We start from the raw sequence: 53,473 nt of genomic DNA on the forward strand, positions 1-53,473 counted from the left end.
CCCTGCTCGCCACGATCGCCGAATTCGGGGACCGGCCGCCGCTGATGAACTTCGACGGCGACCAGCGGGTGCGCGCCGATCTCGCGCTCGGCACCCTGCTCGGCGAATTCGTGGTGCACGGCCACGACATCGCGCGTTCGCTCGGTGAACCCTGGCCCATCGAACCCGCGCACGTGCCGATCATCATGGACGGGCTGCACCAGATTCTGCCCGGCTGGGCCAAACCCTCGGGCCACACCGCGAGCTATGCGCTGCGACTGCGCGGATTCGGCAGCTATACCTACGTTTTCCGGGATGGCGAACTGACCGTGGATCCGGCCGAACCGGGGCGGATCGATGTGCACCTGAGCCTCGAACCGGTGACCGCGCTGCTGCTCAACTACGGCCGGATCGGCCCGGTGAAACCGGCGCTGACCGGTAAAGCCCTTGTCTGGGGCCGGAAACCGTGGCTCGGTCCCGGCCTCGTCGGCCGGTTCCACAGTCCGTGAACTACGGGCGTTTCCGCGCCTCGATGAGGAACCGGCAGGACTCGGTGACAAAAGAGCCCTCGCGCTGAATGTGTTCGTGCATCCGGTGCAGGGTCTCCCGGTAGCGCTCGACGCTGAACTCGGGAACCGTCCAGACGACCTTGCGCAGGAAGTAGATCACCGCGCCGATATCGAAGAACTCGACCCGCAGCCGCTCGGTGCGCAGGTCGAGCACCTCGAGCCCGGCCTGTTCGGCGCCGTCACGCGCGTCCTCGGTGCGCCGGGCCCGATAGTGTTCGGCGGGCAGCTCGCCGAGGAAGTAGGCGCTGAGCCCGCTGAGGTTCTCCGGGCCGATCTGCTGGGAGAGGTAGCTGCCGCCGGGCCGGAGCACCCGCGCGATCTCGGCCCACCAGGTGGTCACCGGATGCCTGCTGGTCACCAGTTCGAAGGCGTTGTCCGCGAACGGCAGCGGCGGCTCGTCCTGATCGGCGACCACGGCGGCGCCGCGCGGATGCAGCCGCTCGGTCGCGCGGGCCAGGTTCGGCGGCCAGGCCTCGGTCGCCACCATCAGCGGCGGCAGGGTCTCGGCCTCGTCGAGTACTTCACCGCCCCCGGTCTGGATGTCCAGCGCCGAGGAGACCCCGGCCAGCCTGCGCGCCATCAGCCGGGCGTATCCCCAGGAGGGGCGCTGTTCGGTGGCCCGCCCGTCCAGCCAGGCGAAATCCCACCCGTCGACGGAGGCGGCCGCTGCCTCGTCGATCAGTTCCTCGAATGTGGCCATGTGGCTATTCTGGCAACCCCATCAACTCAATTCCGGGGCGAAGGTGGAATCCGCGGCACGCGTGCCCACGAAGGCATGTTCGGCACCCCGAACGCCGGTCCGGCACAGAACATCAGCCGCGTCGGATTTCCGGCCACCTGGGCCCGCCATGGCGCGAAAGTCATGCAGTGGAGGGAAAATCGGTCCAGCTGACCCTGCTCCGCGGTGCACGAGGACGGCAGCCTCGGCCGGGTGCTCAGCCGAAGGAACCGGCGGCGTAGGCCCGGTGCAGCGCGTCCCGCCAGTCCGGGAGCGGGGTGAGCCCGGCCGCGCGCCACGCGTCATCCCCGAGCACCGAGTAGGCGGGACGCGGGGTCGGGGACGGGAACTCCTCGGTGGTGCACGGCCGCACCCGGTCCGGATCGGCGCCCACCTCGGTGAAGATCGCCTTGGCGAAGCCACACCAGGTGGTCTGGCCGCTGCCCGAGGCATGCAGCACCTGCGGCAGCTCGCGCTCGCCCAGCGCGGCGGCGAGCTCCAGCAACCCGTCCGCGAGATCGGCCGACCAGGTCGGGGTGCCGTGCTGGTCGTCGACAACGGTGAGGGTCTCGCGCTCCCGCTGCAGGCGCAGCATGGTCTTGACGAAGTTGTGCCCGTGCGCGCCGTACACCCACGCGGTGCGCACCACGTGCCCGCCCGCGGCGAGCACGGCCTGTTCCCCGGCGAGCTTGCTGCGCCCGTACACCGAATTCGGCGCGGTCGGATCGGCAGGCTCGTAGGGGCGGTCCGCGTCCCCGCCGAACACGTAGTCGGTGGACACGTGGACGCAGGCGATGCCGAACTCCGCGCAGGCGTTCGCGATCAGTTCCGGCCCGCGCGCGTTCACCGCGAAGGCGGCGTCCACATCGGACTCCGCCTTGTCCACCGCGGTGTACGCGGCCGCGTTGAACAGCACCGAACCGCCCGCTCCGGCGAACTCGGCGAGCCGGGCCTTGACACTGGCTTCCTCGGTGATGTCCAGCTCGGCCGAGGAATAGGCCCAGTTCGTCGCGGTCTTGGCGGCCAGATCGCTGCCCAGCTGCCCGCGCGCCCCGGTGACCAGTACCTCGGTCATGCCTCGTCTCCTCGCCCGGTGCGCTCCTCGCTCGCCAGGGCTCGCTGCGATGCTCCCGCGCTCGTCGTCTTCGTGGTCATGCCAGCGCCGCCCGTTCCTTCAGCGGCTCCCACCACTCGCGGTTCTCGGTGTACCAGGCGACCGTCTCGGCGAGCCCCTTGTCGAAGGGCACCCGGGGCGCGTACCCGAGCTCGGCCGAGATCTTGCCGATGTCCACCGAGTAGCGCCGGTCGTGCGCCTTACGGTCCTCGACGGGCTGTACCGAGGACCAGTCGCGTCCGGTGGCCTCGAGCAGTTTCTCGGTGAGCTCCTTGTTCGTGAGCTCGGTTCCGCCGCCGATGTTGTAGATCTCTCCGGCCTTTCCGGCCTCGGCGACCAGCGAGATTCCGTAGCAGTGGTCGTCCACGTGCAGCCAGTCGCGTACGTTCAGCCCGTCGCCGTAGAGCGGGACCTGTTTCCCGTCGAGCAGGTTCGTCACGAACAGCGGGATGACCTTCTCCGGGAACTGGTACGGCCCGTAGTTGTTGGAGCAGCGGGTCACGCAGACCGGGAGCCCGTGGGTGATCGCGTAGGACCGGGCGAGCAGGTCCGAGCTGGCCTTGGACGCGGAGTAGGGCGAGTTGGGCTCGAGGATGTGGTCCTCGCGCCAGGAACCGGACTCGATGGTGCCGTACACCTCGTCGGTGGACACGTGCACGAACTTGCCGACCCCGGCGTCCAGCGCGGCCTGCAGCAGGGTCTGGGTGCCGACCACATTGGTGAGCACGAATTCCGCGGAGCCCGCGATGGAGCGGTCCACGTGGGATTCGGCGGCGAAGTGCACCACGAGGTCGACCCCGTGCATCAGCTCGGCCACCTCCTCGGCCTCGCAGATGTCGCCGTGCACGAACCGCAGCCGGTCACTGTCCCGGACCGGGTCGAGGTTCTCCTCGTTGCCCGCGTAGGTGAGCTTGTCGAGCACGATCACCTCGGCACCGGAGAAGGCCGGGTACGCGCCGTTGAGCACCTGGCGGGTGAAGTGCGAGCCGATGAAGCCTGCGCCGCCGGTGACGAGAATTCGAGACACTGCGTTCACCGCACCAGTCTCGCACGCCACGTTCGGGTCATCCTCGGGAGACCGCCGTGGTTGGCGCATGTGCGCAGCGCGACGCAGACTAGACTCGCGGCAGCCGAGAGGGAGACGAGTGGGCGATCCAACGAAACCGGCCGACGGGGCGGAACGGGCGTTCAAGCCGACGCCGTACCCGCGCGCGACCAATGCACCCCTGCCCGCGGCCCCGCAGCGGCCGCGGACCAAAGCACAACGGGTGCGTAACGGCGTCAAGGTCGGGTTGATCGTGCTCTCCGTGGTCGCGCTCGTGGGGACCGGCGTCGCCTGGGGCGTGGTGAACTGGTTCCGGGGCAACACGAACACCGCCGATGTGCTCTCCACCAAGGGCGAGGGCCCGAGCGCGGACGACGGGGCCGAGGACATCCTGCTGGTCGGCAGCGACAGCCGCACCGATATCCAGGGCAATCCGCTGCCACTCGATGTGCTCAAGCGGCTGCGCACCGAGGCGACCGACGGGGTCAACACCGACACCATGATGCTGCTGCGGATCCCGCGCGGCGGCGGGAAGGCGAAGGCGATCTCCATTCCGCGGGACACCTACGTGAACGTCCCCGGCCAGGGCGCGGAGAAGATCAACGCCGCCTATGGGCACACCGCCGAGCAGGAGATGGCCGAACTGCGGGCGAAGGGGGAGAGCGGCCCGGACGTCGAGCGCAAATCGCGCCAGGCGGGCGCGCGCAAGCTCGTGCAGGCCGTGCAGGGGCTGACCGGCGCGCACATCGACCACTACGCCGAGGTCAACCTCTACGGTTTCTACCTGCTCACCAATGCCGTCGGCGGGGTTCCGGTCTGCCTCAAGCACGCGACCAAGGACAAGGACTCCGGGGCGGACTTCACCGCGGGCTGGCAGACGGTCAGCGGTGGCCAGGCGCTGTCCTTCGTGCGCCAGCGCAAGAACCTGCCGCACGGTGACCTCGACCGGATCAAGCGCCAGCAGGTGTTCCTCGCCTCCGCCGCCAACCAGGTGCTCTCCGCGGGCACCCTCACCGATCCGGCCAAGCTCTCCGGGCTGGTGGACACGGTGCGCAAGGCGATGCTGTTCGACAACGACTTCGACATCACCCAGTTCGTCCAGCAGGCGCAAGGGCTCGCCGGGGGCAATGTCGACTTCGCCACCATTCCCGTCGAGGCGGTCGGCGCGCGCAACGAACGCGGGCAGAGCATCATCAAGGTCGACACCGGGGCGGTGCACCGTTTCGTCGCGGACATCTTCACCCAGCAGACGCCGAAACCGCAGGGCAGGCCGGCGCCTCCGGGACGGACCGCGCCCGCGGCCGCGATGGCGGAGCTGAACAGCCCGAAGTGCGTGGACTGATCCAGCGGTCGCCCCAGCCCCGGGCGGAACTTCTCGCCGGCGCCCATGCCCGTTCAACTCCGGTCGAGTTCACGGCGTGCTCTAAGCTCGTCGTGATGGGCATTACCGAATCCGTGCTGGTCCCGCTGCTGCGCACGGAAGCAGCGCGGCCGTTGATCACGCACTACGACGATGAACTGGGCAGCAGGGTCGAGCTCTCCGTGGCGACCACCGCGAACTGGGCGGCGAAGACGGCGAACTGGCTGCGCGAGGAGACCGAACTGGAGCCGGGTGATCCGGTCGGGTTCGCCCTGCCGCCGCACTGGCAAACGCTTGGCATCCTGTTCGGTATCTGGTGGTGCGGCGGGGATGTGCGCACCGAGGCGCCGGGTGCCCCGATCGCGTTCCTCCCCGAGGGCGGCGCTGTCGATGGGGGTTCGGACCCGGAACTGATCGCCGAGGTCAGCCTGCATCCCATGGGGCTCGGGCTCAGCGGTGAACCGGCCGGCGGGGCCGTCGATTTCGTCGAGGACGCCCGGTTGCACGGGGACGACTTCGTGGCGATCGATCCGGCGGGCCCGGACACGGCCGCGCTCGCCGGGCAACCGGTCGCCACGGTGCTCGAACGGGCCAGGGAACGGGCGAGCGAACTCGGGATCGAGCGCGGCACCAGGGTGCTTTCCACCGCGGACTGGACGATTCCGGACGGACTGGTGGATGTGCTCGCCGTGTTCGCGGCCGGTGGCGCCCTCGTCCAGTGCACCAATGCCGATCCGGCCAAGCTGGAAGAGCGCGCGAACACCGAGCGGTGCACGCTACTGTTGCCGGCATGACCTGGTCGACCTACGGGGTGTTCCTGCTCGCCGTGCTGCTCGGTGCCATGGTTCCCGGGCCGACGACCGCGCTCGTGATCCGGCGCAGTGCGTTGCGCGGCACCGGTTCCACGGTGCCCATGGTCGCCGGGATGGAGCTCGGCCTCGTCGCCTGGGTGATCGCGGCCGCGCTCGGGGTGACCGCGCTGCTTTCGGCGAGCGAGCTGGCCTACACCGTGCTGCGCATCGCGGGCGCACTGTTCCTGATCTACCTGGGTATCCAGGCCTGGCTGGCCGCGCGGCGGATCGATGGGGACGCCGAACTCGGCGCGGGTGCCAGTGAGCGCGCGACCGCGTGGCGGGCCTTCGGGACCGGACTGGTCACCAACATCGCCAACCCGAAGATCGCCGCGTTCACCTTCGCCTTCTACCCGCAGTTCCTGCCGGAGGGGAGCGATCTGCTGCCCGCGACCTGCCTGCTCGCGGTCTCGCACATGATCGTGGACGCCGCCTGGTTCCTCGGCCTGGCCATGTTCGTCGGGCGGGCGCGGCGGTTCTTCCAGCGCGCGAAGATCCGCAAGCGGCTGGAGCGCACGACCGGAACCGTGATGATCGGGCTCGGCAGCGGGATGGCCGCGGACAAGCTGTAACCAGCCGGTTACGCACGCGAGAGAGACGACCACGGTTCGTAACTCGTCGAGCACTCTCGTGCAATACGGCGGCGATGGAATGGCGGACGTCAGCAACCCCGAATGAAAGGTTCTCTCATGACCAGCATTGTTGGCCTGCTCGACCAGATCCTCGCCATCATCGGTATTCACTGACGAAGGACCGACGCGGGTTCGGGGCGCGGGCATCGACCCGCGCCCCGCCCGCGTAGAACTACGCATACCGAACGCGGGGAATCACCGATGCCGGGTGCCCGGGTTTCCCGGCAGAGTTCCGGTATGTCGAACACGATCAGCTCGAACAACACCACGAATGCCTTCTTCGCGCAGGCGGCGGTCTCGTTCGCCGTCGCCCTGGTCGCGGTCACCGTCGGGGTGATCTTCCTCCCGGTCAGCGGCTGGGTGCGCGGTTTCCTCAGTATCGGCGTGCTCTACACCGTGACCTCCGCGTTCACCCTCGCCAAGTGCGTGCGGGACCGCCAGCAGGAAACCCAGCTGATCAGCAGGGTGGACCAGGCGCGGATGGAGAAGTACCTCGCCGAGCACGATCCGCTGAAGCAGCCCTGAATCGCCGCTCAGTCGAACAGATCCGGATCCGCCTTCGCCCAGTCCTGTTCCCAGCTCTGCGGGGCCTGCTCGACCAGCTGTCCCGGCTCGAGCCATTCGTAGAGCTCCGCATAGCTGCGCACGGTGAACGGATCGATTCGCCTGGTCAGCAGGTGCGGGCCGAGCTCGTCCGGCCGGTGCGCGCCGAGCGAGGCCATGATGCGCAGGCAGGACTCGACCGTGGAGCGCTGATAGTTGTGCACCCGCTCGGCCTTGTCCTCGACGTGCAGCGCCCGGGTCCGGCGCGGATCCTGGGTGGCCACCCCGGTCGGGCAGGTGTTGGTGTGGCAGCGCTGCGCCTGGATGCAGCCGACCGCGAACATCATGGCCCGCGCCGCGTTCGTGTAGTCCGCGCCCGCAGCCATCCGCTTGACCATGTCCGCCCCGGTCGCGACCTTCCCGCTCGCCCCGATCCGGATCCGGTCCCGCAGCCCGGAACCCACCAGCGCGTTGTGCACGGTGAGCAGTCCCTCGGTGAGCGGAAGTCCGATGTGGTCGGTGAATTCCAGTGGCGCGGCACCGGTTCCGCCCTCGGCCCCGTCCACGATGATGAAGTCCGGGGTGACCCCCTCGGCCAGCATCGCCTTGCACACCGCGAGAAACTGCCTGCGCGAGCCGACGCACAGCTTGAATCCGGTCGGTTTGCCGTCCGCGAGCTCCCGCATCCGCGCCACGAAGGCCACCAGTTCCCGTGGTGTGGAGAAGGTGCGGTGATAGGGCGGGGAGATCACGGTTTCGCCCTGGGTGACCTCACGGACCCGGGCGATCTCCGCGTTCACCTTGTCCCCGGGGAGCACTCCGCCGATACCCGGTTTCGCGCCCTGGGACAGTTTCAGCGACACACACTTCACCGATTCGGTCGCCGCTTTTTCCGCGAATTTCGCCTCGTCGAATCCGCCGTCCGGGGTACGGCAACCGAAATAACCGGTGCCGATTTCCCAGATCAGATCGCCGCCGTGGCGCAGATGATGATCGGAAAGGCCGCCCTCCCCGGTATCGTGCGCGAAACCGCCGAGCGCCGCGCCCTTGTTCAGCGCCAGGATCGCATTCGTGGAAAGCGAACCGAAACTCATCGCGGAGACATTGAGCAGCGCCATATCGTAGGGCTTCGTGCAGTCCGGACCGCCGACCCGAACCTTCGGCGGTTCGCTTTCCTGTGGGACAGGGGCCATCGAATGCACGAAAGACTCATGGCCGAGCGCATAGACATCGCGCTCCGTGCCGAACGCCGCCTCGTCTCCGTCGCCCTTGGCCCGTTCGTAGACCAGGGTGCGGACATCCCGGTCGTAGGGACGGCCATCGTAATTGCGCTCGATGAAGTACTGCTGCAGTTCCGGGCGCAGTTCCTCCATCAGAAAACGCAAATGTCCGAGTACGGGGTAATTGCGCAGAATGGAATGGTGTCGCTGGCTCACATCGTGGACCGCGGTCACGGCGAGCGCGAGCAGCGGCAGGGTGAGGAAAAGCCACCACGGGGAGACGAGAACGGGAAGGGAAACAGAGGCGAGTCCAATGACCGCGAGCCCGCCCACGACAAGCATTCGGATCACCCGTTCACCGTAGACTCCGCGATCACAGCGCGAGCATGCGGGCCAGCACGACGCGGATCTCGGCGGGTTTCACTGCGCGTAGCCGGATATCGGTTGCCAGGTGAGCAGGATCAGCATGCAGAACAGGGCCCCGAGCGGTGCGACGATCAGCGCGCTCACCGCGATGATCTTGATGACGTGCACCTCACGGGCGATCTGGGTGAGCAGCATCCTGATCTGCCAGTCCTCGGACGCGGGGACATTCTCGGTTTCGGACATACCCGCCTATCGCGCGGCGGCGGCCCGGCGTTGCGCGATCAGCGCGACCTGCCGGACGAGCCTGCCTTCATACCGATGAGACTGGCCAGCACGCCGATCAGCCCCAACCCGGCGACGCAGTAGCCGAAAAGCGCCATGATGCCGCCCCCGATATCGGTCGGCGTGCCGAACTTGCCCACCCCGCCGATCGCGAACGCGTAGTACAGCACGACGAGCAGCACGCCTACGGCGAGCACGGCTGCCGAGAACCGCAGCCAGCTCCGTGCACTCGACCGGTGGTCACCCATTGTCGCAGCCTAAAGCACCGAGCGTGGACCGCGCGAGGACGCCGTATCCGATTGGACGCCGTTCGCTGCGAAGATCAGCCCTTGAGCAGCGAACGGGCCATCACCATGCGCTGGATCTGGTTGGTGCCCTCGTAGATCTGGGTGATCTTGGCGTCCCGCATCATGCGCTCGACGGGGAAGTCCCTGGTGTAGCCGGCCCCGCCGAAGAGCTGCACGGCGTCGGTGGTGACCGACATCGCGACGTCGGAGGCGTAGCACTTCGCCGCGCTGGCAAGGAATCCGGCGCGCTGGTCGCCGCGTTCGGTTGCGGCGGCGGAGGTGTAGACCATGCCGCGCGCGGCCTCGGTCTTCATGGCCATATCGGCGAGCATGAATTGCAGGCCCTGGAATTCCCCGATGGCTTTGCCGAACTGTTTGCGTTCCTTGACGTAGGCGACGGCCTGGTCGAGCGCGCCCTGGGCGATCCCGATGGCCTGGGCGCCGATGGTGGGCCTGGTGTGGTCGAGGGTGCGCAGCGCGGTCTTGAGCCCGGTCCCCGGCTCGCCGATGATCCGGTCTCCGGGGATCACGCAGTTCTCGAAGTAGATCTCCCGGGTGGGGGAGCCTTTGATGCCGAGTTTGCGTTCCTTGGGCCCGACGGAGAATCCGGGGTCGTCTTTGTGCACGACGAAGGCGGAGATGCCGTTGGCCTTCTTCTCGGCGTCCGGATCACTGACCGCCATGACGGTGTACCAGGTGGATTCGCCCGCGTTGGTTATCCAGCATTTGGTGCCGTTGAGCACCCAGTTGTCGCCGTCGCGGCGCGCGGTGGTGCGCATGGAGGCGGTGTCCGATCCCGCTTCCCGCTCGGAGAGCGCGTAGGAGGCGGTGGCCTCGCCGTTCGCGATGGAGGGCAGCACCTGCTTTTTCAGTTCCTCGGACGCGGAGAGCAGGATGGGCTGGGTGCCGAGTTTGTTCACCGCGGGGATGAGCGAGGAGGAGGCGCAGACCCTGGCGACCTCTTCGATCACGATGCACGCGGAGACGGCATCGGCCCCCTGGCCGTCGTAGGGCTCAGGGATGTGCACCGCGTTGAACCCGGCCTTGGCGAGCGCGGCCTCGGCCTCGGTGGGGTAGCGCGAGTCCTCGTCCACCTCGGCGGCGTGCGGTGCGATCTCCTTCTCGGCGAGTGCGCGGACCGCCTCGCGGAGCGCGTCGTGTTCCTCACCGAGCTGGTAAAGGCCATAGTTCTGTTCCACGTGTGGCACCTCCACGCGCTATGTTAGCGCTCGTTTACCTGTTCCGTCTCGATGCTGTCACGCAGCGCACGATCCTTCTGCTCGACAAGCGCCTCGAGCTCGGCCTGGAAGGCGCTCATCCGGGTGCGCAGTCCCTGGTCGGTCGCGGCGAGGATGCGCACCGCGAGCAGCCCGGCGTTGCGGGCCCCGCCGATGGAAACGGTGGCCACCGGCACCCCGGAGGGCATCTGCACGATGGACAGCAGCGAGTCCATCCCGTCCAGGTGTTTGAGCGGGACCGGGACCCCGATCACCGGCAGCGGGGTGGCCGCGGCGACCATGCCCGGCAGGTGCGCCGCCCCGCCGGCGCCCGCGATGATCACGCTGATCCCGCGGTCGGCGGCCGAACGCGCGTAGTCGAGCATCTTGTTCGGGGTGCGGTGTGCGGAGACCACGCCGACCTCGTGCTCCACGCCGAACTCACGCAGTGCCTCGGCGGCTGCGGACAGGGTGGGCCAGTCGGAATCGCTGCCCATGATCAAACCAACGCGCATGTGGTGCTCTCTCCTTGCTCAGTGAATCGAGAATCCGTCCGGCCAGCGCCCGGTGCCGAGGAATTCGGCGGCCAGCTCGGCCTCGGCGCGCAGCGGGTTCATCCGCTCGCCGAGCATGGTGACGTGCCCGAGTTTGCGCCCTGGCCGCTCGGCCTTGCCGTACCAGTGCACCTTGGCGCCGGGGAACCGGGCGAACAGGTGGTGCATCCGCTCGTCGATGCGCAGGCCGGGTTCGCTGCCGCCGAGCACATTGCCCATGACCACGGCGGGTGCGAGGGGTTCGGTGCGCCCGAGCGGGTAGTCGAGCACCGCGCGCAGGTGCTGCTCGAACTGGGAGGTGCGGGCGCCGTCGATGCTCCAGTGCCCGGAGTTGTGCGGGCGCATGGCGAGCTCGTTCACCAGTACCCCGGTGTTCGTCTCGAACAGTTCGACCGCGAGCACCCCGACCACGCCGAGCTCTTCGGCGATCCGGATGGCCAGTTGCTGGGCATCGGCTGCCAGCTGTTCGGAGAGGCCGGGCGCGGGAGCGAGCACTTCGACGCAGATTCCGTCCCGTTGCACGGTTTCCACCACCGGCCACGCGGCGGCCTGGCCGAACGGGGAGCGGGCGACCATCGCGGAGAGTTCGCGGCGCATCTCGACGTGCTGCTCGACCATCAGCGGGGTGCCCGCCTGAAGCAGCTCGCGCACCAGCACGCTCGCCTCTTCCGGAGAACCGAGCAGCCACACCCCGCGCCCGTCGTAGCCGCCGCGGATGGCCTTGGCCACGACCGGCCAGCCGTGCTCCGCGCCGAAGGCCAGCACCTCGCCGACCTCGTGCACCTCGGTGAAGGCGGGGACCGCGATATCCCGCGCGGCCAGTTCGGTGCGCATGACCAGCTTGTCCTGGGCGTGCCGCAGCGCGTTCGAGCCCGGGTACACGGTGTATCCCTCGGCCTCGAGCGCGCGCAGGTGCTCGCCGGGCACGTGCTCGTGGTCGAAGGTGACCACGGTGCACTCCTGCGCGAACGCGCGCAGGGCCTCGAGGTCGGTGTGCTTGCCGAGCCGCACATCCGGGGTGACCACGGCGGCCGACTCGTCCTCGGCGATGGAGAGTATGTGCAGTGACTGGCCGAGCGCGATCGCGGCCTGGTGGGTCATGCGCGCCAGCTGCCCGCCGCCGACCATGCCGACCACGGGCAGTCCGATCGGCGAGCTCATGACTGCTCGTCCCGGAACGCGGCGAGGGCGTCGTGGGTCTTCGAGGCGAGGAACTTGGTCACCTCGTACTCGGCGACCCCGGCGAACGGGTCCCGCGCGAGCGCCGCGTCGAGTTCGGTCCTCGGAATGGAGGCGAACAGCAGCACCCCGCCGAGCCGCGGTTCCTGGCGGCCGGAGGCGAGCAGGCGCTCGGACGCGTACTGCTCCTCGAGCCAGGCGACGTGTTCGGACAACCTGGCGTCGATCTCGGTCAGATCGGCGGGGTAGGTGAGCTTGACGACGTACATACCCAGAAGCCTAACCGGCGCGTTACACTGCCCGTATGCAGTGTTCGCAGCGTATGAGTGCGTGGTGGGCCGCCTGACGGCGGCCGAGTCGAACACGCGATGGAAACGGCCGCCCAGGGGGCGGCCGTTCTGCGTTTTCCGGTGGCTCCTCGGGCGGCGAGAACCGACAAGGAGCAAGGCATGATCCGCTTTTCCGGCGCAACCCCGTCCGGCCGGGTGCATCTCGGCAACTACCTCGGTGCGATCCAGCACTGGGCGGACCGCGCCGAATACGACGGCGACCTCTATTTCGTCTCCGATCTGCACGCGATGACCAAGCGGTACAGCCCGGCGCAGCTACGCGTGCTGACCAGGGAACTGCACGCCACGCTGATCGCCTCGGGTATTCCCGCGGACCGGATCTTCGTGCAGTCCGATCTGCTCGCCGAACACGCCTCGCTGTCCTGGATCCTGGAGTGTGTGTGCACCTTCGGCGAGGCGCGGCGGATGACGCAGTTCAAGGAGAAGTCGAAGGGGGAGAACGGGGTCCGGCTGGGCCTGCTCACCTATCCGACGCTGATGGCCGCCGACATCCTGTTGCACGGCGCGCAGGAGGTCCCGGTCGGGGACGATCAGCGCCAGCACGTGGAGCTGGCCCGCTCACTCGCGCGGCGGTTCAACACCGAGTACGGCGAGGTGTTCACGGTCCCGCGCGCGGTGACCCCGCCGGTCGGGGCGCGGATCATGGATCTCGCCGAACCGAGCCGCAAGATGGCGAAATCCAGCGCCGAAGCGGTGGGCACCATATTCCTGCGCGATGAACCCGAAATCATCGAGCGCAAGATTTCCCGGGCAGTCACGGATTCTTCCGGAATTGTTCGTTACGCTCCAGAAGAGCAACCGGGAGTAACGAATCTGGTGGATATTCTGGCGACCATTCGCAGGGAAAACCCCAGGGAGCTCGCGGAGTCGATAACCGGCTACGCCGAACTCAAACGAATGGTGACCGATGCCGTTCTGGATCGGCTCCGGCCCATTCGCAAGACGGTCGAGGAGCTACTCGCCGATCAGGCCGAACTGGACCGGTTGCGGGCCAATGCCGCCGAACTCGCGGCCGAACGCGCCCGGCCGCGGTTGCATGCCGCAATGCAACTTGCAGGAATCGGCTGAGTGGTTCGGGGTCGGTCAGTTGCGCTTCGGTATCTGGCCGATCCCTCCGCATTGTTTGCAGGCATTGCCGTTACGATCCATGCCGCTTCCGTGGCAGCTCGAACATTCTTCCATCTCGAAAGCGATCATGGGAACAGGAAATCGCATGGCAGGAGTATCGGCAATCCGCTGTCTGAGGGAAACGTCCCCGGTCGGTACGGAAACGTGATCTTCTCCTCTTGTCATCGCTCGCTCTCTCGGATCGTGCGCAGCCCGGTGATCAGGATATGCAGGCTGTACCGGAAGTCGTCCGCCTGGGCCGATCCCTCCCGGTGGCGCTCGAGCAGGCTACGCGCAAGCACTGGATAAGGGAAGGTTTCCTCGGTGATCAGCGCGTGTTCCTCGGCCTGGGTGCCACGGGTCTGATCCTCGACCGCGCGCCCGAGTACGAAGTGGATGATCGCGCCCGAGGCCCGGGATGCGTCGGAGAGCGGAAAACCCGCCCGGTGCAGGGTTTCGGTGACCAGCTCGGCGAACTCGCCGAGCGCTCGGGCGCGGATCAGGTCCGCCCCCGAAGCGATGCGTGCGCCATCGCGGACGCCGAGCAGGCCCTGCCACAGGGTTTCCGCCGCCTCGGCGAGCCAGGACCACCACGGTTGCCCGCGATGCCCGGCGTGCAACGGTGCCAGCACCGGGCCGAGCAGCTGGTCGGTCATCTCGTCGAGCAGTGCGCGCTTGTTCGGGAAATGCCAGTACAGTGCGGGAGCCTTGACGCCGAGCTCGGTCGCGAGCCTGCGCACCGTGAGCTTATCCAACCCCTCGGAGTCCAGTAGCCGCAAGGCGATCTGGGCGGCGTACTTCCTGTCAATTGGCAAGCCCCGGCTCCTCTCGGCTGGATCGACAGCCTAACAAAGCCGATTCATGGTTTAATCTCTTTAACAAGTTAAGGAGATGATCGTGGACGCGGATGTGCTCATCGTCGGTGCTGGGCCGGTAGGACTGTTGCTGGCGGCGGAACTCCGGCTCGGCGGCGCGGAGGTAGTCGTACTGGAAAGATCGGTGAAGCCCAATGCGGAGAAGCGGGCGCGGGCGATCGGTCCGCTGGCCTTCGAAGCGCTGTGCCGCCGCGGCCTCGGCCCGCAAATCGCCGAACACACCGGGATCGGGCTCGCCGATCTCCTGCGTGATCATGGCGGCACGCTCCGGCATTTCGCCTGGATCTTCAAGATCGAGGAGGTGCCGGGACGCGCGGGTGCGCCGATCTGGCAGCCGGATCTGGAACGGATTCTGCGGGAGTACGCGCGCGGGCTCGGGGTGGTGGTGCACTGGGGGACCGAGGTCGAGACGGTTGTGCCGGATGTCGCTGGGGTCACCGCGGGCGCGGCCGGAAACCAGTGGCGGGCCCGCTATCTGGTCGGTTGCGACGGCGGGCGCAGCACGGTGCGCGGGCTCGCCGGATTCGCGTTCCCGGGAACCGAACCGAGCATGATCACCAGGGTGACCGAGGTGGATCCGGAAAAGCTCGGAGAACTCCCGGAGGCCGGGGACTATCCGGGCGGCAAACTGATGCACGGCGGAACACTGCTCGGCACCACGGAGTTCGGCACCGGCACCGACGGTCCACTCACGACGGAGGAGCTGCGCGCCAGTATCCACCGGGTCACCGGGGCGGATGTGGGGATCACCGAACTGCGCGAGCCGCGGAAGTTCACCGATCGCGCGCGCCAGGCGAGCACTTATCGCAACGGCCGGGTGCTGCTGGCCGGGGACGCAGCACATGTGCACTCGCCCAACGGCGGACAGGGGCTCAACCTCGGCCTTGTCGACGCGGTGAACCTCGGCTGGAAGCTCGCCTCGGTGAGCGCCGCGAACATGGGGGAGGAACTGCTGGACAGCTACACGAGCGAACGCCACCCCGCCGGTGCCGCGGTGCTGCGCAACACGCGGGCCCAGTCCGCCTTGCTGGCCCACGGCGAACACATCGGCGCACTGCGCGAACTCCTCGCCGAACTGATGGATCTGCCCGAGGTGAACCGGTATTTCTGGCGGTTGCTCACCGGAACCGGGGACCGCTACGAATTCCCTTATCCGGCAAGCCATCCGCGCACCGGGTTCGCCTGCGGTGACCTGGAACTGGACGGCCGTCCGGTCACCGAGTTCACCGCGGACGGCGCGGCCGTGCTCGCGGTGCCGCGCGGTACCGCGGTATCCGTGCCGGACCGGGTTCGGGTGCTCGAGCTCGCCGCGCCCATCGAGGAGGACCTGAGCGGGGTGCTGATCCGCCCGGACGGCACCATCGCCTGGGCGTGCGCGGGGGAGGGCACCGAGGGGCTCGCGGTCGCGCTGCGCACCTGGTTCGGCGAATGAACTCACGTTTCGCGGTTCGGCGTCGTCTACTGGGTGTGCTACCGATGCTGGAGTCCTACGAATACCGGAGTCCTACCACATGAAGGCGTTCGAAGAGATCGTCGCCGAACACGGCGCGACCGTGCTCCGGGTGTGCCGGGCTGTGCTCGGGCACGCCGATGCGGAGGACGCCGCCGCTGAGACGTTCCTCGCCGCGCTCAAGGCGTATCCCGAACTTCCGGAGACCGCCAATGTGCAGGCGTGGCTGGTCACGATCGCGCACCGGAAGGCGGTCGATGCCACCCGCGCGGCGAAGCGCAGAGCGGTCACCGTGCCCGAACCGCCGGAGCGCCACTCCGGGATCGGGCGCCCGGAACAGGTCGATCCGGATCTGTGGTCGGCGCTCGGCGAGCTCTCGCTGACTCAGCGGGCCGCCGTCGCCTATCACTATCTGGCCGGCCTGCCGTACAAGGAGATCGCCGAGATCACCGGGAGCACCACCGCGGCCGTGCGCAGAGCGGCGGCGGACGGGGTGCGGAAACTCCGCACGAGCTATCCGAGGGAGTGCGAATGATGACCGCGGACAAGGACATCGCCGGCATGCTCGCCGGGGACGAGACCGAGGCACTGGCCCGGCTGCGTGCCCGGCTCGCCGAACAGGCCGCGAGCGCGGGCGTGCTGGACATCGCCTACCGCACGCACGACACCCCGGTCGGGCGGCTGCTGCTCGCCGCGACCGAGGCCGGTGTGCTGCGGGTGGCCTATGAACGTGAGGAACACGAACGGGTGCTGGCGAGCCTCGCCGACACGGTGAGCCCGCGCATCCTGCACGCACCGGGCAGACTGGACCGGCTCGCCACCGAACTCGACGAGTACTTCACCGGAAAGCGCAGGAGTTTCGATGTGCCGCTGGATTTGCGGCTGAGCAAGGGATTCCGCCGTGAGGTGCTCGGTCACCTACGGGACATCGGCTACGGGGAGACCGCGAGCTATGCGGGAATAGCGGCCGCCGCGGGCAGTCCGCGTGCGGTGCGCGCGGCCGGTTCCGCCTGCGCGACGAACCCGATCCCGGTCGTGCTGCCCTGCCATCGGGTGCTGCGTTCGGATGGATCGCTTTCCGGGTACGTGGGCGGAGTCGAAGCGAAACGGAAACTACTCGAACTGGAGGCGGCGTGAACACCGGCGCGAACACCTACGAGAAACGCGTGGCCGCAGCGGACTGGTCCGCGGTGCACCGCGAGGTCGACGAGTACGGCTGCGCCCTGTTGCCCCGGCTGCTCACCGAAACCGAATGCGCGAGCCTGGCCGAGCTCTATCCCGAACCCGAACATTTCCGGTCCACCATCGATATGCGCAGGCACCGGTTCGGCGAAGGGGAGTACCATTACTTCGCCGAACCGTTCCCGGAGCCGATCGCCCGGCTGCGCGAGGCGCTGTACCCGCGGTTGCTGCCGATCGCACGGGACTGGGCGCAGCGGCTCGGCAGGCAGGCCGAATGGCCGGACACCCTCGCCGAATGGCTGGAGATCTGCCATGCGGCAGGGCAACGTCGGCCGACCCCGATCCTGCTGCGCTATGCCGAGGGCGGGTGGAACGCGCTGCACCGGGATCTGTACGGGGACAAGGTTTTCCCGCTGCAGGTGGTGATCAACCTGAGCAATCCGGGCGTGGACCACACCGGTGGGGAGTTCCTGCTCGTCGAGCAGCGGATGCGGGCCCAGTCACGGGGCACGGCCACCCTGATCCCGCAGGGGCACGGGCTCGTGTTCACCACGAGGGACCGCCCGGTGCGCTCGGCGCGTGGCTGGTCGGCAGCGCAGGTGCGGCACGGGGTGTCCGCGGTGCGCAGCGGTATGCGCTACACCCTTGGCCTGGTCTTTCACGACGCCGCCTGACCCGGCTCCCCGGCGATCGCGTGCACCGCAGGCGCCGCGATCCGGCGGTAGTCCTCGGTGGCCAGGGCGAGGGAACGGTCCAGGCGCGCGGCGTTGAAGAAGATCTCCTCGTGCTCGAACAGTGCGGGGTCCGCGACGAGTTCGAGTTCATCGGTGAACGTCAGCGGCAGGATGGTGCCGCTGACGCTGCCGGAGAGCCGTTCGGCCGTCTCGTTGTCGGCGAATCCCGCGTAGCGCCCGTGGTAGAACGCCTTCAGCGCGGCCAGGTCCACGCGGGTGTCCCCGGGAACCACGGCGAGCGCGTACTTTCGCGTCTTCTTGTCCACCTTGATCAGGACGACGACGCATTTGGCCGCCTGGCACACCGGATGCCCGCGCAGTTCGCTGACCGGTTCCGTCCGGCCCTCCGGCGCGTGGTCGATCGTCCGGTACCTGGCGCCGTGCTCGTCCAGCAGCCCGATCAGTCGCTCGTACGTACCGACACTCACGTTCGCTCACCAATCGTCGTGGAGGGTTTGCTTGATTTCCCGGATCCGGTCCTCATCGCGCCGGTAGAACACCCACTGCTTGATGCGCTTCGCCCGGAGCAGCCCGGCCGCGGTCAGTACCTTCAGGTGTTCGCCCGCGGTCGGCTGGCTGACCTCCAGCTTCCGCGCGATCAGCACCCCGCAGACACCGTCGGTCAGCAGATCCCCGTCGACCTGCGGGGGAAAGTGCGCGACCGGGTCGCGCAGCCACTCCAGAATCCGCAGCCGCCGCTCGCTGGCCAGCGCCTTGAGAACCTCGACCTCCATCAATTAGGGAGTTTGCTAATTGCCTGATCGGTTGTCAAGGTCCGGGTGCCCCGGTGCCGCACAGGCACGTGCGACCGGGAGGGGCACCGGCTCCCCTCTAGGATCGGCGGTGTGCGAGACCGCGAGCGCCCCGACCTTCCCCTGGTGCTTCGCGCGCCATTCGGTCTCGGTCTGCTCGGTGTGGCCACGAGCGCGGCCGGGGTGCTCACCATCGGTCTGCTCGCCTGGCTCAACGGTGCCCCGGAGCGGTTCGGCAGGCATGTCGGGCTGCTCGCCACCGTGGGCATGGGGCTGACCGCTTTCGCGTTCGTCGTCGGTATCGGGGCGAGCACCGCGCTGCAGCGGCGGGCGATCGGCCCACTGCGTGAGGGCGGGGAACTCACCGCGGTGCAGGCGGCTGCCGTGTACCGCTTGCCCGCCAGGATGATGATGATCTCCGGGGCGCTCTGGTTGCTGGCCGTCGCCGTGATGAGCGTGCTGATGTTCAGCCTGCTCGCCTACACCGACGCGGCGACCGGGGTCGCGTTCATCGCGCTCGGCGGGATCGCCACGACCGCCTACGCCTATCTCGCGACCGAGCGGCTGCTGCGCCCGGTGATGAGCCGGGTGCTCGAGTCGTACCAGGCGCGCAGGGGAACGGTACTGGGCAGGCTCGCGGTGACCTGGGTGCTCTCCGGAGGGGTTCCGCTCGTCTCGGTGGTCATCGCCCTCTCCTACACCCGCTCGAGCCAGGACGAGCGGATCCGCGTGGTGTTCGTGCTCGCCGGGATCGGGGTGTTCCTCGGGATCGCGAGCACGGTGCTGCTCGCCCGCTCGGTCGGGCTTCCGCTGCGCCGGATGCGGACCGCGCTCGAACGCATCGCCAGGGACGATTTCGACGCCCGGGTGGAGGTCAACAACACCACCGAGATCGGGCTGATGCAGGCCTCGGTGAACGATCTGGCCCGCGGGCTGCGCGAACGCGAGCGCATGCGGGACCTGTTCGAGCGCCATGTCGGGGATTCGGTCGTGGACCACGCGATGTCCGTCGGCGCCTCGCTCACCGGGGAACTCACCGAGGTGGTGGCGCTGTTCGTGGATGTCATCGGCTCCACCGAACTGGCCTACGCCCTGCCCACCGAGGACTTCGTGGCCAAGCTCAACCGGCTGCTCGGCGGCGTGGTCGCCGAGATCGACCGGGAGGGCGGGCTGGTCAACAAGTTCGAGGGGGACGCGACGCTGTGCATTTTCGGCGCCCCGGTGCACCACGCCGATCCGGCGAGCGCCGCACTGCGGGCCGCGCGCCGGATCCGGGACTCGGTCGCCGAGGCAGGGGAACTGGATGTGGGGATCGGGATCGCGGCCGGGCGGGTGTTCGCCGGTCAGCTGGGCACCAGGAGCAGGCTGGAGTACACCGTCATCGGGGACGCGGTGAACGAGGCCGCGCGGCTCACCGAGGAGGCGAAGGCGCTGCCCGGGCGGGTGCTCGCCAGCGAATCGGTGATCGAACAGAGCAGCACGGGTGAGCGGGAGCGCTGGTCCGAGCACGCGCGCCTGGAACTGCGCGGGCGCGCGGACGAGACACTGTGCTTCACGAGTTCGCGCTGAGCCGCGTCGTCAGCAGAGCTGGCGCAGTACCGACAGCCCGGCGGCGATCAGCGGATGTTCGGCCGCGCCCCTGCGGGTCACCGTCAGCAGCGGCCTGCTGGGTGCGGGATCGGCGAGCGGGGTGCGCACCACGGCCGGTTCCGCGGGCAGCCGCACCAGCCTCGGCAGCAGCGCGATGCCGAGACCGCGGCCGACGAGCCCGGCGACCGCGCTCCATTCCAGCACCTCGTGGGCGATGTCCGGGCTGAACCCCGCGGTCCCGCACAGTGCGAGGATGGCCCGGCGGTAGGCCGTCTCCGGCATCGCGAGCACCCACTGTTCGCGCGCCAGATCGGTCAGCCGCACCCCGTCCGCCCCGGCGAGCGGGTGCTCCGGGGCGGTGAGCAGGTCGTAGCGGTCCTCGAGCAGCGGGAGGATCTCGAATCCGGGGTCCTCGAGCGGCGGGGTCTCCGGGGTCGCCATGGTCACCGCGAGGTCCACCGCACCGCGGAAGAGCAGGTCGAAGCAGGCGGGCGGCTCGGCCTCGATGATGCGCACCCGGACATCCGGCCAGCGTTGCCGCATGGTGACCGCGGCGGGCGCGAGCAGGGCCGAGATCGTCGAGGTCATGCTGGCGACCCGCAACTCGCCGCTCGGTGGTGCGTCCGCCTGCAGCCGGGCCCGCGCCAGCTCCCAGCGCTGTTCCATCTCCTCGGCGTGGCGCACCAGCTCTCGTGCCGCCGGGGTCAGGTACACGTGCCGCCCGTGTGGTTCGAGCAGGGTGACGCCCAGATCCTTGCCGAGCTGGCGCACCTGCTGGGAGGCCGCCGAGGGAGTCAGGTACAGCGCCTGCGCCGCGGCGGTGAGCGTGCCGTATTCGGCGAGGGCGCGCAGCACGCGCAGTCGGCGCAAGTCGATCATCGACTGCCGATTCTAAACGGAACCGTTCAGAAATCGAACCTGGTCACAGCGGGTTCGCGGCGGAAGACTCAGCCGTCGTGTCTTGGTCGATCGCGCTTCTCATCGTCGTTTCGGGTCTCGCTGCCGGTATCTCGGGGACGGTCACCGGCCTCGGCTCGGTGTTCTCCTATCCGGCCCTGCTCGCTGCCGGGATTCCACCGGCAGCGGCGAACGTGACCAATACCTTCTCTCTCGCCATCGGCACCGTGGCCGCGGTACCGAGCTCCCGGCGCGAGCTCGCGGGGCAGTGGGGCAGCGCGCGCACGCTCGGGCTCGCCTGCATGTTCGGCAGCGCGGTCGGTGCGGCCCTTGTGCTGCTCACCCCGTCCGGCACGTTCGAGCGAGTGGTGCCGTTCCTGGTGGGTGGCGCGTCCCTGGCGATCCTGGCGCCCCGGCCCGCGGTGCACCGGGTGCGCACCTGGCCGGCCGTGCTCGGCGTGTTCGCGGTCGGGGTGTACGGCGGCTATTTCGCGGCCGCCGCCGGGACGCTCGTGCTCGCCGTACTGCTCGCGACGCGCAGCGGCAGCCTCCTCCGGCTGAACGCGCTCAAGAACCTGCTCACCCTGATCGCCGATGTGGTCGCCGCGGTGGCCTTCGCGCTGTTCGGGCACATCGTGTGGCTCGCCGTGCCACCGCTGGTGTTCGGCCTGCTCATCGGCTCCTGGTTGGGCCCGGCGATCGCCCGCCTGCTGCCCGAGCGGCTGTTGCGTTACGGCATCGCGATCGCCGGGGTGGGGCTCGCCGTGAAGCTGGGGCTCGACGCGTTCGGATAGGAGTGTGTCCGGGAGCGTCCAGCCGCTGTGCTTTCTGCGGTGATCGCGCGCCTTCGCCGTGGATTCTCGCGCTGACCGGCGCGGTAGGACACGGAGTTCCCAGATGTGCGCCAAGGCTTGTGTTCCACCTGTTCGGTGGTGTCTACTACTGCTCTGGCGCCGTTCGGCGTGGCTTCTGGAATACCACCCGCGGTACCGTGCGCCCAGCGAGCCTCTATCACGTAACCCTGGGTAAAGTGAAGACCTTTGTCGCCCTCATCACCTGGTTGTTTTTGTTCCCCCTGGTAGCGCGGCTGTGTGTGAATCGTGTTTCTGAAATTCCGAGCAGGTTTCTGTTAGCTTCGGCTGGCGAGTCGGAGAGCGGTCCCCGGCAGTGTGCGAAAAAGACGCGCATCGCCAGGTGGGCTATTTAGGGACTGGTGACAAGGGTGAGCGATGGGAGTGGCGATACCGCGGGTGTCGTCATAGCCGAGCCGACGGTCGCCGATGGTGCCGAGTTGTGGCGGATCGCCCGCGATTCAGGCAAACTCGACCTCAATTCCTCGTACGCGTATTTGCTCTGGGCGCGAGATTTCTCCGCTACCTCCGCGGTGGCACGGGTGGACGGTGCGATTGCCGGATTCGTTCTCGGATATCGGCGGCCCGCTGCGCCGGAAGCCCTGTTGATCTGGCAGGTTGCCGTCAACTCGAGGGCGCGTGGGCGGGGTGTTGCCGGGAAGATGCTCGATCATCTCGTGCAGCGTCTTGCGCCCGAGGTCTCGCATCTGGAGACAACGGTAACCCCGGACAATGCGGCATCCATCGCATTGTTCGATTCCTTCGCGAAGCGTTGGTCGGCCGATATGGAAACCAAAGAGCTATTCGCCTCGGCACAGTTCCCGGATGAGCACGAACCGGAGAACTTGTACAGAATCGGTCCGCTCGTAGGGCGTTAGCCACATTCGTTTGCGATGGCGCATGCGATGCGTATCCGAGAAAGCAGATGACAAAGAAATGAATATTTTCGAAACGTTTGAATCCGAAGTCCGCAGCTACAGCCGCGGCTGGCCGGTTATTTTCGATCGTGCGAAGGGTAGTTATCTGTACGAGGAGGACGGCAAGCCCTACCTCGACTTCTTCGCGGGTGCCGGTGCGCTGAACTACGGGCACAACAACCCGATCCTCAAGGAAGCGCTGCTCGAGTACATCTCCCGGGACGGCGTCACGCACGCCCTGGACATGGGCACCGTTGCCAAGCGGGAATTCCTCGAGTCGTTCAGCGAGCGGATCCTCAAACCGCGTAACCTGGACTACAAGGTGCAGTTCCCCGGGCCGACGGGGGCGAACGCGGTGGAGGCCGCGCTCAAGCTGGCCCGCAAGATCACCGGCAAGGAAGCGATCGTGAACTTCACGAACGCCTTCCACGGCATGACCCTCGGCGCGCTCTCGGTCACCGGTAACTCGATGAAGCGCGGTGGGGCGGGTATTCCGCTCGTGCACTCCACGCCGATGCCGTACGACAACTACTTCGACGGGACCACCCCGGACTTCCTGTTCTTCGAGCGGCTGCTCGAGGACTCCGGCAGCGGGCTCAACGAACCGGGCGCGGTGATCGTGGAGACCGTGCAGGGCGAGGGCGGGATCAACGCCGCGCGCATCGAATGGCTGCAGGGCCTCGCCGAGCTGTGCCAGAAGCACGGGATGCTGCTGATCGTCGACGACGTGCAGATGGGCAACGGCCGCACCGGTCCGTTCTTCTCCTTCGAGCATGCCGGGATCACCCCGGACATCGTGACCGTCTCCAAGTCCATCGGCGGCTACGGACTGCCCATGGCGCTGACCCTGTTCAAGTCCGAGCACGACGTGTGGGGCCCCGGCGAGCACAACGGGACCTTCCGCGGCAACAGCCCGGCCTTCGTCACCGCGGCCAAGGCGCTGGAGACCTACTGGGCCGACGACGAGTTGCAGCGTTCCACCCTGGCCAAGGGGGAGCGGCTGGCCGCCGCGCTGGGCACCCTCGCCGAGGAGAACGCCGAGGCCGGACTCCTGGTCAAGGGGCGTGGGCTGGCGCGCGGGCTGCAGTTCCCGAGCGGTGATCTCGCGGCGAAGGTGTGCGCGAGCGCGTTCGAGCGCGGCCTGCTCATGGAGACCTCCGGGCCCTCGGACGAGGTCGTCAAGCAGCTCCCGCCGCTGACGCTTTCCGAGGAAGAACTGGAGCAGGGAATCGCGATCATCTCCGAGGCCGTACGCTCCGTCATGGGCTGAACGAAAGCCCAGCCGACAGCGACGTTTGGAGGAAGAGTTGATCGTCCGTTCGCTTAGCGACATCGAAGACACCGACGACGACATCAAGAGCGAGAACTGGCGCAGCAAGCGCATCATCCTCGCTCGGGAGAAGCTCGGTTTCTCGGTGCACGAGACGACCCTCTACGCGGGCACGGTGAGCGACTTCTGGTACGCCAACCACATCGAAGCCGTGTTCATCACCCAGGGCGAGGGTGAAGTGGAGAACAAGGAAACCGGAGAGGTTTTCCAGCTCAAGCCGGGCACGATCTACGTGCTCAACAACCACGACAAGCACCAGGTCCGGCCGAAGACCGAGATCAAGTGCGTGTGCGTGTTCAACCCCCCGGTGACCGGACGGGAGACGCATGACGAGAACGGCGTCTACCCGCTGATCACCGAGGACGACTAACCGTCCGCGAGTCACAGGAGGCCAGGCGACGATGACCGCGACCGAAGTGCGTAGCGAGGCCCACGACCGTTATCCCACGAGGATCACCGGCGAGACGCATCTGCTGGAGCGGGTCGAGCCGACGGTCTGGTCCGATGAAGCGGACGGACCGATGGACGCGGGTGATCTCGCGGCACACGCCGCGCGTGGTTACTCGATCGTCGATGGCCTCCTGTCCCCGGCGGAGGTGCAGGCCTACTGGTCCGAGTTGCACCGGCTCTACGTGGACGAGGGGCTGCGCTCGGACGAGCGGCTGGCCTTCGACCCCGAGACCGGGGAACTCACCTCGATCTTCGCCGTGCACGAGATCAGCGAGCTGTTCGCCGAACTCGTGCGTGATCCCCGGGTGCTCGACCGGGCCCGGCAGGTGCTCGGTTCCGAGGTGTACGTGCACCAGAGCAAGGTCACCCTGGTTCCCGGGTTCACCGACCCCGGCTACTTCTGGCGTTCGGAGTTCGAGCGCTGGCACGCCGAGGACGGGATGGCGGCACCGCGCGCGGTGAGCGTGTCGATCACGCTCGCCGACGCGTTCGCCTCCGGCGGGGCGATGATGCTGATGCCCGGATCGCACCGCACCTTCGTCAGCTGCGGTCCGGACAAGAACCCGCCGCGCACCGACATCACCAAGCTCGCCGCCGAATACGGCATCGAGCAGTTCACCGGCCAGGCGGGCGCCGCCCTGCTCGCCGACTGCAATGTGCTGCACGGGGCGGGAAGCAATATCACCCCGTACCCGCGCTCGAGCATCTGGCTGGCCTTCAACAGCGTGGAGAACCCGCTGGTCGAACCGTTCAGCGCGGAGGCGCGGCGGCCCGAGCATCTGGCCAGCCGTCAGGTCGACACGATCGAGTACTGATAGGTGCATACCCCTGCTAAATGTGACCTAGGGCACGCATGGCATGGTGTTGATCACCTGATAGCGCAAGCTAGGGTGGCAGTGCGGTACGGAACACGGTGGCTCAGTTACGTACCGTAGCTCCTCGCGGTGACCATGCCGATTTCGACGCTCGGGGTCCGAATCGGCGTGGAACCGACGTGGAGTACGGCCCCGTGCCGTCCGCTGTAAAAGCGAACGGTTCGGGGCCGTTTTATTCTGTGCCGGGGGATTTCAGCCGGTCAGCACGAGCTTCCCGGTGAGGTGACCGGCATCGAGTAGCCGGTGCGCGTCGGCGACGCGCTCGAACGGGAACGTCTCCCGCACGTGGACCCCGAGTTCGCCCCGTTCGACGAGTGCCACGAGAGCGCGCAGGGCGACCGGATCCGGATCGACCGCGATGCCACTGAATCGCCTGCCCGCCGCCGCGAATCTGGCGGCGAGTTCCGCGTCCTCGTCGGCGACCGCCGTCACCAGGTGACCGCCCGGGCGCAGCACCGCGAGTGAGTGCGCGGCGATGTCCCCGCCGAGCGTGTCGAACACCAGGTCGATATCGCGGAGCGTCTCGGTGAAATCGACGGCCGTGTAGTCGAGCACCTCATCGGCGCCGAAACTCGCGGCGAACTCCCGCTTGCCGGGACCGGCGGTCGTGATCACGTGCGCGCCGAACGCTTTCGCGATCTGGATCGCGACGTGGCCGACCCCGCCGCCACCGCCGTGGATCAGCACCCGGTCGCCTTCGGTCACGCCGCCGAGATCGACGAGGCCCTGCCAGGCCGTCAGCCCGGCGACCGGCAGCGCCGAAGCCTCGATGTGCGAGAGCGCGGCCGGTTTGCGCACCAGATGGAGCGCCGGAGCCGCCACGAGTTCGGCGTAGGCGTTGGCAGCACGGGGAAACAGCGGCATGCCGAACACTTCCTCGCCGGGCCGGAACCGCCCCGTCTGCGCTTGCTCGACCACGCCGCTGATGTCCCAGCCGAGGATGAACGGTGGCTCGCCGAGCAACGGGAACTCGCCCGCGCGCAGCCGCGCCTCCAAGGGGTTCAGCCCGATCGCCTGGACGCGGACGAGGACTTCGGTCGGCAGGGGCCGGGGTTCGGGTGCTTCCACGATGCTGAGCACCTCGGGGCCGCCGAACTCCTGCTGGGTGATGGCTCGCATGACTCTCAGATTAGGTTTCCGATAGGAACCGGCAGGTACCTTTGGCGTCATGAGCGGATTCGGTCCCGGGGACCCTTTTCTCGCCGACTGCCCGGCGCGATTGGCGGTCGAGCTGATCGCCGACAAGTGGACGGTGGTCGTACTCGCCGGCCTCAGCAGGGGACCGGTGCGTCACGGCGAGCTGATCGAATCGATCGGCGGTATCTCGCGCAAGGTGCTCACCCAGACGCTGCGGCGGCTCGAGGCGCACGGACTCGTCCACCGGCACGCCTACGCCGAGGTTCCGCCGCGCGTCGAGTACGAGCTCACCCCACTCGGGGCGACGCTGACCGAGCCGATCCGCGCGCTGACCGAGTGGGCGAAGGCGAACGGCGAGGCGGTGCTCGCCGCGCTCGACGCCGGGGAACGCGCGCTCTAAGCCCCGGCGTCGAAGGCCCGGATCGCCGCCTTGGTCGCGGTCATCCGCCAGGCCTGTTCGAGTAGCCCGGCGATCTCGTCCCAGTCCGGGACAGCCGCATTCAGGTCCACGCCGACCCAGCCGCGCGGGCCGAGATAGGCGGGCACGAAGTAGCGCGCCGGATCGGTGCCGACGAGCGCTTCCTGCTCACCGATCGGGGCCTTCACCCAGAACGCGAGCCGCCCGTCGCCGTGATGGTCCACGAGGAACCACGCGATCCGCTTGCCCCGCACCAGGAATCCGGTGTGCCCGTGGCTGTGCGCGGGTTCGATCCCGGGCAGCCGTTCGGCGAGCTCGAGCAACTTCTCCCGCGCCTGCTCGCGTTCCTTCTCGCCCCAGCCCATCAGACGAGCCCGTGTTCCCGGGACTCGACCTCGATCGGGGCGAGGCTGGGCCGTTTCGCGGTGACCCCGTCGCCCATCGAGCGCCCGGTCAGCTGGCGCCGCGCCCAGGGCAGCATGTAGGTGCGCACCCAGTCGAGGTCCTTGAGCCGGGAACGGAACCAGTCGAGCGGGGCCTGCTCCGGCCAGGGGGCGTTCCACTCCTGCTCGGTCGGTACTCCGAGGGCGGTTGCCACCCGCAGCGCGATCCTGCGGTGCCCCTCCGGGGTGAAATGCAGCCGGTCATCGGCCCAGGCCCGGGAATCCCCGAGCACCCGCATCCCCCACAGATCGATCGCGGTCGCGCCGTAGCGGTCCGCGATCGACCACAGGTGGCTGTTGTACAGCGCGACCTTGCCGCGCACGGTGCGCATCAGCGGCATGTGCTTGGGATCGGGACCGTTGAACACGACCACATCCGCCCCGCTCTCGGTGAGCTGGGCGACCATGTCCTCGAACCGGCCCGCGAGCGCGTCGATATCGCAGCCGGGCACGATCAGATCGTTGCCTCCGGCACACAGGGTGACCAGATCCGGTCGTTCGGCCAGCGCGATGGGCAGCTGCTCGGTGACGATGTCGTTCATGACCTTGCCGCGCACGGCGAGGTTCGCGTAGGTCAGCCCGGGCTGGACGGCGGCGAGCAGTTCGGCGAGCCGGTCGGCCCAGCCGCGGAAACCACCGTCGTCAGCGGGATCGTCCAGGCCCTCCGTGAAGCTGTCGCCGAGCGCCATGAAGCTGCGCCACCGCATATGCGTACACCTCCCCGAGCGCCTGTCATGATCAATGCGAGCATGCCTTATCGGCCGATGGCTACGCCACCGTCAGTTACCATGCCGTAGGTTGTATCGGCGAACCCGTGGGCCGGTGTTACCGAAAACGTGTGCGCTGCGTAGTGATCTGGCACGCGTGCACGAGCAGGGTCACGGTCAGCGCGACGAGCAACAGGGCGACCGGGACGTGCGCGGCCATCACCTCCGCGTCCCCGAGCGTCGCCTGTACGAAGGTCAGCACCAGCACCACAGCGCCGAGCACGGTCGGCCAGAGCAGATGGCCGCGGCGCCACAGCCAGAGCGCGCTGAGGGCGGCCAGCAGTGCCGTGGCATGGACGAAGTAGGCGCCGAGGCTGTGCAGGGTTATCGCGGTGTTCGAGCCCCCGAGCACGGCTCCCGCGGTCACTCCCTGCAATATCAGAAACACCAGGAGCAGGGCGCTGCTTCCGCGCAACAGCCAGATACCGGCGCGATCGGCCTCTGCAAGAGCCTTGTGCATGATGGAAGTATGCGCCTTCTCGGTGTGATTTTCGCGTATTGGTGCCAACGGGGCGAGTTAGGGGACACTAAGTAGGTGGACAGAACTGAGCAGCGGCGGGAATCGTTCGCGAGCCTGCTCGGGGGGCGAACCGCTGCGATCGACGCGAGCCTGCCACCGGTCGGGTTCGTCATCGGATGGCTCGCGAGCGGTCAGTCCATCGAGATCGGCGCGGCCTCGGCGATCGGGCTCGCCCTGGTGATCGCCGTTCTCCGGCTGATCCGTAAGGAGAAACCGCGCGCGGTCATCGTGAGTGTCGCGCTGGTGGTGATCGCCGCCCTGATCGCGCTGCACACCGGGCGCGCCGCGGACTTCTTCCTGCTCCAGCTGCTCTCCAACGCCGCATCCGCGCTCGCCTGGCTGGCCAGCATCGTGGTGCGCTGGCCGTTCCTGGGGATCATCGTCGGGGTGGTGCTCGGCCAGAAGACCCGCTGGCGCAAGGATCCCGCGCTGGTGCGCGCCTACTGCCTGGCCAGCCTGGTGTGGGTCGCCCAGTACCTGCTGCGGATCGCGGTCTACGTGCCGCTCTGGCTCGCCGACGAGACGGTCGCGCTCGGGATCGCGCGGCTGGCCCTTTCCTGGCCGGTGCAGGTGGTCTGCCTCGCCGTTTCCTGGCTGGTGTTCCAGCGGGTGCTACCGCGCGAGCATCCCGGGATCCGTCACCCGGTCACCGGGTGAGGCGCGGAGTCGTCCAGCAGTTTCGCGGCGAGCCAGGCGGCGCCGTCCCCGCCGTCCCCGGAACCGAGCGGTTCGGCACCGGTCACCGCTTCCAGCCGGGCCCGCAGCCGGTCGGTGAGCGGGCCACCGGGGCCGATCAGCCCGCCGGTGAGCACCACAGGGCCGGTGTCCGTGCCGCGCGCGGTCATGGCCAGCCGGACCAGGTGCTCGACCGCGGCGTCCAGGATCCGGATCGCGGACTCGTCCCCGGCGAGTGCGGCCTCGCTGACCAGTGGGGCGAACCGGGCGACCCGGATCGGTGAGTCGGCATTGGCCGCGGTGATCACCTCGCTGGACTGGGCGCGCCGCCGGTCGAAGCCGTGTTCCACGGTGAGCGGTCCGACCGCCTGCTCGTAGACCGCGCGGGCGAGCGGGCCGAGTTCGCCGTCCTCCAGTAGGAGGGTGTCCAGGCAGGCCCGGATCGCCTCGCGGCCGAGCCAGAATCCGGAGCCCTCATCGCCGAGCAGCCAGCCGTAGCCACCGGCGAGCCGGACCTTGCGGTGTTCGCGCACCCCGACCGCGATCGAACCGGTGCCCGCGACCAGCGCGGTACCCGAAGGGGCGCCGGTCGCCGAGGCGAAGGCGATCTCCACATCGGAGAGCACGGTCAGCTCGCAGTCGATCCCGGTGCTGCGCCAGGCTTTCTCGAAGATCGCGGCGATCTCGGGATCCACCAGTTTGGAGTCCCCGGCCAGTCCGAGCACCGCGGCGCCGACCTGGCCGGGGTCGTGTTCGCCGAGCGCGGCGCGGACCGTATCGGCGATCCGGCCCGCGGCCACCTCGGGCGGATACGAATTGGGGTTCGAGCCCTCCCCGCGCGCGTTGCCGAGCACGGTTCCGTCCAGCCTGCCGAGCTTGGCCCTGGTCGAGGTGCCGCCGGCGTCGATGCCGACCACGAGCGAGTTCATCGGGTCTCGGTGACCTTGTGCAGGCCGCGCGGGTTGTCCGGATCGCCGCCGCGGGCCAGCGCGAGCTCGAGGGCGATCTGCTGCACCGGGATGATCTCCAGCACCGGGGCGAGCTCCTCCGCGCACTCCGGGGTGCGCAGGTTCGCGTTCTCCGCCGAGCCGACGGTCAGCAGGTCCGCGCCCGCCGCCCGTACCGTGTCCAGCACCGGGCCCATGGCCGCCCCGCCCTTGCCCGCGCTGGTGATCGCCAGCACCGGGGTCTGGCGGTCCACCGCGGCCACCGGGCCGTGCAGCAGGTCCGCCCCGCTGTAGGAACGGGTCGCCAGGTAGGCGGTCTCGGCGAGCTTCAGGCCCGCCTCGTGCGCACTGGCCAGCGAATAACCGCGGCCGCAGGCGATCAGCCGGTCGGCGAACCGGTACCGGTCCGCGGCCTCGGCGACCGGCACCTGCAGCGCACCGGTCGCGAGCGAGCCGATGTCCCTCGCATGCTCGGCCTTGCCACCGCGCCAGGCGTCGATGAGCAGGTACAGGGCGAGCAGGGTCGCGGTGTAGCTCTTGGTCGCGGCCACCGCGCGTTCGGCGCCCGCGCCCATGTCCACCGCGAGCTCCGCCGTCTTGTGCAGGGCGGAGTCCGGGGTGTTGGTCACCGCGACGGTGAGCGCGCCCGCGGCCTTCGCGGCCTCGGTGACCTCGAGCAGGTCGGGGGAGCCGCCGCTCTGGCTCGCGGTGATCAGCACGACGTCGGTCAGATCCGGCCGGGCGCCGTAGATGGTCGTGGTGGACGGTGAGACGAGCCCGACCGGCAGCTGGACCAGCGTTTCGATCAGGTACTTCGCGTACAGCGCCGCGTGATCCGAGGAACCGCGGGCGGCCAGCAGCACGAACCGTGGCTTGTGGGCCGCGATCCGGGCGCCCGCCTCGGCGATGACCCCGTGGTTGGCGACGATGCCGTCGAGTACGGCCGGCTGTTCTGCGATCTCCGCGCGCATGAGCGCCCCTGGTTCGGTCACGCTGCCAGGCTAGTCGTCTCCTGGCTCGTACGCTCGGTACCGGTTCGGGTTCACCGTGCGTGCGCGTCCGTGAACACCTCGCCGAGCAGGACCGGGTCGATGTTCCCGCCGGAGACCACCGCGGCGATCCGGCCCTGCGGCAGCGCGGCACCGTGGTGCAGGAAGGCGGCCGGGGCCACGGCACCGCTCGGTTCGGCGATCAGGCGCGCCTCGAGTGCGAGCCGCCGGACCGTGCCGGTGATCTGCTCCTCGGTCACCGTGAGCACGCCGTCCAGGTGCGCGCGCAGGTGCGCGAAGGTGAGCTCGGAGGGAGTGCTGCGCAGCCCGTCGGCGATGGTGCGGCCCCGATCGGCGCGCGACCATTCCCGGATCGTGCCCGCTTCCAGGGATTCCTTGGTGTCCGCGGCCAGTTCCGGTTCCACCCCGTAGACCAGCGCCTCCGGGCAGTGCGCCTTGACCGCGGCCGCGATGCCCGAGGCGAGCCCGCCACCGCTGATCGGCACCAGTACCGCGGCGATCTCCGGTGCGTCCTCGGCGATCTCGCTGCCGATGGTGCCCTGTCCGGCGATCACCGCGGGGTCGTCGAACGGGGCGATGAGCGTGTATTCGCGTTCGGCGGCGAGCCGGTGCGCGGTGCTCTCCCGCTCCTCGGGGTCGGTGAGCACCACCTCGGCCCCGTGGCCCCGGGTCGCCTCGATCTTGCGGGCGGGCGCGGTCTCCTCGATCACGATCACCGCGGGCAGTCCGGCGAGCTTCGCGGCGTAGGCGACCGCCTGGGCGTGGTTTCCACTGGAGTACGCGACTACTCCATTCGGCCGCTCCAGTGAACGGATCGCATTGACCGCGCCGCGCAGTTTGAACGCGCCGATCGGCTGAAGATTTTCGGGTTTCAGCAATAGTTCGCGGTCAGCGTCGCCGAGGAACGAGGGGAGTAGTGGAGTGCGCACCACGGAACCGGCGATCCGGTCCGCCGCGGCCGCGATCGCCGTGCTGTCAACGAGTTTCATAACACCGATCTTACCCTGAGTGTCCAATGTGGACAGATGGGCGTGTGCTCGGACACGTTCGTGCTAGCCTTGTAACACCGAGGGGGTTTTCGACGTTAACTGTTCGAGATCAAAATTTATCGGCGGGGACGAAGTGAGTAAGGATTCCGAGGAAGACAAGGGGCTTGGTATCAAGCCCGTTCAGGTGCTGGCGTATGCCCTCGCGGCGATCGCCTCCGCCGTGCTCGGTTCCTTCTTCGGCTTCTCCGGGACGGTCATCGGTGCCGGAGTGGCGAGCGTGATCTCCACCGTCGGCGCGGCGGTCTTCCAGCGCGGCGCGGAGAAGACGACGGAAGCGGCGAAGAAGGCCGCGCGCAATACGGGAGCCTTGCGCGCGCAGCCCTCCACCGCCCGGGCCTCGGGCGCCCAGTCCCCGAATGCCCAGTCCCCGAATGCGCAGTCCCCAGGGACCCGGCAGGCGCAGCAGCCCCAGCAGGCGCAGCGCACTCAGCAGGGTCCGCAGCCGTACCAGCAGCCGCGTACCTCGCCGCTGCAGCAGAACACCCCAGGACGGGCGACCACGGCCCGGGCCTACCGTCCGGTGGACCCGACCGAGCAGATCGCGAACCTCGCCACCCCGATGCACGAGCAGCGCACCCGGTACATGGGGCCGAGTGGCCCGGCGCAGCAGCCGACCCAGCAACAGCGGACCCAGCAGCAGGGTGTGCCGACCGGACACCGGCCACCGGCCGAGCCGGAGGCTCAAGCGGGCCCGCCCTGGTGGCGAAGACACCTGAAGCTGCTGGTCGGCATGTTCGTGCTGGTCTTCGTGATCGGTGTCGGCGGAGTGAGCGCGATCGAGCTGCTTTCCGGTGGACCGCTGTCCGGAGGGCAGGGCGGTACCTCGTTCGGCAGGCTGGTCAGCGGGGACACCTCGACCAAGAACAAGGACCAGTCGCCGAGCGAGCAGGACAAGAACACCGGCGGCAGTCCGAACGGGACCGAGGAGACCGGGACCACCACGACCACCACGCGGGAAACCACGACGACAACCGCGCCGACCCGCGAGACCGGCGGCAACGAGCAGCCGACCGGGCAGAACGACCAGCAGGGGCAGCAGCAGTACCAGAACCCGCAGGGCAAGAACGCCCCGGAGACTACGCCGGGAGCCGGCTGACCAGTTCGGCCGCGGCGCGCCGTGGATCCTCGGCCTCGGTGAGCGCGCGCACCACGACGATGCGCGAGGCACCCGCGTCCAGCACCTCGTCCAGGCGTTCGGCATCGATCCCGCCGATCGCGAACCAGGGCCGTTCGGTGGCGAGCTCGGCGACTCCGCGAACCAGATCGAGCCCGGGGGCAGGGCGACCGGGCTTGGTCGGGGTAGGCCAGCACGGACCCGCGCAGAAGTAGTCCACCCCGGCCTGTGCCTCGGCGGCCCTGGCCTGGGCGGTGGAGTGCGTGGAACGCCCGATGAGCACGTCCTCGCCGACGATCTCCCTGGCCAGTTCGACGGGCAGATCGTCCTGGCCGAGATGCAGCACATCCGCACCGGCGAACCGGGCGATATCGGCCCGGTCGTTCACCGCGAGCAGTGCGCCGTGCCGGGCGCACGCCTCGGCGAGCACTTCGAGCGCGGCCAGTTCCGCGGCGGCTTCGAGCGGCGCACCCCCGGTCTTGTCCCGCAACTGCAGGATGTCCACCCCGCCGGAGAGCACCGCATCGGCGAACTCCGCGAGGTCCCCCTGCTCGCCGCGAGCGTCCGTGCACAGGTAAAGCCGTGCGCGGTCCAGGCGCTGTCTGCGTTGCTCCCCATCGAATCCAGGCATGGTGTCGACCCTAACGGGCGCCCCGGTAAACGGTGTCCGCGTCCACGAAACACAGTTGGTTGCCGAACGGATCCTCCGCGTAGCAACTGCGCTCGCCCCAGGGCTGCGTGGTGATCCCGTCGTCCACCCGCGCGGGCCCGGCGGCACGCAGCCGCGCGTGCACCGCCTCCAGGTCCTCGACGGCCAGGTACACGATCCGCGGATCGCCGGCGGGATGCGGGATGACGACCTCCGCGGCGGGCTGTACGCAGGCGAGCACGACCTCGCCGCAGTGGAAGTAGTGCCGGTTCGTCCACACTCGTTCGCCCGGCTCGCCGAGCACGCTCGCGTAGAACTCCGCCGCCCGCTCGATATCGCCGACCGCGATCGTGAGGCGGAAAATCCTCGTCGCCATGCGGGCAACGGTAGCCCGGGGAGTAGGGTTGTGGTGTTCGCACGGGAGCCGGGGTGACCGGCTGAGAGGGGACCTGAGCCGGTCCCGACCGTCGAACCTGATCCGGATAATGCCGGCGCAGGGAGCGTGGGAATGCGGTCGCAACGGGAAATCATCGTGGTCGGTGCGGGCGTGATCGGGTGCTCGATCGCGTGGCGCACGGCCCGCGCGGGTCATCGGGTCACCATCCTGGACCCGGATCCGCACGCCTCGGCCTCCTGGGTGGCGGGCGGCATGCTCGCCCCGATCGCGGAGGCCTGGCCGGGCGACGAGGAGGCACTGCGGCTCGGCCTCGACTCGATCGAGCGGTGGCCGCGGTTCGCCGCCGAACTCGCCGAGGACGGGCACGATCCGCTGCTGCGCACCGAGGGAACCCTGCTCACCGGGGTGGACACCGCCGACCGGGAAGTGCTCGACACCCTCGCCGGGTACCTCGATCACCTCGGGCACCCGGTGGAGAAGCTGACCGGTTCCCGGTTGCGGCGGATGGAACCCCTGCTCGGGCCCGCGGTACGCGGCGGGCTGCACATGCCGGGCGATCTCGCCGTGGACAACCGTGCGCTGCTGCGCGGATTGCTCGCCGCCGCGACCGAACACGGCGCGGCGCACGTCCCGGAGCGGGTGACCGAGATCGGGGCCCGCCGGGTGCGCACCGAACAGGGCACCGTGTTCGAGGCCGATTCGGTGGTACTCGCCGCGGGGGCGTGGAGCGCGCGGCTGCATCCGGAGCTCGCCGAAACGGTGCGGCCCATCAAGGGCGAGGTGCTGCGGCTGCGTGCCCGGCGCGGTTCGCTTCCCCCGCAAGGGAAAACCGTGCGCGGCATCGTGCACGGGCGCCCGGTCTACCTGGTGCCGAGGGCGGACGGGGAGATCGTGCTGGGGGCCACGCAGTACGAGGCGGGTTTCGACACCGCGCCCGCGCTCGGCGGGGTGCGCGACCTGATCGCCGATGCCGAGACCCTGGCGCCGAGCCTCGCGGACTACGAGCTGACCGAGGTCTGCGCCGGGGTGCGCGCGGGAAGCGTCGACAACGCTCCCGTGCTCGGCGCGCTCTCCGACGGGGTCATCGCCGCCGCGGGGCACCACCGCAACGGTCTGCTGCTCGCCCCGCTCACCGCCGACCGGATCACCGAGATGTTCCTTGAGGAGTTGGTATGAAAGTCACCGCGAACGGTCAGGTGCACGAACTGCGCGAGGGCGCGCTGACCGAACTGCTCGACGCGCTCGGCACCCCGGAACGCGGGGTCGCCGTGGCCGTGGACGGGCGGGTCGTCGCGCGCGGGCAATGGTCGGAAACCGTGCTCAGCGAGGGCGCGAAGGTCGAGATTCTCACGGCGGTGCAAGGTGGATGACGCGCTCGTGATCGCGGGCACCAAGTTCGGCTCGCGACTGATCACCGGAACCGGGGGAGCGGGCAATCTCGCCGTGCTCGAACGGGCCCTGCTCGCCTCGGGGACCGAACTGACCACCGTTGCCATGCGCAGGATGGACGCCGAGAACGGAACCGGTGTGCTCGACCTGTTGCGGCGCAACGGCATCGCCCCGCTGCCGAACACCGCGGGCTGCCGCTCCGCCGCCGAGGCCGTGCTCACCGCGCAGCTGGCAAGGGAAGCGCTGGAGACCGACTGGGTCAAGCTCGAGGTGGTCGCCGATGAGCAGACGCTGCTTCCCGAACCGGTGGAATTGCTCGAGGCGGCCGAACAGCTCGTCGAGGACGGGTTCACCGTGCTCGCGTACACCAATGACGATCCGGTGCTCGCGCTGCGCCTGGAACAGGCCGGTTGTGCCGCCGTGATGCCCGCCGGTTCGCCCATCGGCACCGGTCTGGGCATCAACAACCCGCACAACATCGAGCTGATCGTGGCACGCGCGCAGGTGCCGATCATCCTGGACGCCGGGATCGGGACAGCGTCCGATGCCGCACTGGCCATGGAGCTCGGTTGCGCCGGTGTCCTGCTCGCCACCGCCGTCACCAGGGCGAGTGATCCGGAGGGGATGGCCACCGCGATGCGGCACGCCGTGCTCGCGGGCAGGCATGCGCGCTGCGCTGGGCGCATCCCGAAACGGTTCTGGGCACAGGCGTCCAGCCCGGCGCCCGAGTCCTGACACGGCGACCCTGACAAACGCGGAACATCGGACATGGTTCGCTCGTTGCCTGCACAACGCAGAGAGGATGCGGGCTATGACGACTGGACAACTATCGAGTTCCTCGGCTTCAGAGGACCCGACGAGCGACGATGCCACCAAACGGCTGTACCTCGTCGTCGCGCGGCTGTCCCGGTCCCTGCGCAGGCGCGGGGACATGCACGGTCTCGGGCACGGCGCCGTCTCGGCCCTGGCCACGCTCGTCGTCTCGGATGCCATGCGGCTCGGCGACCTCGCGGCCAAGGAAGGGGTGGCCGCGCCGACCCTCTCGCGGATGATCGCCGCGCTGGTGGACAAGGGTTATGTGGCGCGGGAACCCGATCCCGCCGACGGCCGTGCCTCGCTGGTCGCGCCGACCGAGCTCGGCCGGGCGATGATCATGGAGATGCGGTCCTCGCGCATGCAGGAACTGCACCGCCGCCTGGATCGGCTCGACCAGGCACAACGCCAGACCCTGTTCGAGGCCCTGGATTCGCTGGAAACCCTGATCTCCGACGACTGAGATCGAGCTCACGCACCCGCAGTGGGGATGCTTTATGTACCCGCCCGGCTACATCGTGCTAATACTTGGTTAGTACCACTAACCAAGTATTCCTCGGTGTGGAGGTGTGGGTATGACGGTCGAATACCAGCAGTGGGACATCGTCTCCAGCGTCGGGCTGACCGCGCTCGCGGTCGCTGCCGGGCGCGCGCTGGAGGCGAACAGTGCGGCACCGCTGGTGAAAGATCCGTTCGCGGAGCGGTTCGTGCACGCGGCGAACCCGCCCGAACCGTTGCCGACCCGGCCGGAGGACGCGGAGGGGCCGGTCTGGGAGCAGATGGCCACGCACATGGCGCTGCGCACCCGGTTCCTCGACGACTTCCTGCTCGAAGCCAAGCCGAGCCAGGTGGTGATCCTCGCCGCCGGGCTGGATGTACGCGCCTACCGGCTCGCCCTTCCGGCGAACTGCCGGGTGTTCGAGGTCGACCAGCCGAAGGTGCTCGAGTTCAAGCAGCAGGTGCTGGACGCCGAAGGAGCCGAACCGGCCGGTGCCCGCACCGCGGTGCCCACCGATCTGCGCGATGACTGGGTCACCGCGCTGCGCGAGTCCGGGTTCGATCCGAACGAGCCCTCGGTGTGGCTCGCCGAAGGCCTGCTGCCCTATCTGCCGGGGCGCGCCGAGGAGGAGCTGTTCGACCGGATCCACGCGCTCTCCGCCCCGGGGAGCGCGCTCGCGGTGCAGATTCACGACGGGAACTTCACCGAGATGTTCGAGGACTCCTTCGTGGTGGACACCGCCCAGGCGCTGGGGGTCGACCTCCAGGGACTGTTCAGCGCGGAGCCCCGCCGCGATCCGGGCGAGTGGTTGCGCTGGGCGGGCTGGGCGACCGCCGAGACGGGTGCGGCGGAACTGGAGCAGCGCTACGAGCGTCGGCTGCCGGAGGACGGCGGGACGCTGGCGCGCGCCAACCGGTTCCTGGTGGCGCGCCGGTAGCTTCAGTCGCGTTCCGGCCAGAACAGGTAGCTGACCAGGATCAGCGCCCAGATGCCGATCGGGATCCCCGGCCAGAAGAACCGCAGCTCCCCGTGCACCAGGCAGATCCCGCCCCAGATCGCGGTCAGCAGCACCGATCCGCCGAGGAAATAGCTCCACTCCGCGCGCCAGGCATGGCGTTCCTCGCGGTCCCGCTCGGCGCGGCTGCGCGGCAGATCGCCGTGCAGTGCGTCGAGTTCCTCGGTGGTGACCGCCTCGTTCGCCCGGTCCAGCCGGTGTTCGTACTCGGCGAGATCGAGTCGCCCTTCACCCATCGCGTCGGCGAGCCGGCCCGCGACGGCCTCCCGTTCCGCATCCGAAGCCCGCATGTTCCCTCCTTTGAGATACGAATGTATCTTAAACACCGTGCCGAAGATTGTCGACCGGGACGCGGTCCGCAGGGAGATCGCGCTCGCCTTGCTGCGGGTGCTCGCCGAACAGGGGATCGAGGCGGTGAGCGTGCGCACCGTGGCCGCGGCCGCCGGTCGTTCGCCAGGCGCGGTGCAGAAGTACTTCGCCACCAAGGAGGAACTGCTCACCGCGGCGTTCGAGCTCTACTGCGAGCGCTCGGGCGACCGGATCGCGGCGGTCCCGCGCGGAACGGACCGGGCGGAGACGGTCACCGCGCTGGTCGCGGCGACCCTGCCGCTCGACGAGCAGAGTCGGCTGGATGCCCTTGTACTGCACGAGTTCGCGCTGCGCGCCGCACGCGACGAGCGGATCGCGGCGCGGCTGCGCGAACTGGACCGGGAAGTGCTGGACGCGTTGATCGCGTTCACCGGGCTGTCCGCGGCCGCGGCCTCGGCGTTGTTCGCGGTCTCGGACGGGCTCGCGCTGCGCCTGCTCTACGGTTCGCAGTCGCGCACCGCGGCGCTCGCGGCGCTACGGACGAGTGTCGCCGCCGTCCTGGAGGCGCCAGAACACTGAAACCGGCCCGACTTTCGCGCCGATGGGGTAGGCCGCGCGCACGGATTCGGTGACGAACCATTTGGCCGCGCGGGCCGCATCGGTCATCGGCATCCCGTGCGCGAGCCCCGCGGTGAGCGCCGAGGCCATCGCATCGCCCGCGCCGTGCGTGTGCGTGGTGCCGAACCGGGGACCGGGCAGCTCGGTGAAACTGGTGCCGTCGTAGAGCAGATCGACGCATTCCGGGTCGGTTTCCAGGTGCCCGCTCTTGACCAGCACCCATCGCGGTCCCATGCCGTGCAGGATCTTCGCGGCCTCGTGCATGCCTTCCCGGTCCCGCACCTGGAGCCCGGTGAGCAGCCGCACCTCGTCCAGGTTCGGGGTCAGCACCGTGGCGCGCGGCAGCAGGCGATCGATGAGTGCGCGCTGCCCCGCGGTGTCGAACAGCGCCTCACCGGTCATGGAGGCGGCGACCGGATCCACGACGAACGGAATACGGTCCCCGATGCCCAGCCGTGCACAGGCATCGGCGACCGCCTCGATGATCGGGGCGGAGGCGAGCATGCCGGTTTTCGCCGCGCCGACACCCATATCGGCGGCCACCGCCTCGATCTGCGCGGCCACCGTCTCGGCCGGGATGTCATGGCGCCCGTGCACCCCGAGGGTGTTCTGCACGGTCACCGCCGTCACCGCGACCAGCCCGTGCACCCCGCAGGCGAGAAACGTCCGCAGATCCGACTGCAGACCGGCCGCGCCACCGGAATCGGAACCCGCGATGGTCAGCGCGGTCGGCGGCGTGGTCCCTGGCAACGGCAGTGGGAAAGTCACCCGGCCAGGGTAACGCGTGGCTACAGCAGCAGGCGCACGATCGCCGCGATTCCGATGACCACGATCACCGAGCGCAGCACGGTCGGGGAGAGCTTGCGGCCGATCTTCGCGCCGAGCAGGCCACCGAGGATGGAACTGACCGCGAGGATTCCCACCACCGGCCAGCTGATCGGCGCGATGAACGCGTAGATGGCGCCCGCGACCACGTTCACGATCGCGGAGAGCACGTTCTTGAAGGCGTTGAGCCGTTGCAACGGGTCGTGCAGCAGCAGGCCCATCACCCCGACCAGCATGATGCCCTGGGCCGCGGTGAAGTAGCCGCCGTAGATCCCGATGAGGAAGACGAGGAAATACAGCAGTGGCCCGGAATGCCCGGCGTCCTCGCCGCCCCTTCGCTTGCGCACCATGGCCGAGACCTTGGGCTGGACGATCACCAGCAGCACGGCGATCCCGACGAGCACCGGAACGACGGACTCGAACGCGTCCTGCGGAAGGGAAAGCAGCAGCGCGGTTCCCCCGATGGCACCGAAGAACGAGGCGATCCCGTAGCGCAGCAGGCGATCGCGCTGCCCGGTCAGCTCGTGCCGGTACCCGTAGGCTCCGGTGATGGTCCCGGTGATCAGCCCGATGGCATTGGATGTGGTCGCGGTCAGCGGCGGATAGCCGAGCGCCACCAGAACCGGGAACGTGACCAGGGTTCCCGAACCGACGACGGTGTTGATCGTGCCCGCCCAGACTCCGGCGAGCGCGATCAGCACGCCATGCCACCACGTCATGCGGGAAACCCTAGATCGGGATGAGTTCCGGAGATCCGTGAGTTAAGGCACAGGCACCGTTCTCGGTGACGGTGAAGGTCTGGCTCAGCCCGACCCCCATGACACCGAACGAGCGGAACGAGGCGGGGATGTGGAACACCATGCCCGCCTGCAGCGGCTGCTCGTTCGCGGTGGTGAGATAGAACGGTGCGCCGTCCATCCAGTGCGGCGGATGCGCGATCCCGATCGGGTAGCCGAACATGTGGTGGAACACCTCGTCGTCGCGCAGCGGTCCGAGTTCGCGCAGCGCGTGTTCGGCGACCCGGGAACAGGGCACCCCCGGGCGTGCGGCGTCGAGCACCGCGGCGACCGCCGTACCGGCCAGGGCTTCGAGCCTGCGCGCCTTCTCCGGCGGTTCGCCGCGGCACAGGGTGCGCATCACCGGGGCGTGATACCGGCGATGGGTTCCGGCGAACTCGATGAAGGTGACCTCCTCCAGCGGGGTTCCGCGCCAGGTGGAGTGCGCGATCCCGCCGCGCGCCCCGGTCGCCACGACCGGTCCCCACGCGGATTTCGAGTCGGCCTCGCGCAGCAGCGCCTCGCTGATCGCCGCACCCACCTCGTTGTCCAGGACGCCCGGTTCGCGGGCAGCGGCCACCGCCGCGTCCACCCCGCGCTGGGTGATCTCCGCCGCCGCGCGCACGTGGTCGAGCTCGGCGGGGGAGAGCACGAGCCGTTGGCGTTCGACGAGATTGTCGGCGTCCACAATGGACACTCCGGCGGTGCGTAGTGCCTCGAGTGCGATCGGCGGGGTGTTCGGCGCGCTCGTATCGATGGCGAGCCGCCGGGTTTGCGGCAACACCCGGGCGACGTGCCCGCAGATCGCTTCGAGTGCCCGGTGCATCGTGGAATAGTCGCAGTAGAGGATGTCCGCGCCGACCGAACTGGCCACCGCACGCCCGATCTCCAGATCCAGCACGTAGAGATAGAGCGCGTCCGCGGTGACCAGCAGCGGCTGCGGCGCGGTCTCCGCGGAGAAGTACCCGCTCAGATAGTCCACACTGGACGGACGGAACACCAGGATCGCGTCCGCGCCGAGTTCGGTGAGCCCGGCCCGGATCCGCGCGATCCGCCCGGCATACTCCGCTTCGGTGAAGGCGCGTGGTTCGGCCTCTCCGACGCGGGCCAGCGCATCCGGTTCGAGGCAGCGGGCGGGGCGGACCTCGCCGAGTCCGGTGATGTTCATGATTGCTCCAGTATCTCCGCGATTTCCTCGGCGCAGCCCCAGGAAAGGGTGACGCCCGCGCCGCCGTGTCCGTAGTTGTGCACGCACAGCCTGCCGTTCGCGAGCCGCTGGGATTCCAGGCGAACCCCGCCGGCGCGCGCGGGGCGCAGGCCGAGCCGCGCTTCGAGCCGTTCCGCCTCGGCGACCCGCGGATCCAGCCCGGCACATCTGGCCACGATCCGGTCCGCTTCCGCGGCGCGCTCGGTGAGGCTCCACTCCGCGGAATCCGTTGTGCCGCCGAGGATGCAGCTGTCCGGCTGCGGAATGATGTAGGCCTCGCCTTCCGGATTGTCGAAGTCGGCGAGCACCCGATCGATGCCCGGATTGCGCACCCGGACCACCTGCCCGCGGATCGGGTACACGCCGAGGTCTCCGGCGAGCCTCCCGGCAGCGAGCCCGGAACAGTTGACCAGTACCTCGCCGTGCCCGCTCGCCTCGGCCAGCGATTTCACCCGGATCCGTTGCACCGCACCGAATCGCTCGCGCAGATAGGGCAGGTACCTGCGCATGTCGATCACCGGCTGCTCGAACACGTAGCTGTCCACGAAACCGGGCGGCAGTTCGGTCCTGGCCAGTCTGCCGATGGTGCCCACCGCCTCGGCCCACCACGGTTCGCGCGCTACGGGGCTGCGCCACAACTGGTGGCACTCGCGCAGCAGCACCCCGGTTTCCGGGTCGGTGCGCAGTTTCTCGAACACCGCCCTGCTCACCTGTGCCCAGTGGTTGACCCGGTCCGGTGGGTCCACTTTGTAGGGGAACCAGGTCGCACCCGCCACGGCCGATGTGGTCCGCTCCGGTTCCTCGGCGCTGAGCAGGGTGACCCGGAAACCCTTGTCCTGTAAGGCGATCGCGGCAGTCAGTCCGCAGACGCCCGCACCGAGGACGGCGATCTCGGCTCGCATTTCACCTCCTCGCTGATCCGGCCGCGCATCAGCACCGGATAGATCGCCCCCGCGACGATCGCGCCGATCACCCAGGAGATGTCCCCGCCGTGCAAGGCATCCGCGATCGGCCCGGTGTATACATCGTTGTTCATGAACGGGATCTGCACCGCGAACCCGACGAAGTAGGAGACCATGCCCGGCACGTTGATCCGCCCGTAGATCCCCTTGGGCTCGTGCATCTGGTGCACGTCATAGCGGCCCTTGCGCACCACGTAGTAGTCGACGAGATTGATCGCCGTCCACGGAATCATCAGGGTGAGCACCAGGACCAGGAACGTCCGGAAGGCGTTGAGAAGGTTGTCCATGTAGAGGAAACCCATGTAGGTGGCCAGCGCGGCCACCGGGATCAGGAAGGCGAGCCGCAGCGCGAGCCCGCCCTTCCAGCGGCGCAGGAAGGTGGTGACAAAGGACAGCGAGGCCATGTAGCCGCCGTAGATGTTCAGCGCGTTGATGCTGAGCACCCCGATCGCCAGGGTCAGATAGGTGACCACGGCGAACCAGTGCCCGGCGTGGCCGGCGATCGTGCCGATGGCCTCCACCGGACCGCCCGCGAACCGCTGCTGCAGCGCGGCGCCGAGCGTCATCAGCCAGACCCCGCTCACCCCGACCCCGGTGTAGGTGTACCAGAACACGCTGGATATCGAGGTCTTCTCGGGCAGATAGCGCGAATAGTCGGCCACGTACGGGGCGAAGCCGAGTTGCGAGGTCGCGGTGACCGAAACGGCGAGCAGGAACGGACCGAGCGCGAAGCCGGATCCGGTCTTTCCGGCGCCGACCGGGTGGTTGTCCACGAAGATCAGCAGTACCGAGAGCATCAGGAAGACCGCGGCGACCAGGTAGGTCAGGTACTTCTCGAGTTTGTGGATCGCGTTGTAGCCGAAGATCGCGACCAGCAGGCTCAGCGCGGAAAGCAGCACGATCGACACGGGGAGCGGCAGCCCGAAAACCGCGGTGAGCGCCTGTGCGCCGAGCACCACCCCGGCCGCGTAGAAACCCAGATACATCACCACGACGAACACGAGCGGGATCGCCGCCCCGTAGTAGCCGAACTGGGCGCGGCTCTGGATCATCTGCGGCAGCCCGAGATGCGGTCCCTGCGCGGAATGGCTGGCCATCAGCAGCGTGCCGAACAGCACCCCGATCAGGATCGCCACCACGGCCCAGCCGAGGCTCAGCCCGCCGGCCACCGTGGTCGCGCCCGCGGCGACCACCGGCAGTTCCATGTTCGCGCCGAACCACACGAACATCAGGTCCGACGGCTTGCCGTGCCGCAGCTCGTGCGGGATGAACTCGATACTGCGTTTCTCGATGAGGAAGTTCGGCCGCTCTCCGCTCGCCGTTGAGCTACCCATGTCGGGTGAGATTAGTCTGTAGATTGTCAACAATACAACCGTTGACGATCCTACGACCGTGCTGCTATGCAGTACGGCGCGTTGTTATGCGTGCGCGGTCAGTCGAGGTGCGGGTCGTCGGCGAGCCGCCAGAACGCGGAGACCGGGCCGACGCCCTTCCCGTGCGGATAGCCGTCCCGCACGGCATTGGTGACGAACCATTTCCCGTACTCGACCGCGCTCGGCACATCCTTGCCCTTGGCCAGCGCCGCCGTGATGGCCGAGGCCATGGTGTCCCCGCCGCCGTGGGTGTTGGAAGTGGCCATTCGCTCGGCGGGCAGTTCGTGGAACTCCGCCCCGTCGAAGAGCACATCCACACAGTCCGCCTCGCCGTGCAGATGCCCGGCCTTCACCAGTACCCACCGCGGGCCGAATGCGTGCAGCGCCCGGGCGGCGGCGTGCATACCCTCCCGGTCGTTCGCCTCGATCCCGGTGAGCAGCCGCACCTCGTCCAGGTTCGGGGTGATCAAGGTGGCGAGCGGGAACAGCTTGCCGCGCAAGGCTTCCAGGGCATCCTCGCGGAGCAGCGGATCGCCGTGCATGGAGGCGGCGACCGGGTCCACGACGAACGGGGAACCGTCCGCTCCGCCGATCCCGACCGTGCGCGCGCTCTGCGCCACGGTCTCGATGATCGCCGCGGTCGGCAGCATCCCGGTCTTGGCCGCACCGACACCGATATCGGTGGCCACGGCCTCGATCTGGCCGCTGACCACCGATACCGGCAGCTCGGTGAACCCCTCGACACCCACCGAGTTCTGCACGGTGACCGCGGCGACCGCGAGCATTCCGTGCACCCCGGAGGCGAAGAACGCGCGCAGATCCGCGGCTATTCCCGCGCCGCCACCGGAATCGGTTCCGGCGATGGTGAGCGCGGTCGGTGGGGTCGTCGTTCGCATGATTACTCCGGATTTTCTTGGCTGAGCTTGGGTGGCGGTGCGGGTGGCAGAACCTCAGCCGCCCCCTCGCTCCGGGATCTCCTCCTCATGTACTGCCCCGAGGAAACCAGCACGGCACCTGCGTGGGCGCAACAAACGGCTCTGCCGTTTTGGCACGACATCGTTCAGTCCGCCGACACGACCGGGAGGTAGACCTCGGATCCGCGCTCGGCGAATTCCTCGGATTTCTCCCGCATTCCGGCCTCGATAGCCTCGACCGTTTCCAGGTTGTTCGCCTTGGCGTATTCCCGCACGTCCTGGGTGATCTTCATGGAACAGAACTTCGGGCCGCACATGGAACAGAAATGCGCGGTCTTCGCGGGTTCGGCGGGCAGTGTCTCGTCGTGATAGGCGCGAGCCGTGTCCGGATCGAGTGCGAGGTTGAACTGGTCGGTCCACCGGAATTCGAACCGGGCGGTGGACAGTGCGTCGTCCCATTCCTGGGCGCGCGGGTGCCCTTTCGCGATATCCGCGGAATGCGCGGCGATCTTGTAGGTGATGACCCCTGCCTTCACGTCATCGCGGTTGGGCAGCCCGAGGTGTTCCTTCGGGGTGACGTAGCAGAGCATCGCGGTGCCGAGCCAGCCGATCTGGGCCGCGCCGATCGCCGAGGTGATGTGGTCGTAGGCGGGCGCGATATCGGTGGCGAGCGGCCCGAGCGTGTAGAACGGCGCCTCCCCGCACAGTTCCTCTTCCAGGCGCACGTTCTCCGCGATCTTGTGCATCGGCACGTGCCCGGGGCCCTCGATCATCACCTGCACATCGTGTTCGCGGGCGATGTGGGTGAGTTCGCCGAGCGTCTCCAGTTCGGCGAACTGCGCGCGGTCATTGGCATCCGCGATGGAACCGGGCCGCAGGCCGTCGCCGAGCGAGAAGGTCACGTCGTATTCCCGCAGGATCTCGCACAGCTCACGGAAATGCGTGTACAGGAAGGATTCCTTGTGGTGCGCGAGGCACCAGGCGGCCATGATCGAGCCGCCGCGCGAGACGATCCCGGTCACCCGGTTCGCGGTGAGTGGCACATAGCGCAGCAGCACGCCCGCGTGCACGGTCATGTAGTCCACGCCCTGCTCGCACTGCTCGATGATGGTTTCCCGGTAGATGTCCCAGGAAAGCTCAGCCGGGTCACCGTTGACCTTCTCCAGCGCCTGGTACATGGGCACGGTGCCGACCGGGACCGGGGAATTGCGCAGCAGCCATTCCCGGGTCTCGTGGATCCGTTTCCCGGTGGAGAGGTCCATGATGGTGTCCGCGCCCCAGCGGGTCGCCCACACCATTTTCTCGACCTCTTCCTCGACCGAGGAGGTCACCGCGGAATTGCCCATATTGGCGTTGATCTTCACCAGGAAGTTCTTGCCGATGATCATGGGTTCGGATTCCGGATGGCGGTGGTTGGCGGGAATCACCGCCCGGCCCGCGGCCACCTCGGCCCGGACGAATTCGGGATCCACGCCCTCGCGTTTCGCGATGAACCGCATTTCCTCGGTGACGACTCCGGCCTTCGCGTTCCCGAGCTGAGTGTTTCCCGAGACACGCCAGGGTTCACGCAGTTTGGGCAGGCCGCGGTGCAGGTCGATTTCCGCGTCCTCGTCGGTGTACGGGCCGGAGGTGTCGTAGAGGTCCAGATGCTCGCCGTTGGTCAGTTCCACCCGCCGGAACGGAACGGAATCCTGGTAGACCTTGTGTGATCCGGTGATCGGGCCTCGCGTGATCGCCGGACGGACGGAAGCGTCGAGCGTGCTCATCAACATCCCCTTCCTACGCCGGTATTACCCGGACAGGTTCTGCGGTCGGCGACGGTGTAGCCGCCCTCTCAGCCCATTTCCATGAGCTCCCGCGTGTTATGCAATTGGCGCTCTCGACGATAGCCGTCCGCTCCGGGCTTGTCGATGCTCGGCGACCGGAAACCCCGGTAACCGGAAACCTCAGTGCCCGAACGGATCCGGGTCCTCGCCGGGGTTCCAGGAAAGCCCGGGAACACCCCAGCCGTTGCGCTTGATCATCCGCTTCGCCTCGCGCTTGTAGCGGCCGATGAGGCAGTCCAGGTAGAGGAAACCGTCCAGGTGCCCGGTCTCGTGCTGCAGGCAGCGGGCGAAGTAGCCGGTGCCCTCGACCTCGATCGGTTTGCCGTGCCCGTCGAAGCCGGTGACCTTGGCCCACTGCGCGCGCCCGGTCGGGTACCCCTCGCCGGGAGCGGAGAGGCAGCCCTCCATGTCCTCGTCCTCGTCCGGCATCCCCTCCGGGATCTCCGAGGTTTCCAGGACCGGGTTGACCACGACCCCCTTGCGCCGGGCCTTGATCTGCTCGTCCGGGCAGTCGTAAATGAATAGCCGTTTGCCGATGCCGATCTGGTTCGCCGCGAGCCCCACACCGTTCGCCGCGGTGTTCGTCTCGTACATATCCTCGATGAGTTCGCGCAACTCCTCGTCGAACTCGGTGACCGGTTCGGTGGCCGTGTGCAGCACCGGGTCGCCTGCGATACGGATCGGGTGAATCATGGTGGGGAGCCTAACGGGGTGGAAAATGCGGACGCGCCGAGCGTCGGTGTACGTGTTACGCGTGTGACTCATGTTGTAATGACCGCGCATGGCGCCCGTGTGTGGACGGCACGGCGTCGGCGGTGCATGGATGGAGTTCGACATGGAAGCCAGCGGGCTGACCAGCCGTGAGCAGGAGATTCTTGCCTTCGAGCGGCAGTGGTGGAAGTACGCGGGGGCCAAGGAACGCGCGATCCGTGAGCTGTTCGACATGCCTTCCACCCGGTACTACCAGGTGCTGAACGCGCTCGTGGACAAGCAGGAAGCCATGCGGGCCGATCCGATGCTGGTCAAGCGCCTGCGCAGGGTCCGCTCGAGTAGACAACGGGCGAGGGCGGCAAGCCGATTGGGGATCGAGATATGAGCGAGCCTGCGAGCGAATCAATGACACAGCCTCGGCGCATGGCCAAGCCGAGCGCTAGCGAGGTGCGGTCATGACCATGCAGTCACCAGGGAAGACAAAGATCGCGGGGATCGCACTCCTCGGGGTCGCCGCGGTCGCGCTCGTGTTCGGCGTGGTCAGCGTGGCAGGTGGGGGATCGGACACCACGACCGCTGCCCAGGCGAGCCAGACCCAGCAGCACCAGGGACAGGCGCCGAACGGCGGCAAACCCGGCCAGGCCCCGAACGGCGGCAACCAGAAGCCGGGCAACGGAGCGCCGCCGGCGAACCAGGCGCCGCAGCAGCAGCCGGGCGCCGGTGACCAGGGGCAGCCCGGTGGCCAGGGCCAGCAGGGGGAGAAGACCACCAAGGTCATCCAGCCGCCGAACCCGGAACAGGTGCAGCAGGAACAGCAGGCCGGTCAGGGCGGCGGCAACCAGGTGCAGATGGCCGGGGTGGACAAGTCGGCCCCGGTGCGCGTGTACAACAACAGCACCGTCAAGCACCTCGCCGACAAGGCCGCCAATGTGCTGCGCGGGGACGGCTTCAACGTGGTGCAGGTCGGGAACTACCCGAACGGCGTCATCCCGACCACGACCGTCTACTACCGGCCGGGAAGCAATGAGCAGGGCACCGCGGAGGCGGCCGCGAAGAAGATCGGCGCGAAGGCCGAGCCGCGGTTCCCCGGACTGCAGCAGGCCAGCCCGGGCGTGATCGTGATCGTCACCCAGGACTTCCAGGGCTGACACGCAGAACTGCCGAACGGGGCGCGGGGACACTCCCCGCGCCCCGTTTTGCTGGAATCCACTGGCGCCATGTGGCATCCCTACAAATCCGTGCCCGGTCCCGGTGGCGCCACGCTCTGGGAGTCCTACGTGGAAAACCGGCTCCTGGCGCGTGGCGCATCTGGTGGATCTACGGCCCCGAGACCGATCACCTGACCATCGTCACCATCGGCCCGCACCCTGACTGAAACTGTTCAGTGTTCCTGGTCGGCGAAGGCGCGCAGTTCGGCGAGCTGGCGCGGATCGAGTGAGGGGCGCACGGTCTCCCGTGCCCGGTCGAAATGCGCCTGCCCGACCGAGGCGGCCTCGATGTCCTCGCGCATCGCGGTCAGCGCCGCCTCGCGCACCAGCGCGGCACAGTCGGCGGCCGAGTACCCCTCGAGCGACTCGGCGAGCTCGGGCAGCGAGACCTCCTCGGCGAGCGGGGTGTTGCGCGCGGCGGCGGCGAGGATCTCGGCGCGCGCCGCGCCGTCCGGTGGCTGCACGTAGACCAGCCGTTCGAGCCGTCCGGGCCGCAGCAGCGCGGGATCCACGAGTTCGGGCCGGTTGGTGGCGCCGAGGATGACCACATCGCGCAGCGGTTCCACCCCGTCGAGCTCGGTGAGCAGCGCGGCGACCACCCGGTCGGCAACCCCGGAATCGCTGGACTGGCCGCGGCGCGGGGCCAGCGCGTCGATCTCGTCGAGGAACACCAGCGCTGGCGCGGCGTCCCTGGCCCTGGTGAACAGTTCGCGCACCGCTCGCTCGGACTCGCCGACCCATTTGTCCATCAGCTCGGCGCCCTTGACGGTGAGCACGTTGAGCTTCCCGGTCCCGGCGAGCGCGCGCACCAGATAGGTCTTCCCGCAGCCGGGCGGGCCGTAGAGCAGCAGCCCGCGCGGGGCGGCGATACCGAGCCGGGCGAACGAGTCCGGGTACTGCAGAGGCCACAGCGCCGATTCGGTGAGCGCCTGCTTGACTTCGGCCATGTCCCCGACATCGGCCAGGGTGAGGCCGCCGGTGCTGAGCAGATCCGAGGCGGACATGGAGGCGGGCCGCACGGTCTCGGTGGCGCCGAGCAGATCCGCCTGGCCGATCCGCGGCTGCCCTTCCCCGCCGTTCTGGTGGCGCTGGTTTTCCTGGTGGCGCAGCGCGGCGCGCACGGCCGCCTCGCGGCACAGCGCGGCCAGGTCGGCGACCACGAAGCCGGGAGTCCGGTCGGCGATCTCGCCGGTGTCCACATCGGAATCCAGCGGAACCTCTTTGAGCAGCAGCCGGAGCAGTTCCGCGCGCACCTGGGCGTCCGGGGAGGGAATGGTCAGCTCCCGGTCGATGAGGTCCGCATCGCGCAGCCGCTGATCGATCCCGCCCGCGTTCGCCGAGGTCACGATGAGCACGATGGAACCGATCGCTTCGCGCAGAATGTCCAGCACCACCGTCGCGACCGGCGGCGGATCGCTTGCCGGGAGCAGCGCGTCCACATCGGTGAGCAGCAACACGGCCGGGGTGTTCGCGCGCGCGGACTCGACGGCGGACCGCAACCGGGCGGCCGCGGCGTTCGGTTCCAGTGCGGCCAGCGCGGGCGCGGCGAGTTCGGCGACCGTGGCACCGGCATCGGCGGCGACCGAACGGGCCAGCGTCGCCTTGCCCACTCCCTCCGGTCCCGCGATCAGCGCGCCGAGCTGAGGTTTCGCGCCGAGCTGTTCGAGCAGGGCCGGTGCGGCGATGGTCAGCCGCAGCCATTCGCCGAGGCTGCGCGCGCATGCCTGGGCGCCGATCAGTTCGCTGACCGGGATCGGCGCTTCCTTGGGCTCGGTCACCGGTGCCGCCTCGGCGACCTCCGGGGTTGGTTCGGTCCGCACGCTCGGGGCCTCCATGGACGGATCGGTTCGCCAGCCGACGACCGTGGAGGGCAGCACGGTCACCGGTCCCTTCGGTTCGGTCTCGGTCACCGTGATCAGTTCACTGGTCCAGGAGATCCCGATGGTCGCGGAGAGATTGCTGCGCACCCCTTGGGCGTCCGCACCGGGGACGGGCGCGATGTCCTGGGGCAGAAGGGAAACCGCGTCCCCGGTGGTGAACACCTTCCCGATGAGCGCGAGCCGCAGGATATGGGCGCGCACCCCGCTCGAGGCCAGCCGGGAACCCGAGACGGTCACCGAACGCGCCGCCGGTGCGCTGACCGGGGCCACGACCACCTCGGTGTTCTCCTGGACCCCGAGGTTGGACAGGGTCACGTCGTCGAGCCCGAGCACCCCGGGCGGGGCCGAGTCCTTCGCCGGTGCGGCGACCGCGGCGGTCTTGCGGGCCCCGGTCAGCGCGACGGCGTCCCAGGGCTGCAGGCCGAGCGCGTCGAGCACCTCGGGATGCATGCGGACCACACCGCGGCGGGTGTCCACGGCGGAGCCGGACAGCCGGGCGGTGAGGCTGATCTGTGGTGCGGGCACAGCACGAACAGTACCTACCTCAGCGGCGGCGGAGGCTGATCCTGCGCCAGTCCCTGCGGCGCCGCTCGCCCTGTTCGCGTGCCGGAGGGGTTCCGGTGCTGCCGTGCCGGTAGACGGCGCGGCGCGCGGCCCCGGCGACCTGGCGGCGCAGCGGCCTGCGGATGGCGAGCCTGCGCGGGGAACGGCGGCGGATCGCCCTGCGGTCCCGCGGTGGCACGGCCCAGGCCTCGGGGTGGTTGGTCAGCCAGCGGTAGCGGTGCACCGCGTAGGGCACGTGCGCCAGGTACACCAGCAGCACGGCGACCAGCGCACCGAGCGGGACCACCACGACCAGCGCGGCGAGCAGGCCGACCCCGACCAGCAGCGGGGCGACGAGTTTCGGCGAGACCTGCACCGATTTCACCGAGAGCGTGGGGATCCGGGAGATCGACAGCGCCGAGACGCACACCGTCCAGACCAGCGCGACCACGATCGAGTCCCAGAAGCCGGGGCCGAACTGCACGTGCAGCATCAGCGGGGCGAGCAGCAACAGCCCGCCCGCGGGCGCGGGGACCCCGACGAAGAACTCCTTGGCGAACGGCGGCTGTTCCTCGTCCTCGAGCAGGGTGTTGAACCGGGCCAGCCGCAGCACCATGCACACCGCGAACAGCAGGCACACGATCCAGCCCGGCCGGAAGTCCTGGAACCGCCAGATGAACACGATCAGCGCCGGGGCGACCCCGAAGGAGATCGAGTCGCACAGCGAGTCGAGCTGTTCACCGATCTTCGAGGTGGCATCCAGCAGCCGCGCGATCCGCCCGTCCAAGCCGTCGAGCACCGCGGCGACCGCGATGCACAGGATGGCCAGCGCCCAGTCGGCGCGCAGCGCGAACATCACCGCGGACAGTCCCGAGCACACCGCGAGCACGGTGACCGCGTTCGGCAGCAGGCGGATTCCGGGTGTCTGGCGTACTGATTCGCGGACCATGGCTCAGCCCGCCGTATCCAGTTCGGCGAGCACGGTCTCCCCGCCGATCGTGCGCTGACCCTCGCGCACCAGGATCCGGGAACCGTGCGGCAGATAGGTGTCCACCCGGGAACCGAACCGGATCAGCCCGTAGGTCTGCCCGGCGAGCACCGAATCGCCCTCCGCCACCTCGCACACGATGCGCCGGGCCACCAGACCGGCGATCTGCACGACCACGATCTCGGTGCCGTCCACCCCGCGGACCAGCAGCGAATTGCGCTCGTTGTCCTCGCTGGCCTTGTCCAGATCGGCGGAGAGGAACTTGCCGGGGCGATAGGCGGCGCGGGTGATCACGCCGTCGGCGGGGGCGCGCTGCACGTGCACGTCGAACACCGAGAGGAACACGCTCACCCTGGGCAGCGGGGTGTCCGGAAGACCGAGCTCCGGCGGCGGGACGGCGTGCTCGAGCTTGGCGACGGTGCCGTCCGCGGAGGCCAGCACCACGTCCGCGCGCAGCGGCGGCACCCGCTTCGGCTCCCGGAAGAACCACGCGCACCAGCCGGTCGCGAGCGCGCCGAGCAGTCCGAGCGGGCGGGCGATGCGGCGCAGCCCGAGGGTCGCCACGATGCCGCCGAGGACGAACGGCCGTCCGGCCCGGTGCATCGGGGGCACCGTCTCGCGCACGAGGCGGGCCAGGTGTGCCGCGAAAGGTTCATCGTGTTCAGGCGTGCCGCTCAATAGTCGTCCGTCGATGCTTGGCCGGTGCTCCGGCGATGGAAAACGGGCAGCGGCCACGCTACGCCATGTGGGTTGTGCCTCGGTTCGACAGCACCCCTCGCAGACCCCCACGACGCGGCCGGCGGTGCACCCCCCGACGGTGCACGGGCCGGCCGCGTCTTAAGTGGAACGGCTCTTACGCACTCCCATACCGGCTGTTCCCACTCTTGAGACACAGCGGAGACGCGATCGTGACGCGGTTCCGCGGAATTTTTTCGGCGAGAACGTTTGCCCAGGTCAGGCTAGGTCAGCGTAAGTCAAGGCAGGTGATTTCGGTGCCCGCGGGCAGGTGCTCGGCCTCCTCGGGCACCTCGAGCAGGCAGTTGGCCGAGGCCAGCGCGCCGAGCAGGTGCGATCCGGGGCCGCCGACCACGCGCACCGTGCCGTCCCGGTGGATCCCCCTGCGGTACTGGCGCTTGCCCGCGGGGCTGCTCAGGTCCCCGGCCAGTCGCGCGGTCAGCCGCAGCCGCGTGGTCACCGGGTGCCCGGCAGCCGCGC

63 protein-coding genes and 2 riboswitches (2 of these 65 only partly in view) are annotated in these 53,473 nt (G+C 68.8%); of the genes, 27 read left to right on the top strand and 36 right to left on the bottom strand.

All coding sequences use genetic code 11. The features are described from left to right. Window positions 1-488, top strand: partial view of a maleylpyruvate isomerase N-terminal domain-containing protein gene (locus AD72_RS02125; RefSeq protein WP_231644708.1) — the 3' portion only. Its footprint begins 310 nt before the window's first position; 488 of the gene's 798 nt are visible here — the last part of the coding sequence; its start codon lies beyond the left edge, outside the window; the stop codon is at window positions 486-488. Between the two features lies 1 nt (window position 489). Here AD72_RS02125 and AD72_RS02130 read toward each other — a convergent pair whose 3' ends face one another. From AD72_RS02130 to rfbB, 3 genes are all read right to left on the bottom strand, one after another. Beyond that, window positions 490-1,248 (bottom strand): class I SAM-dependent methyltransferase, encoded by a 759-nt coding sequence (locus AD72_RS02130; RefSeq protein WP_031464634.1) that lies wholly within the window; start codon window positions 1,246-1,248, stop codon window positions 490-492. Window positions 1,249-1,483: 235 nt separating this feature from the next. Further along, complete coding sequence (rfbD, locus tag AD72_RS02135; protein WP_031464635.1) at window positions 1,484-2,341, bottom strand: dTDP-4-dehydrorhamnose reductase; 858 nt, start codon at window positions 2,339-2,341, stop codon at window positions 1,484-1,486. A gap of 76 nt (window positions 2,342-2,417) precedes the next feature. Further along, entirely contained in the window at window positions 2,418-3,416 is a 999-nt protein-coding gene (gene rfbB / locus AD72_RS02140; protein WP_031464636.1) for a dTDP-glucose 4,6-dehydratase, read from the bottom strand. A 109-nt stretch (window positions 3,417-3,525) separates the two neighbouring features. On the opposite strand from rfbB, the gene AD72_RS02145 reads away from it, so the two are divergent. The 4 genes from AD72_RS02145 (at window position 3,526) to AD72_RS02160 (ending at window position 6,793) form a co-directional block, all read left to right on the top strand. Beyond that, window positions 3,526-4,767 (top strand): LCP family protein, encoded by a 1,242-nt coding sequence (locus tag AD72_RS02145; RefSeq protein WP_063890698.1) that lies wholly within the window; start codon window positions 3,526-3,528, stop codon window positions 4,765-4,767. Window positions 4,768-4,862: 95 nt separating this feature from the next. Then, complete coding sequence (locus AD72_RS02150; RefSeq protein ID WP_031464638.1) at window positions 4,863-5,579, top strand: TIGR03089 family protein; 717 nt, start codon at window positions 4,863-4,865, stop codon at window positions 5,577-5,579. Next, window positions 5,576-6,208, top strand: a complete 633-nt coding sequence (locus AD72_RS02155; RefSeq protein ID WP_031464639.1) for a LysE family translocator — start codon at window positions 5,576-5,578, stop codon at window positions 6,206-6,208. Before AD72_RS02150 ends, AD72_RS02155 begins: the two co-directional genes overlap by 4 nt. Window positions 6,209-6,505: 297 nt before the next feature. Beyond that, window positions 6,506-6,793: a YiaA/YiaB family inner membrane protein gene (locus AD72_RS02160; RefSeq protein WP_031464640.1), complete on the top strand. Its 288-nt coding sequence runs from the start codon at window positions 6,506-6,508 to the stop codon at window positions 6,791-6,793. An 8-nt stretch (window positions 6,794-6,801) separates the two neighbouring features. Here AD72_RS02160 and AD72_RS02165 read toward each other — a convergent pair whose 3' ends face one another. The 7 genes from AD72_RS02165 to AD72_RS02195 all read right to left on the bottom strand — a co-directional run bounded on the left by AD72_RS02165 (window position 6,802) and on the right by AD72_RS02195 (window position 12,185). After that, the gene (locus AD72_RS02165; protein WP_156365019.1) at window positions 6,802-8,373 is read right to left on the bottom strand and encodes an FMN-binding glutamate synthase family protein; all 1,572 of its coding nucleotides are present in this window, start codon (window positions 8,371-8,373) and stop codon (window positions 6,802-6,804) included. 78 nt (window positions 8,374-8,451) lie between these two features. Next, window positions 8,452-8,640, bottom strand: a complete 189-nt coding sequence (locus tag AD72_RS02170; RefSeq protein ID WP_031464642.1) for a hypothetical protein — start codon at window positions 8,638-8,640, stop codon at window positions 8,452-8,454. Window positions 8,641-8,678: 38 nt separating this feature from the next. Further along, window positions 8,679-8,927 (bottom strand): hypothetical protein, encoded by a 249-nt coding sequence (locus tag AD72_RS02175; RefSeq protein ID WP_031464643.1) that lies wholly within the window; start codon window positions 8,925-8,927, stop codon window positions 8,679-8,681. 74 nt (window positions 8,928-9,001) lie between these two features. Beyond that, complete coding sequence (locus tag AD72_RS02180) at window positions 9,002-10,165, bottom strand: acyl-CoA dehydrogenase family protein (protein ID WP_031464644.1); 1,164 nt, start codon at window positions 10,163-10,165, stop codon at window positions 9,002-9,004. 23 nt (window positions 10,166-10,188) lie between these two features. Beyond that, window positions 10,189-10,698 carry a 5-(carboxyamino)imidazole ribonucleotide mutase gene (gene purE, locus AD72_RS02185; RefSeq protein WP_031464645.1) on the bottom strand — a complete coding sequence of 170 codons (510 nt, stop codon included), beginning with the start codon at window positions 10,696-10,698 and terminating at the stop codon, window positions 10,189-10,191. An 18-nt stretch (window positions 10,699-10,716) separates the two neighbouring features. After that, on the bottom strand, window positions 10,717-11,898 hold the full coding sequence (locus tag AD72_RS02190; protein WP_031464646.1) for a 5-(carboxyamino)imidazole ribonucleotide synthase: 1,182 nt from the start codon (window positions 11,896-11,898) through the stop codon (window positions 10,717-10,719). Further along, entirely contained in the window at window positions 11,895-12,185 is a 291-nt protein-coding gene (locus AD72_RS02195; protein WP_031464647.1) for a YciI family protein, read from the bottom strand. The genes AD72_RS02190 and AD72_RS02195 overlap by 4 nt, the downstream gene beginning before the upstream one ends. A gap of 180 nt (window positions 12,186-12,365) precedes the next feature. Here AD72_RS02195 and trpS point away from each other — a divergent pair, with 180 nt between their 5' ends. Then, window positions 12,366-13,334: a tryptophan--tRNA ligase gene (gene trpS, locus AD72_RS02200; RefSeq protein WP_031464648.1), complete on the top strand. Its 969-nt coding sequence runs from the start codon at window positions 12,366-12,368 to the stop codon at window positions 13,332-13,334. Between the two features lie 221 nt (window positions 13,335-13,555). On the opposite strand, the gene AD72_RS02205 is transcribed toward trpS, so the two are convergent. Beyond that, entirely contained in the window at window positions 13,556-14,188 is a 633-nt protein-coding gene (locus AD72_RS02205; protein ID WP_031464649.1) for a TetR family transcriptional regulator, read from the bottom strand. An 82-nt stretch (window positions 14,189-14,270) separates the two neighbouring features. On the opposite strand from AD72_RS02205, the gene AD72_RS02210 reads away from it, so the two are divergent. From AD72_RS02210 to AD72_RS02225, 4 genes are all read left to right on the top strand, one after another. Beyond that, window positions 14,271-15,680: an FAD-dependent monooxygenase gene (locus tag AD72_RS02210; RefSeq protein ID WP_031464650.1), complete on the top strand. Its 1,410-nt coding sequence runs from the start codon at window positions 14,271-14,273 to the stop codon at window positions 15,678-15,680. Between the two features lie 79 nt (window positions 15,681-15,759). Next, the gene (locus AD72_RS02215) at window positions 15,760-16,233 is read left to right on the top strand and encodes an RNA polymerase sigma factor (protein ID WP_031464651.1); all 474 of its coding nucleotides are present in this window, start codon (window positions 15,760-15,762) and stop codon (window positions 16,231-16,233) included. Then, on the top strand, window positions 16,233-16,835 hold the full coding sequence (locus tag AD72_RS02220) for a methylated-DNA--[protein]-cysteine S-methyltransferase (protein WP_051897740.1): 603 nt from the start codon (window positions 16,233-16,235) through the stop codon (window positions 16,833-16,835). The genes AD72_RS02215 and AD72_RS02220 overlap by 1 nt, the downstream gene beginning before the upstream one ends. Continuing rightward, window positions 16,832-17,554, top strand: coding sequence for a 2OG-Fe(II) oxygenase (locus tag AD72_RS02225; RefSeq protein ID WP_031464653.1), 723 nt, complete (start codon window positions 16,832-16,834; stop codon window positions 17,552-17,554). The genes AD72_RS02220 and AD72_RS02225 overlap by 4 nt, the downstream gene beginning before the upstream one ends. Here the strand turns inward: AD72_RS02225 and AD72_RS02230 are convergent. After that, the gene (locus AD72_RS02230; protein ID WP_031464654.1) at window positions 17,539-18,042 is read right to left on the bottom strand and encodes a YbaK/EbsC family protein; all 504 of its coding nucleotides are present in this window, start codon (window positions 18,040-18,042) and stop codon (window positions 17,539-17,541) included. The two genes, AD72_RS02225 and AD72_RS02230, sit on opposite strands and share 16 nt — an antisense overlap. A gap of 6 nt (window positions 18,043-18,048) precedes the next feature. After that, on the bottom strand, window positions 18,049-18,348 hold the full coding sequence (locus tag AD72_RS02235) for an ArsR/SmtB family transcription factor (protein WP_031464655.1): 300 nt from the start codon (window positions 18,346-18,348) through the stop codon (window positions 18,049-18,051). 111 nt (window positions 18,349-18,459) lie between these two features. Between AD72_RS02235 and AD72_RS02240 the strand changes: the two genes are divergently transcribed. Further along, entirely contained in the window at window positions 18,460-19,935 is a 1,476-nt protein-coding gene (locus tag AD72_RS02240) for an adenylate/guanylate cyclase domain-containing protein (protein WP_037344624.1), read from the top strand. 9 nt (window positions 19,936-19,944) lie between these two features. Here the strand turns inward: AD72_RS02240 and AD72_RS02245 are convergent, their stop codons facing one another. Then, the gene (locus AD72_RS02245) at window positions 19,945-20,835 is read right to left on the bottom strand and encodes a LysR family transcriptional regulator (RefSeq protein WP_031464657.1); all 891 of its coding nucleotides are present in this window, start codon (window positions 20,833-20,835) and stop codon (window positions 19,945-19,947) included. 77 nt (window positions 20,836-20,912) lie between these two features. On the opposite strand from AD72_RS02245, the gene AD72_RS02250 reads away from it, so the two are divergent. The 5 genes from AD72_RS02250 (at window position 20,913) to AD72_RS02270 (ending at window position 25,216) form a co-directional block, all read left to right on the top strand. Continuing rightward, the gene (locus AD72_RS02250) at window positions 20,913-21,647 is read left to right on the top strand and encodes a sulfite exporter TauE/SafE family protein (protein WP_031464658.1); all 735 of its coding nucleotides are present in this window, start codon (window positions 20,913-20,915) and stop codon (window positions 21,645-21,647) included. Between the two features lie 428 nt (window positions 21,648-22,075). Continuing rightward, the gene (gene ectA, locus AD72_RS02255) at window positions 22,076-22,582 is read left to right on the top strand and encodes a diaminobutyrate acetyltransferase (protein WP_031464659.1); all 507 of its coding nucleotides are present in this window, start codon (window positions 22,076-22,078) and stop codon (window positions 22,580-22,582) included. A gap of 58 nt (window positions 22,583-22,640) precedes the next feature. Next, a complete protein-coding gene (ectB, locus tag AD72_RS02260) occupies window positions 22,641-23,891 on the top strand; it encodes a diaminobutyrate--2-oxoglutarate transaminase (RefSeq protein ID WP_031464660.1) in 1,251 nt (416 codons plus the stop codon). 37 nt (window positions 23,892-23,928) lie between these two features. Next, window positions 23,929-24,321: an ectoine synthase gene (locus AD72_RS02265; RefSeq protein ID WP_031464661.1), complete on the top strand. Its 393-nt coding sequence runs from the start codon at window positions 23,929-23,931 to the stop codon at window positions 24,319-24,321. Window positions 24,322-24,352: 31 nt separating this feature from the next. Next, window positions 24,353-25,216: a phytanoyl-CoA dioxygenase family protein gene (locus AD72_RS02270; protein ID WP_031464662.1), complete on the top strand. Its 864-nt coding sequence runs from the start codon at window positions 24,353-24,355 to the stop codon at window positions 25,214-25,216. Between the two features lie 252 nt (window positions 25,217-25,468). On the opposite strand, the gene AD72_RS02275 is transcribed toward AD72_RS02270, so the two are convergent. Continuing rightward, on the bottom strand, window positions 25,469-26,395 hold the full coding sequence (locus AD72_RS02275; RefSeq protein WP_031464663.1) for an NADP-dependent oxidoreductase: 927 nt from the start codon (window positions 26,393-26,395) through the stop codon (window positions 25,469-25,471). A gap of 49 nt (window positions 26,396-26,444) precedes the next feature. Here AD72_RS02275 and AD72_RS02280 point away from each other — a divergent pair, with 49 nt between their 5' ends. After that, entirely contained in the window at window positions 26,445-26,813 is a 369-nt protein-coding gene (locus AD72_RS02280) for a winged helix-turn-helix transcriptional regulator (protein ID WP_031464664.1), read from the top strand. On the opposite strand, the gene AD72_RS02285 is transcribed toward AD72_RS02280, so the two are convergent. The 3 genes from AD72_RS02285 to AD72_RS02295 form a co-directional block, all read right to left on the bottom strand. Continuing rightward, complete coding sequence (locus tag AD72_RS02285; protein ID WP_051897742.1) at window positions 26,810-27,196, bottom strand: MmcQ/YjbR family DNA-binding protein; 387 nt, start codon at window positions 27,194-27,196, stop codon at window positions 26,810-26,812. The genes AD72_RS02280 and AD72_RS02285 overlap by 4 nt on opposite strands. After that, window positions 27,196-27,981 carry an SGNH/GDSL hydrolase family protein gene (locus tag AD72_RS02290; RefSeq protein ID WP_031464666.1) on the bottom strand — a complete coding sequence of 262 codons (786 nt, stop codon included), beginning with the start codon at window positions 27,979-27,981 and terminating at the stop codon, window positions 27,196-27,198. The genes AD72_RS02285 and AD72_RS02290 overlap by 1 nt, the downstream gene beginning before the upstream one ends. A 118-nt stretch (window positions 27,982-28,099) precedes the next feature. Further along, window positions 28,100-28,501 (bottom strand): hypothetical protein, encoded by a 402-nt coding sequence (locus tag AD72_RS02295; protein WP_051897743.1) that lies wholly within the window; start codon window positions 28,499-28,501, stop codon window positions 28,100-28,102. A 75-nt stretch (window positions 28,502-28,576) separates the two neighbouring features. Between AD72_RS02295 and AD72_RS02300 the strand changes: the two genes are divergently transcribed. Then, window positions 28,577-29,218, top strand: a complete 642-nt coding sequence (locus AD72_RS02300; RefSeq protein WP_031464668.1) for a DUF3159 domain-containing protein — start codon at window positions 28,577-28,579, stop codon at window positions 29,216-29,218. On the opposite strand, the gene AD72_RS02305 is transcribed toward AD72_RS02300, so the two are convergent. The 3 genes from AD72_RS02305 to AD72_RS02315 all read right to left on the bottom strand — a co-directional run bounded on the left by AD72_RS02305 (window position 29,200) and on the right by AD72_RS02315 (window position 32,182). Continuing rightward, the gene (locus AD72_RS02305) at window positions 29,200-30,165 is read right to left on the bottom strand and encodes an N-acetylglucosamine kinase (RefSeq protein ID WP_031464669.1); all 966 of its coding nucleotides are present in this window, start codon (window positions 30,163-30,165) and stop codon (window positions 29,200-29,202) included. The two genes, AD72_RS02300 and AD72_RS02305, sit on opposite strands and share 19 nt — an antisense overlap. Beyond that, entirely contained in the window at window positions 30,162-31,154 is a 993-nt protein-coding gene (locus AD72_RS02310) for an SIS domain-containing protein (RefSeq protein ID WP_031464670.1), read from the bottom strand. The genes AD72_RS02305 and AD72_RS02310 overlap by 4 nt, the downstream gene beginning before the upstream one ends. A 71-nt stretch (window positions 31,155-31,225) precedes the next feature. Beyond that, window positions 31,226-32,182, bottom strand: a complete 957-nt coding sequence (locus tag AD72_RS02315) for a threonine ammonia-lyase (protein ID WP_031464671.1) — start codon at window positions 32,180-32,182, stop codon at window positions 31,226-31,228. A 133-nt stretch (window positions 32,183-32,315) separates the two neighbouring features. Between AD72_RS02315 and AD72_RS02320 the strand changes: the two genes are divergently transcribed. Continuing rightward, window positions 32,316-33,338 carry a hypothetical protein gene (locus tag AD72_RS02320; protein ID WP_031464672.1) on the top strand — a complete coding sequence of 341 codons (1,023 nt, stop codon included), beginning with the start codon at window positions 32,316-32,318 and terminating at the stop codon, window positions 33,336-33,338. On the opposite strand, the gene thiE is transcribed toward AD72_RS02320, so the two are convergent. Both thiE and AD72_RS02330 read right to left on the bottom strand, forming a co-directional pair. After that, window positions 33,319-33,987, bottom strand: a complete 669-nt coding sequence (thiE, locus tag AD72_RS02325; RefSeq protein WP_031464673.1) for a thiamine phosphate synthase — start codon at window positions 33,985-33,987, stop codon at window positions 33,319-33,321. The genes AD72_RS02320 and thiE overlap by 20 nt on opposite strands. A 10-nt stretch (window positions 33,988-33,997) precedes the next feature. Continuing rightward, on the bottom strand, window positions 33,998-34,381 hold the full coding sequence (locus tag AD72_RS02330; RefSeq protein ID WP_031464674.1) for a VOC family protein: 384 nt from the start codon (window positions 34,379-34,381) through the stop codon (window positions 33,998-34,000). 31 nt (window positions 34,382-34,412) lie between these two features. Further along, window positions 34,413-34,522: riboswitch (TPP riboswitch) on the top strand. Between AD72_RS02330 and thiO the strand changes: the two genes are divergently transcribed. The 5 genes from thiO (at window position 34,514) to AD72_RS02355 (ending at window position 38,040) form a co-directional block, all read left to right on the top strand. Then, window positions 34,514-35,578, top strand: coding sequence for a glycine oxidase ThiO (gene thiO, locus AD72_RS02335; protein ID WP_037344632.1), 1,065 nt, complete (start codon window positions 34,514-34,516; stop codon window positions 35,576-35,578). (Overlaps the previous riboswitch by 9 nt.) Further along, window positions 35,575-35,772 carry a sulfur carrier protein ThiS gene (gene thiS, locus AD72_RS02340; protein ID WP_031464676.1) on the top strand — a complete coding sequence of 66 codons (198 nt, stop codon included), beginning with the start codon at window positions 35,575-35,577 and terminating at the stop codon, window positions 35,770-35,772. Before thiO ends, thiS begins: the two co-directional genes overlap by 4 nt. Further along, on the top strand, window positions 35,765-36,526 hold the full coding sequence (thiG, locus tag AD72_RS02345; RefSeq protein ID WP_031464677.1) for a thiazole synthase: 762 nt from the start codon (window positions 35,765-35,767) through the stop codon (window positions 36,524-36,526). Before thiS ends, thiG begins: the two co-directional genes overlap by 8 nt. A gap of 76 nt (window positions 36,527-36,602) precedes the next feature. Further along, entirely contained in the window at window positions 36,603-37,067 is a 465-nt protein-coding gene (locus tag AD72_RS02350; protein ID WP_031464678.1) for a MarR family winged helix-turn-helix transcriptional regulator, read from the top strand. A 112-nt stretch (window positions 37,068-37,179) separates the two neighbouring features. Further along, window positions 37,180-38,040: an SAM-dependent methyltransferase gene (locus tag AD72_RS02355; protein ID WP_031464679.1), complete on the top strand. Its 861-nt coding sequence runs from the start codon at window positions 37,180-37,182 to the stop codon at window positions 38,038-38,040. A 2-nt stretch (window positions 38,041-38,042) separates the two neighbouring features. On the opposite strand, the gene AD72_RS02360 is transcribed toward AD72_RS02355, so the two are convergent. Next, window positions 38,043-38,408, bottom strand: coding sequence for a DUF1707 SHOCT-like domain-containing protein (locus AD72_RS02360; protein ID WP_031464680.1), 366 nt, complete (start codon window positions 38,406-38,408; stop codon window positions 38,043-38,045). A 37-nt stretch (window positions 38,409-38,445) separates the two neighbouring features. Between AD72_RS02360 and AD72_RS02365 the strand changes: the two genes are divergently transcribed. Next, window positions 38,446-39,006 carry a TetR/AcrR family transcriptional regulator gene (locus AD72_RS02365; RefSeq protein WP_031464681.1) on the top strand — a complete coding sequence of 187 codons (561 nt, stop codon included), beginning with the start codon at window positions 38,446-38,448 and terminating at the stop codon, window positions 39,004-39,006. On the opposite strand, the gene thiD (AD72_RS02370) is transcribed toward AD72_RS02365, so the two are convergent. The 8 genes from thiD (AD72_RS02370) to AD72_RS02405 form a co-directional block, all read right to left on the bottom strand. Then, window positions 38,962-39,813 (bottom strand): bifunctional hydroxymethylpyrimidine kinase/phosphomethylpyrimidine kinase, encoded by an 852-nt coding sequence (thiD, locus tag AD72_RS02370; RefSeq protein ID WP_051897745.1) that lies wholly within the window; start codon window positions 39,811-39,813, stop codon window positions 38,962-38,964. The genes AD72_RS02365 and thiD (AD72_RS02370) overlap by 45 nt on opposite strands. 20 nt (window positions 39,814-39,833) lie before the next feature. Further along, window positions 39,834-40,589: a sulfite exporter TauE/SafE family protein gene (locus AD72_RS02375; RefSeq protein WP_031464683.1), complete on the bottom strand. Its 756-nt coding sequence runs from the start codon at window positions 40,587-40,589 to the stop codon at window positions 39,834-39,836. Between the two features lie 10 nt (window positions 40,590-40,599). Next, on the bottom strand, window positions 40,600-41,814 hold the full coding sequence (locus AD72_RS02380; RefSeq protein WP_031464684.1) for a M24 family metallopeptidase: 1,215 nt from the start codon (window positions 41,812-41,814) through the stop codon (window positions 40,600-40,602). Continuing rightward, entirely contained in the window at window positions 41,811-42,755 is a 945-nt protein-coding gene (locus AD72_RS02385; RefSeq protein WP_031464685.1) for an FAD-dependent oxidoreductase, read from the bottom strand. Before AD72_RS02385 ends, AD72_RS02380 begins: the two co-directional genes overlap by 4 nt. After that, entirely contained in the window at window positions 42,710-44,149 is a 1,440-nt protein-coding gene (locus tag AD72_RS02390; protein ID WP_051897747.1) for a purine-cytosine permease family protein, read from the bottom strand. Before AD72_RS02390 ends, AD72_RS02385 begins: the two co-directional genes overlap by 46 nt. A 98-nt stretch (window positions 44,150-44,247) precedes the next feature. Beyond that, the gene (thiD, locus tag AD72_RS02395; protein ID WP_031464687.1) at window positions 44,248-45,084 is read right to left on the bottom strand and encodes a bifunctional hydroxymethylpyrimidine kinase/phosphomethylpyrimidine kinase; all 837 of its coding nucleotides are present in this window, start codon (window positions 45,082-45,084) and stop codon (window positions 44,248-44,250) included. A 164-nt stretch (window positions 45,085-45,248) separates the two neighbouring features. Next, entirely contained in the window at window positions 45,249-46,874 is a 1,626-nt protein-coding gene (gene thiC / locus AD72_RS02400; protein WP_425480730.1) for a phosphomethylpyrimidine synthase ThiC, read from the bottom strand. Then, window positions 46,862-46,971: riboswitch (TPP riboswitch) on the bottom strand. (Overlaps the previous gene by 13 nt.) Window positions 46,972-47,048: 77 nt before the next feature. Beyond that, complete coding sequence (locus tag AD72_RS02405) at window positions 47,049-47,621, bottom strand: peptide deformylase (protein ID WP_031464689.1); 573 nt, start codon at window positions 47,619-47,621, stop codon at window positions 47,049-47,051. 130 nt (window positions 47,622-47,751) lie between these two features. Here AD72_RS02405 and AD72_RS02410 point away from each other — a divergent pair, with 130 nt between their 5' ends. Beyond that, window positions 47,752-48,024, top strand: a complete 273-nt coding sequence (locus tag AD72_RS02410; RefSeq protein ID WP_197284860.1) for a DUF3263 domain-containing protein — start codon at window positions 47,752-47,754, stop codon at window positions 48,022-48,024. Between the two features lie 70 nt (window positions 48,025-48,094). Then, complete coding sequence (locus AD72_RS02415; protein WP_031464691.1) at window positions 48,095-48,787, top strand: LytR C-terminal domain-containing protein; 693 nt, start codon at window positions 48,095-48,097, stop codon at window positions 48,785-48,787. A 233-nt stretch (window positions 48,788-49,020) separates the two neighbouring features. Here the strand turns inward: AD72_RS02415 and AD72_RS02420 are convergent, their stop codons facing one another. The 4 genes from AD72_RS02420 to moeA all read right to left on the bottom strand — a co-directional run. Further along, on the bottom strand, window positions 49,021-51,252 hold the full coding sequence (locus tag AD72_RS02420) for an AAA family ATPase (RefSeq protein WP_031464692.1): 2,232 nt from the start codon (window positions 51,250-51,252) through the stop codon (window positions 49,021-49,023). A 19-nt stretch (window positions 51,253-51,271) separates the two neighbouring features. Next, window positions 51,272-52,219, bottom strand: a complete 948-nt coding sequence (pssA, locus tag AD72_RS02425; RefSeq protein ID WP_031464693.1) for a CDP-diacylglycerol--serine O-phosphatidyltransferase — start codon at window positions 52,217-52,219, stop codon at window positions 51,272-51,274. A gap of 3 nt (window positions 52,220-52,222) precedes the next feature. Beyond that, window positions 52,223-52,936, bottom strand: a complete 714-nt coding sequence (locus AD72_RS02430) for a phosphatidylserine decarboxylase (protein ID WP_082468726.1) — start codon at window positions 52,934-52,936, stop codon at window positions 52,223-52,225. Window positions 52,937-53,222: 286 nt separating this feature from the next. After that, on the bottom strand, window positions 53,223-53,473 hold the end of the coding sequence (moeA, locus tag AD72_RS02435) for a molybdopterin molybdotransferase MoeA (protein ID WP_031464695.1). The gene runs 919 nt beyond the window's last position; the window shows 251 of its 1,170 coding nt (coding positions 920-1,170); its start codon lies off the right edge, out of view — the gene reads right to left on this strand; it ends in the stop codon at window positions 53,223-53,225.

This window comes from Sciscionella sediminilitoris, assembly GCF_000737195.2.
Taxonomy (GTDB): domain Bacteria; phylum Actinomycetota; class Actinomycetes; order Mycobacteriales; family Pseudonocardiaceae; genus Sciscionella; species Sciscionella sediminilitoris.

Bases quoted from the DNA above. Each gene is read 5' to 3' on its own strand.
- AD72_RS02130 (WP_031464634.1), bottom strand. From the start codon at position 1,248: ATGGCCACATTCGAGGAACTGATCGACGAGGCAGCGGCCGCCTCCGTC.
- rfbD (WP_031464635.1), bottom strand. From the start codon at position 2,341: ATGACCGAGGTACTGGTCACCGGGGCGCGCGGGCAGCTGGGCAGCGAT.
- AD72_RS02150 (WP_031464638.1), top strand. From the start codon at position 4,863: ATGGGCATTACCGAATCCGTGCTGGTCCCGCTGCTGCGCACGGAAGCA.
- AD72_RS02155 (WP_031464639.1), top strand. From the start codon at position 5,576: ATGACCTGGTCGACCTACGGGGTGTTCCTGCTCGCCGTGCTGCTCGGT.
- AD72_RS02160 (WP_031464640.1), top strand. From the start codon at position 6,506: ATGTCGAACACGATCAGCTCGAACAACACCACGAATGCCTTCTTCGCG.
- AD72_RS02165 (WP_156365019.1), bottom strand. From the start codon at position 8,373: ATGCTTGTCGTGGGCGGGCTCGCGGTCATTGGACTCGCCTCTGTTTCC.
- AD72_RS02170 (WP_031464642.1), bottom strand. From the start codon at position 8,640: ATGTCCGAAACCGAGAATGTCCCCGCGTCCGAGGACTGGCAGATCAGG.
- AD72_RS02175 (WP_031464643.1), bottom strand. From the start codon at position 8,927: ATGGGTGACCACCGGTCGAGTGCACGGAGCTGGCTGCGGTTCTCGGCA.
- purE (WP_031464645.1), bottom strand. From the start codon at position 10,698: ATGCGCGTTGGTTTGATCATGGGCAGCGATTCCGACTGGCCCACCCTG.
- AD72_RS02190 (WP_031464646.1), bottom strand. From the start codon at position 11,898: ATGAGCTCGCCGATCGGACTGCCCGTGGTCGGCATGGTCGGCGGCGGG.
- AD72_RS02195 (WP_031464647.1), bottom strand. From the start codon at position 12,185: ATGTACGTCGTCAAGCTCACCTACCCCGCCGATCTGACCGAGATCGAC.
- trpS (WP_031464648.1), top strand. From the start codon at position 12,366: ATGATCCGCTTTTCCGGCGCAACCCCGTCCGGCCGGGTGCATCTCGGC.
- AD72_RS02215 (WP_031464651.1), top strand. From the start codon at position 15,760: ATGAAGGCGTTCGAAGAGATCGTCGCCGAACACGGCGCGACCGTGCTC.
- AD72_RS02220 (WP_051897740.1), top strand. From the start codon at position 16,233: ATGACCGCGGACAAGGACATCGCCGGCATGCTCGCCGGGGACGAGACC.
- AD72_RS02235 (WP_031464655.1), bottom strand. From the start codon at position 18,348: ATGGAGGTCGAGGTTCTCAAGGCGCTGGCCAGCGAGCGGCGGCTGCGG.
- AD72_RS02245 (WP_031464657.1), bottom strand. From the start codon at position 20,835: ATGATCGACTTGCGCCGACTGCGCGTGCTGCGCGCCCTCGCCGAATAC.
- ectB (WP_031464660.1), top strand. From the start codon at position 22,641: ATGAATATTTTCGAAACGTTTGAATCCGAAGTCCGCAGCTACAGCCGC.
- AD72_RS02270 (WP_031464662.1), top strand. From the start codon at position 24,353: ATGACCGCGACCGAAGTGCGTAGCGAGGCCCACGACCGTTATCCCACG.
- AD72_RS02275 (WP_031464663.1), bottom strand. From the start codon at position 26,395: ATGCGAGCCATCACCCAGCAGGAGTTCGGCGGCCCCGAGGTGCTCAGC.
- AD72_RS02280 (WP_031464664.1), top strand. From the start codon at position 26,445: ATGAGCGGATTCGGTCCCGGGGACCCTTTTCTCGCCGACTGCCCGGCG.
- AD72_RS02285 (WP_051897742.1), bottom strand. From the start codon at position 27,196: ATGGGCTGGGGCGAGAAGGAACGCGAGCAGGCGCGGGAGAAGTTGCTC.
- AD72_RS02290 (WP_031464666.1), bottom strand. From the start codon at position 27,981: ATGCGGTGGCGCAGCTTCATGGCGCTCGGCGACAGCTTCACGGAGGGC.
- AD72_RS02295 (WP_051897743.1), bottom strand. From the start codon at position 28,501: ATGCACAAGGCTCTTGCAGAGGCCGATCGCGCCGGTATCTGGCTGTTG.
- AD72_RS02305 (WP_031464669.1), bottom strand. From the start codon at position 30,165: ATGAACTCGCTCGTGGTCGGCATCGACGCCGGCGGCACCTCGACCAGG.
- AD72_RS02310 (WP_031464670.1), bottom strand. From the start codon at position 31,154: ATGCGCGCGGAGATCGCAGAACAGCCGGCCGTACTCGACGGCATCGTC.
- AD72_RS02315 (WP_031464671.1), bottom strand. From the start codon at position 32,182: ATGAAACTCGTTGACAGCACGGCGATCGCGGCCGCGGCGGACCGGATC.
- thiE (WP_031464673.1), bottom strand. From the start codon at position 33,987: ATGCCTGGATTCGATGGGGAGCAACGCAGACAGCGCCTGGACCGCGCA.
- AD72_RS02330 (WP_031464674.1), bottom strand. From the start codon at position 34,381: ATGGCGACGAGGATTTTCCGCCTCACGATCGCGGTCGGCGATATCGAG.
- thiO (WP_037344632.1), top strand. From the start codon at position 34,514: ATGCGGTCGCAACGGGAAATCATCGTGGTCGGTGCGGGCGTGATCGGG.
- thiS (WP_031464676.1), top strand. From the start codon at position 35,575: ATGAAAGTCACCGCGAACGGTCAGGTGCACGAACTGCGCGAGGGCGCG.
- AD72_RS02350 (WP_031464678.1), top strand. From the start codon at position 36,603: ATGACGACTGGACAACTATCGAGTTCCTCGGCTTCAGAGGACCCGACG.
- AD72_RS02355 (WP_031464679.1), top strand. From the start codon at position 37,180: ATGACGGTCGAATACCAGCAGTGGGACATCGTCTCCAGCGTCGGGCTG.
- AD72_RS02360 (WP_031464680.1), bottom strand. From the start codon at position 38,408: ATGCGGGCTTCGGATGCGGAACGGGAGGCCGTCGCGGGCCGGCTCGCC.
- AD72_RS02375 (WP_031464683.1), bottom strand. From the start codon at position 40,589: ATGACGTGGTGGCATGGCGTGCTGATCGCGCTCGCCGGAGTCTGGGCG.
- AD72_RS02380 (WP_031464684.1), bottom strand. From the start codon at position 41,814: ATGAACATCACCGGACTCGGCGAGGTCCGCCCCGCCCGCTGCCTCGAA.
- AD72_RS02385 (WP_031464685.1), bottom strand. From the start codon at position 42,755: ATGCGAGCCGAGATCGCCGTCCTCGGTGCGGGCGTCTGCGGACTGACT.
- AD72_RS02390 (WP_051897747.1), bottom strand. From the start codon at position 44,149: ATGGGTAGCTCAACGGCGAGCGGAGAGCGGCCGAACTTCCTCATCGAG.
- thiD (WP_031464687.1), bottom strand. From the start codon at position 45,084: ATGCGAACGACGACCCCACCGACCGCGCTCACCATCGCCGGAACCGAT.
- thiC (WP_425480730.1), bottom strand. From the start codon at position 46,874: ATGTTGATGAGCACGCTCGACGCTTCCGTCCGTCCGGCGATCACGCGA.
- AD72_RS02405 (WP_031464689.1), bottom strand. From the start codon at position 47,621: ATGATTCACCCGATCCGTATCGCAGGCGACCCGGTGCTGCACACGGCC.
- AD72_RS02410 (WP_197284860.1), top strand. From the start codon at position 47,752: ATGGAGTTCGACATGGAAGCCAGCGGGCTGACCAGCCGTGAGCAGGAG.
- AD72_RS02415 (WP_031464691.1), top strand. From the start codon at position 48,095: ATGACCATGCAGTCACCAGGGAAGACAAAGATCGCGGGGATCGCACTC.
- pssA (WP_031464693.1), bottom strand. From the start codon at position 52,219: ATGGTCCGCGAATCAGTACGCCAGACACCCGGAATCCGCCTGCTGCCG.